This is a genomic window from Enterococcus sp. AZ071, from assembly GCF_050499065.1.
GTDB classification, from domain to species: Bacteria; Bacillota; Bacilli; order Lactobacillales; family Enterococcaceae; genus Enterococcus_A; species Enterococcus_A ferrettii.
Genome location: NZ_JBIPAS010000001.1, coordinates 57,672 through 115,342, shown reverse-complemented (window position 1 = coordinate 115,342; position 57,671 = coordinate 57,672). Strand labels below are relative to the sequence as shown.

At 38.8% G+C, this 57,671-nt stretch carries 52 protein-coding genes (2 of these 52 cut by a window edge); 16 read left to right on the top strand and 36 right to left on the bottom strand.

Features of this window, described 5'->3' with window-relative positions; translation table 11 throughout:
• The 4 genes from IGI49_RS00535 to IGI49_RS00520 form a co-directional block, all read right to left on the bottom strand.
• Positions 1-1,302 carry the 5' portion of a BglG family transcription antiterminator gene (locus tag IGI49_RS00535; protein WP_429963009.1) on the bottom strand. The gene continues 627 nt to the left of window position 1, outside the view, so only the first 1,302 of its 1,929 coding nucleotides appear in the window; it begins with the start codon at positions 1,300-1,302; its stop codon lies off the left edge, out of view.
• Between the two features lie 371 nt (positions 1,303-1,673).
• Entirely contained in the window at positions 1,674-2,864 is a 1,191-nt protein-coding gene (locus tag IGI49_RS00530; protein WP_429963008.1) for an ABC transporter permease, read from the bottom strand.
• On the bottom strand, positions 2,851-3,993 hold the full coding sequence (locus IGI49_RS00525) for an ABC transporter permease (protein ID WP_429963007.1): 1,143 nt from the start codon (positions 3,991-3,993) through the stop codon (positions 2,851-2,853). Before IGI49_RS00525 ends, IGI49_RS00530 begins: the two co-directional genes overlap by 14 nt.
• 12 nt (positions 3,994-4,005) lie before the next feature.
• Positions 4,006-4,938 (bottom strand): ABC transporter ATP-binding protein, encoded by a 933-nt coding sequence (locus IGI49_RS00520; RefSeq protein WP_429963006.1) that lies wholly within the window; start codon positions 4,936-4,938, stop codon positions 4,006-4,008.
• A 117-nt stretch (positions 4,939-5,055) separates the two neighbouring features.
• Here IGI49_RS00520 and IGI49_RS00515 point away from each other — a divergent pair, with 117 nt between their 5' ends.
• Both IGI49_RS00515 and IGI49_RS00510 read left to right on the top strand, forming a co-directional pair.
• On the top strand, positions 5,056-6,168 hold the full coding sequence (locus tag IGI49_RS00515; protein WP_429963005.1) for a sensor histidine kinase: 1,113 nt from the start codon (positions 5,056-5,058) through the stop codon (positions 6,166-6,168).
• Complete coding sequence (locus IGI49_RS00510; protein ID WP_429963004.1) at positions 6,143-6,769, top strand: response regulator transcription factor; 627 nt, start codon at positions 6,143-6,145, stop codon at positions 6,767-6,769. Before IGI49_RS00515 ends, IGI49_RS00510 begins: the two co-directional genes overlap by 26 nt.
• Positions 6,770-7,017: 248 nt before the next feature.
• On the opposite strand, the gene IGI49_RS00505 is transcribed toward IGI49_RS00510, so the two are convergent.
• Positions 7,018-9,693: a homing endonuclease associated repeat-containing protein gene (locus IGI49_RS00505; protein WP_429963003.1), complete on the bottom strand. Its 2,676-nt coding sequence runs from the start codon at positions 9,691-9,693 to the stop codon at positions 7,018-7,020.
• A gap of 609 nt (positions 9,694-10,302) precedes the next feature.
• Between IGI49_RS00505 and IGI49_RS00500 the strand changes: the two genes are divergently transcribed.
• From IGI49_RS00500 to IGI49_RS00450, 11 genes are all read left to right on the top strand, one after another.
• Entirely contained in the window at positions 10,303-11,016 is a 714-nt protein-coding gene (locus IGI49_RS00500; RefSeq protein WP_429963002.1) for a lantibiotic protection ABC transporter ATP-binding protein, read from the top strand.
• Position 11,017: 1 nt separating this feature from the next.
• On the top strand, positions 11,018-11,743 hold the full coding sequence (locus IGI49_RS00495; RefSeq protein ID WP_429963001.1) for a lantibiotic immunity ABC transporter MutE/EpiE family permease subunit: 726 nt from the start codon (positions 11,018-11,020) through the stop codon (positions 11,741-11,743).
• Positions 11,744-11,745: 2 nt separating this feature from the next.
• The gene (locus IGI49_RS00490; protein WP_429963000.1) at positions 11,746-12,468 is read left to right on the top strand and encodes a lantibiotic immunity ABC transporter MutG family permease subunit; all 723 of its coding nucleotides are present in this window, start codon (positions 11,746-11,748) and stop codon (positions 12,466-12,468) included.
• Between the two features lie 53 nt (positions 12,469-12,521).
• Entirely contained in the window at positions 12,522-13,190 is a 669-nt protein-coding gene (locus IGI49_RS00485; protein WP_429962999.1) for a response regulator transcription factor, read from the top strand.
• Positions 13,172-14,536, top strand: a complete 1,365-nt coding sequence (locus tag IGI49_RS00480) for a sensor histidine kinase (protein WP_429962998.1) — start codon at positions 13,172-13,174, stop codon at positions 14,534-14,536. Before IGI49_RS00485 ends, IGI49_RS00480 begins: the two co-directional genes overlap by 19 nt.
• A 69-nt stretch (positions 14,537-14,605) precedes the next feature.
• Positions 14,606-14,845, top strand: a complete 240-nt coding sequence (locus IGI49_RS00475; RefSeq protein ID WP_429962997.1) for a hypothetical protein — start codon at positions 14,606-14,608, stop codon at positions 14,843-14,845.
• A 402-nt stretch (positions 14,846-15,247) separates the two neighbouring features.
• Entirely contained in the window at positions 15,248-15,451 is a 204-nt protein-coding gene (locus IGI49_RS00470; RefSeq protein ID WP_429962996.1) for a hypothetical protein, read from the top strand.
• Positions 15,452-15,486: 35 nt separating this feature from the next.
• Complete coding sequence (locus IGI49_RS00465; RefSeq protein ID WP_429962995.1) at positions 15,487-15,705, top strand: DUF2922 family protein; 219 nt, start codon at positions 15,487-15,489, stop codon at positions 15,703-15,705.
• Between the two features lie 111 nt (positions 15,706-15,816).
• Positions 15,817-16,200 (top strand): hypothetical protein, encoded by a 384-nt coding sequence (locus IGI49_RS00460; RefSeq protein WP_429962994.1) that lies wholly within the window; start codon positions 15,817-15,819, stop codon positions 16,198-16,200.
• A 35-nt stretch (positions 16,201-16,235) separates the two neighbouring features.
• A complete protein-coding gene (locus IGI49_RS00455) occupies positions 16,236-16,907 on the top strand; it encodes a DUF2922 domain-containing protein (RefSeq protein WP_429962993.1) in 672 nt (223 codons plus the stop codon).
• Between the two features lie 128 nt (positions 16,908-17,035).
• Positions 17,036-17,116: a putative holin-like toxin gene (locus IGI49_RS00450; RefSeq protein ID WP_242704509.1), complete on the top strand. Its 81-nt coding sequence runs from the start codon at positions 17,036-17,038 to the stop codon at positions 17,114-17,116.
• A 380-nt stretch (positions 17,117-17,496) separates the two neighbouring features.
• Here the strand turns inward: IGI49_RS00450 and IGI49_RS00445 are convergent, their stop codons facing one another.
• The 6 genes from IGI49_RS00445 to IGI49_RS00420 form a co-directional block, all read right to left on the bottom strand.
• Positions 17,497-18,516 (bottom strand): SDR family oxidoreductase, encoded by a 1,020-nt coding sequence (locus IGI49_RS00445; protein ID WP_429962992.1) that lies wholly within the window; start codon positions 18,514-18,516, stop codon positions 17,497-17,499.
• Positions 18,517-18,578: 62 nt separating this feature from the next.
• Positions 18,579-19,847, bottom strand: a complete 1,269-nt coding sequence (dltD, locus tag IGI49_RS00440; protein WP_429962991.1) for a D-alanyl-lipoteichoic acid biosynthesis protein DltD — start codon at positions 19,845-19,847, stop codon at positions 18,579-18,581.
• A complete protein-coding gene (dltC, locus tag IGI49_RS00435) occupies positions 19,847-20,077 on the bottom strand; it encodes a D-alanine--poly(phosphoribitol) ligase subunit DltC (protein WP_207705270.1) in 231 nt (76 codons plus the stop codon). Before dltC ends, dltD begins: the two co-directional genes overlap by 1 nt.
• Positions 20,078-20,096: 19 nt before the next feature.
• Positions 20,097-21,305, bottom strand: coding sequence for a D-alanyl-lipoteichoic acid biosynthesis protein DltB (gene dltB, locus IGI49_RS00430; protein ID WP_429962990.1), 1,209 nt, complete (start codon positions 21,303-21,305; stop codon positions 20,097-20,099).
• On the bottom strand, positions 21,302-22,783 hold the full coding sequence (dltA, locus tag IGI49_RS00425; RefSeq protein ID WP_429962989.1) for a D-alanine--poly(phosphoribitol) ligase subunit DltA: 1,482 nt from the start codon (positions 22,781-22,783) through the stop codon (positions 21,302-21,304). The genes dltB and dltA overlap by 4 nt, the downstream gene beginning before the upstream one ends.
• Positions 22,784-22,798: 15 nt before the next feature.
• On the bottom strand, positions 22,799-22,948 hold the full coding sequence (locus IGI49_RS00420) for a teichoic acid D-Ala incorporation-associated protein DltX (protein WP_207705267.1): 150 nt from the start codon (positions 22,946-22,948) through the stop codon (positions 22,799-22,801).
• Between the two features lie 181 nt (positions 22,949-23,129).
• On the opposite strand from IGI49_RS00420, the gene IGI49_RS00415 reads away from it, so the two are divergent.
• A complete protein-coding gene (locus IGI49_RS00415) occupies positions 23,130-24,587 on the top strand; it encodes an amidase (RefSeq protein ID WP_429962988.1) in 1,458 nt (485 codons plus the stop codon).
• 113 nt (positions 24,588-24,700) lie between these two features.
• On the opposite strand, the gene IGI49_RS00410 is transcribed toward IGI49_RS00415, so the two are convergent.
• The 7 genes from IGI49_RS00410 to IGI49_RS00380 all read right to left on the bottom strand — a co-directional run bounded on the left by IGI49_RS00410 (position 24,701) and on the right by IGI49_RS00380 (position 30,940).
• A complete protein-coding gene (locus tag IGI49_RS00410) occupies positions 24,701-25,597 on the bottom strand; it encodes a hypothetical protein (protein WP_429962987.1) in 897 nt (298 codons plus the stop codon).
• Positions 25,598-25,684: 87 nt separating this feature from the next.
• The gene (locus IGI49_RS00405) at positions 25,685-26,071 is read right to left on the bottom strand and encodes a type II toxin-antitoxin system HicB family antitoxin (protein WP_429962986.1); all 387 of its coding nucleotides are present in this window, start codon (positions 26,069-26,071) and stop codon (positions 25,685-25,687) included.
• A gap of 127 nt (positions 26,072-26,198) precedes the next feature.
• Positions 26,199-26,438, bottom strand: a complete 240-nt coding sequence (locus IGI49_RS00400; RefSeq protein WP_429962985.1) for a type II toxin-antitoxin system RelB/DinJ family antitoxin — start codon at positions 26,436-26,438, stop codon at positions 26,199-26,201.
• A gap of 279 nt (positions 26,439-26,717) precedes the next feature.
• On the bottom strand, positions 26,718-27,194 hold the full coding sequence (locus tag IGI49_RS00395) for a PTS sugar transporter subunit IIA (protein ID WP_429962984.1): 477 nt from the start codon (positions 27,192-27,194) through the stop codon (positions 26,718-26,720).
• On the bottom strand, positions 27,161-28,069 hold the full coding sequence (locus IGI49_RS00390; RefSeq protein WP_429962983.1) for a DMT family transporter: 909 nt from the start codon (positions 28,067-28,069) through the stop codon (positions 27,161-27,163). Before IGI49_RS00390 ends, IGI49_RS00395 begins: the two co-directional genes overlap by 34 nt.
• 3 nt (positions 28,070-28,072) lie before the next feature.
• Positions 28,073-29,563 carry a glycoside hydrolase family 1 protein gene (locus tag IGI49_RS00385; protein WP_429962982.1) on the bottom strand — a complete coding sequence of 497 codons (1,491 nt, stop codon included), beginning with the start codon at positions 29,561-29,563 and terminating at the stop codon, positions 28,073-28,075.
• 12 nt (positions 29,564-29,575) lie between these two features.
• Complete coding sequence (locus IGI49_RS00380; protein ID WP_429962981.1) at positions 29,576-30,940, bottom strand: PTS transporter subunit EIIC; 1,365 nt, start codon at positions 30,938-30,940, stop codon at positions 29,576-29,578.
• Between the two features lie 470 nt (positions 30,941-31,410).
• On the opposite strand from IGI49_RS00380, the gene IGI49_RS00375 reads away from it, so the two are divergent.
• Positions 31,411-32,190, top strand: coding sequence for a MurR/RpiR family transcriptional regulator (locus IGI49_RS00375; protein ID WP_429962980.1), 780 nt, complete (start codon positions 31,411-31,413; stop codon positions 32,188-32,190).
• 348 nt (positions 32,191-32,538) lie between these two features.
• Here the strand turns inward: IGI49_RS00375 and IGI49_RS00370 are convergent, their stop codons facing one another.
• The 7 genes from IGI49_RS00370 to IGI49_RS00340 all read right to left on the bottom strand — a co-directional run bounded on the left by IGI49_RS00370 (position 32,539) and on the right by IGI49_RS00340 (position 39,157).
• Positions 32,539-33,204 carry a hypothetical protein gene (locus IGI49_RS00370; RefSeq protein WP_429962979.1) on the bottom strand — a complete coding sequence of 222 codons (666 nt, stop codon included), beginning with the start codon at positions 33,202-33,204 and terminating at the stop codon, positions 32,539-32,541.
• Positions 33,205-33,208: 4 nt separating this feature from the next.
• Positions 33,209-33,712 (bottom strand): hypothetical protein, encoded by a 504-nt coding sequence (locus IGI49_RS00365; protein ID WP_429962978.1) that lies wholly within the window; start codon positions 33,710-33,712, stop codon positions 33,209-33,211.
• 36 nt (positions 33,713-33,748) lie between these two features.
• On the bottom strand, positions 33,749-35,119 hold the full coding sequence (locus IGI49_RS00360; RefSeq protein ID WP_429962977.1) for a glutamate decarboxylase: 1,371 nt from the start codon (positions 35,117-35,119) through the stop codon (positions 33,749-33,751).
• A gap of 25 nt (positions 35,120-35,144) precedes the next feature.
• On the bottom strand, positions 35,145-36,125 hold the full coding sequence (locus IGI49_RS00355) for a choloylglycine hydrolase family protein (protein WP_429962976.1): 981 nt from the start codon (positions 36,123-36,125) through the stop codon (positions 35,145-35,147).
• A gap of 568 nt (positions 36,126-36,693) precedes the next feature.
• Positions 36,694-38,472 (bottom strand): oleate hydratase, encoded by a 1,779-nt coding sequence (locus IGI49_RS00350; protein WP_429962975.1) that lies wholly within the window; start codon positions 38,470-38,472, stop codon positions 36,694-36,696.
• 62 nt (positions 38,473-38,534) lie between these two features.
• A complete protein-coding gene (locus IGI49_RS00345; RefSeq protein WP_429962974.1) occupies positions 38,535-38,927 on the bottom strand; it encodes a DUF805 domain-containing protein in 393 nt (130 codons plus the stop codon).
• Between the two features lie 80 nt (positions 38,928-39,007).
• The gene (locus IGI49_RS00340) at positions 39,008-39,157 is read right to left on the bottom strand and encodes a hypothetical protein (protein ID WP_207703609.1); all 150 of its coding nucleotides are present in this window, start codon (positions 39,155-39,157) and stop codon (positions 39,008-39,010) included.
• Between the two features lie 115 nt (positions 39,158-39,272).
• Between IGI49_RS00340 and IGI49_RS00335 the strand changes: the two genes are divergently transcribed.
• Entirely contained in the window at positions 39,273-39,446 is a 174-nt protein-coding gene (locus IGI49_RS00335; protein ID WP_429962973.1) for a hypothetical protein, read from the top strand.
• Between the two features lie 385 nt (positions 39,447-39,831).
• Here IGI49_RS00335 and IGI49_RS00330 read toward each other — a convergent pair whose 3' ends face one another.
• The 11 genes from IGI49_RS00330 to IGI49_RS00280 all read right to left on the bottom strand — a co-directional run.
• The gene (locus IGI49_RS00330; protein WP_429962972.1) at positions 39,832-40,389 is read right to left on the bottom strand and encodes a DUF308 domain-containing protein; all 558 of its coding nucleotides are present in this window, start codon (positions 40,387-40,389) and stop codon (positions 39,832-39,834) included.
• A complete protein-coding gene (locus IGI49_RS00325; RefSeq protein ID WP_429962971.1) occupies positions 40,382-42,862 on the bottom strand; it encodes a YhgE/Pip family protein in 2,481 nt (826 codons plus the stop codon). Before IGI49_RS00325 ends, IGI49_RS00330 begins: the two co-directional genes overlap by 8 nt.
• Positions 42,849-44,279 carry an amino acid permease gene (locus tag IGI49_RS00320; RefSeq protein ID WP_429969586.1) on the bottom strand — a complete coding sequence of 477 codons (1,431 nt, stop codon included), beginning with the start codon at positions 44,277-44,279 and terminating at the stop codon, positions 42,849-42,851. The genes IGI49_RS00325 and IGI49_RS00320 overlap by 14 nt, the downstream gene beginning before the upstream one ends.
• 551 nt (positions 44,280-44,830) lie before the next feature.
• Positions 44,831-46,210 carry an MDR family MFS transporter gene (locus tag IGI49_RS00315; protein WP_429962970.1) on the bottom strand — a complete coding sequence of 460 codons (1,380 nt, stop codon included), beginning with the start codon at positions 46,208-46,210 and terminating at the stop codon, positions 44,831-44,833.
• Between the two features lie 595 nt (positions 46,211-46,805).
• Positions 46,806-48,299: a helix-turn-helix domain-containing protein gene (locus tag IGI49_RS00310; RefSeq protein WP_429962969.1), complete on the bottom strand. Its 1,494-nt coding sequence runs from the start codon at positions 48,297-48,299 to the stop codon at positions 46,806-46,808.
• A gap of 218 nt (positions 48,300-48,517) precedes the next feature.
• A complete protein-coding gene (locus IGI49_RS00305; protein WP_429962968.1) occupies positions 48,518-49,522 on the bottom strand; it encodes a linear amide C-N hydrolase in 1,005 nt (334 codons plus the stop codon).
• A gap of 396 nt (positions 49,523-49,918) precedes the next feature.
• The gene (locus tag IGI49_RS00300) at positions 49,919-51,412 is read right to left on the bottom strand and encodes a helix-turn-helix domain-containing protein (RefSeq protein WP_429962967.1); all 1,494 of its coding nucleotides are present in this window, start codon (positions 51,410-51,412) and stop codon (positions 49,919-49,921) included.
• A gap of 1,804 nt (positions 51,413-53,216) precedes the next feature.
• Complete coding sequence (locus tag IGI49_RS00295; protein ID WP_429962966.1) at positions 53,217-54,758, bottom strand: hydantoinase/oxoprolinase N-terminal domain-containing protein; 1,542 nt, start codon at positions 54,756-54,758, stop codon at positions 53,217-53,219.
• Positions 54,751-55,842, bottom strand: coding sequence for a DUF917 domain-containing protein (locus IGI49_RS00290; RefSeq protein WP_429962965.1), 1,092 nt, complete (start codon positions 55,840-55,842; stop codon positions 54,751-54,753). Before IGI49_RS00290 ends, IGI49_RS00295 begins: the two co-directional genes overlap by 8 nt.
• 3 nt (positions 55,843-55,845) lie before the next feature.
• A complete protein-coding gene (locus IGI49_RS00285; RefSeq protein ID WP_429962964.1) occupies positions 55,846-57,138 on the bottom strand; it encodes a cytosine permease in 1,293 nt (430 codons plus the stop codon).
• A gap of 131 nt (positions 57,139-57,269) precedes the next feature.
• Positions 57,270-57,671: the end of a PucR family transcriptional regulator gene (locus IGI49_RS00280; RefSeq protein ID WP_429962963.1), read on the bottom strand. It continues 1,092 nt past the right edge of the window; the window shows 402 of its 1,494 coding nt (coding positions 1,093-1,494); the start codon falls outside the window, past its right edge; it ends in the stop codon at positions 57,270-57,272.

Here is a 57,671-nt window from a genome sequence, read left to right as displayed (position 1 = left end):
TAATTTTGATTTCAGCAAGTAACTTGTTCCCATTCCTGATGCACAGACAATCAACGCAGTGACCGGCTCTGCAGTGACTAAACTGCTGCGATCAATTGCTGATTCAATATGCATGACCAAATAGCAAATTTCGTCTTCATTTAACGTCAGCTGATACCTATTTCGAATACATTCAGCATATGCAACAGCAATCTCATAAGCTCGCGGATACTTTTTCTTCAATTCCTTTGTCCAAGGGTTTTTGATACTGATACCGTAGCTTAGACGATTTAACAATGGTTTAAGATGAAGTAAAAGAGCGGATAGAAATCGCTGATCCTTTGCCAAACTAGCCGAAAACAATTGGTCTATCTGCTGACTCCATTCCTTCAAAATTACTAAGAGCTCTTGATCAATTGGTTGTTGCTGTAAAACAGCAGCTGCTGAAAATGGTTGATTGGCCAAATTTGCCCCCATTAAGTGAATGGTTAAATAGCCTATTTCAGATTGCTTATACAGCAATTCAAAATGTTGAACCAATCGCAGATACAGTTTTTCTGCCAAGCTCCATTCTTTCTGCCTTTCAAGCTTTGACAATTCGCTTTGACCCATTTCCACATATTGATTATGGGACAAACGTTGCAGCGAGATTGCAATATGAATAATCAATCCCTTTAATGCAATATCAGATAACTCAATAGCAAATTCCTTCTGAAAATCCAAGACTAGCTGCTTGATTTCAGAAACACAAACATCAGGAAATGTTTTCTGCATATCCACAAAATCCAACAGCATCTCCTCAGCAGCCGTCTCTTGTTTTAACAGTTCCGCTTTCAATATACGGAAAGCGATTTCATCACCTTCGATTTTAATTCCTTTGCGTGGTGCGCGAATTAGTGAAACGTTGAAGCTAGCTAAATATTCTTCTAACGCATCTAGATCTCTCAAGACAGTACTGTTGCTGGAGAAGATTTGTTCTGCAATACACTTAACCGATAGATACTCTTGAGTATTCAATAAAACATGTAAAATATCTCTTTTTCGAATCTCCATTTCTTCTGTACTGTCTTCATTGTTGACTAAACTCAACAACCGTAATTCATTGACGGATTCTGTTGGATAATCCAGCCAGATTCCTTGTCCCTTTTGCGTCAAAATTCGATAAGGCTTATCAGCAAAACTGGCATTGATTCGTTTGATATCATTTTTAATCGTTTTTGAACTGACGGACAACTCTAGAGCTAATGCGTTCGAAGTTTGCTTTTCTCCCAGAGGCTTATCCATCAGCAATTGAATAAGTTTCTTTTCACGTAGCTGCAGCATGTGATCACCTATTTCCTTGTAATTACATGTTTATTATGACATCTGACGATCAAAAAATACAATCCATTCTTTTCTTCTTCCTAAGGAACCCTATGGAGTTAACGCCCAGCCAGATAGTGAATCAGCTTTTCCTTCAGTATCTTTCACACAAAAAAACCCATGCGAAATTAACAATTTTCACACAGGCTTTTCTATTCAGAAATTTGATTAATCCATAAAGTCAATTAAGTAATCTTTTTGCTTTGATAAATGATCAGTCATTCTGCATTCTCTTTAATGCAGGTTTACAATGCCAGGTATCTTGAAAGATCTTATCAAACTATTTATCTTTAATGTATTCACGAGAAAAAAGTTAATTAATTTAGTTGATTTTATTGTTCCAAAACAGCATTTTCTTTCTTACTGAATAGACTCAACCCGCCTTTTTCCTTCATAGTGATCAAATGAATGACCAAGAAGACTGCCGTAAAGGCGAGTAGAATCAAACACTGCTGCAGGAATTTATCTTTAAAAGCTTGATTAAATTCGATCGTTTTTCCTAACAATTCATTGTTTTGGACGAACCAATAGGTTGGTGTGAATGAACCAATCTTCATTACCACATCAGGCAGCATATCAGTTGGAACAAAAACTCCGCTGATGAAGCAAGAACCCATAATAAAGACATTGTTGATTCCGGCAATCGCTTCACTGCTCTTAATTACACTCGTTACCAAAATAGAGAAGGCAACCATGACCGAAGAGAAAACCAGAGTGTTCAACAGAAAATAGCCGGTCAATAGATTAAAGCCGCTGTCCGTAGCAAAGAAAACAAAAGCTGTGAAAATCACAAAACAAACAAAGGAATAAACGAGACTGCCAATTGAAATACGGCGAGATAACTTCCGACGAGAGACTGGCGAACAACTATTGCGATCCTTGATTTCTTTTCGATTAAAAGCGAGATTGATTACCGAGTAGCCGCTAAAAATAGTCATAAACAAACCATAAGCTAATAGATTGTAAATGCTGGCCTTGACTGTTTGACGACGCTTTTGATGATAGGTGTTGTCAAAATGAACCGTACCTTCTTCACTCAGTGTATCCTGAGTCATGGTTAGAATTTCTTTCTGACTCATTGAAGGCATTTGTTTTTGGAACGTTTGATAGGTGTTCAAAAAGTGATTAATTGTTGTATTAACCAGTGATTTTGAAAAAGTTCCTGGTTTTGTCTGACTATCGACGGTTGCTTTCGTTCCGGCAGCTAAATCTGCACCGAAGTTTTTAGGAATGGTTAGAACATATTCTGCTTTATCGAAATACAGTGCATCATCGATTCCCTTCTGACTATCATCCTCTAAGGTTACTCGTTCATGCTGGCTGGACAGCTGTTTGACCAAGCTGCGACTGATTGCTGAATCATCCTTATCAAAAATTACAATCTTAGCACCTCCCAGGTCTTCTGGTTCAGCCTTTAATTGCCCTGCATAAAAAATTGTTATGATTCCCATAATGATAATCCCTAACAACAAGGCTCCCTTGTTTCGTTTCAGAATTTGTAAGATTGCATTATATGTGGTCATATTGAACCTTCCTCTCGAAGTAATAGTTTAACAGGGTGAAGACTATCGCAAAGCCGATCATCCAAATCAAGTTTTGGTAGAATGGGCGCAAAGATTCATAATAGAACAATTGATACATGCTGTCGCTGATTAAGTTAACAATATTCAGCTTTCCTAAAAGCGGCAGATGCAAATCAATCCAGTATTTCAATGATTGAGATCCCATCATGCCGGCAAAGAAACTCATCGCCATAGAGATCCCCACACCAACACTGATTTTCTGCTGGAAGGTCATTTTAGTAAACGCATTGCCTACCAAGGTACCAAATGACAAAGTAGCCAACGAAGCAATAGCATAGATTAGGAAAATGTACCCCCAGCGATCCCCGAAATCTACGCCATAAACAAAACGGAAAACAGCTAGAATCGCCATACTTTGAATATAGAAAAGAACAAAACTTGCTAACAGGTTGGCTGTAGCTACCATTAATTTGTTTTTCGGAATAATACATAAGCGAATACCATTAGGCGATTGGTTCGCCTGCTGATCGTTCGCATTTTTCAATCCCCACATGAAACCATACATAATCGCCATTGCAACTAAGGTAAAGAAGTAGAAGGACTTAATGCTGAAGTTGCTTGATTCATGACTTTCTGTCACAAAATCCTCTGAGCCAAAGGTGTCAGCTGACAAGTTTTGGGGCTGAACTGTGCCAGACGAAATCAGGGTTTCAATTTCAGCTGTTCGCTGCACATACTGGTTCAAAAATTCCTTTAGAACCGTTTGTGGAATCCCGCTTTGACTAACCGAAAGAGCAATGTCATCTGGTGTGATTTCGTAGTAGCCAGCAATTTTATCATCTGACAGCTGTTTAGCAGCTTCCTTTTTACTCATCCGCTCCCCTTGGTAAACAGGTTTGCCATTGTCGTCCTCTATGGAATATAGGACATCTTCAAAGTTCTCTGTTTTTTGCTTATCGGTTGAAACGATCCCTACTTGAGTCGTTTCCAAGCTATCCATGTTATCCAAGCTGCTAAAAGCTAAGTTGAACAACAAACCTAAGACTACGGGAAAAGCGAAGGTCCAGAATAGCAGAACTTTATTTTTTAGCAATACCTTGATGCGGTAAACAAACAATCGTAAAAACATCTTCGACTCCTCCTAATCTCTCAGCTCTTTGCCAGTAATCTCTAGGAACACATCATTCAACGTAGCTTCTTCAGTGACTAAATTGGCATAAGGAATGTTTTCTTGTTCAAAATAGCTTAATATCGGCAGCATGCTTTGCTTCAACTCTTTTGTATATAAAGTTAAGTACATTTCATCGTAGCTGACATCAGAAACACCGGGTAATTCACTGATTACCTTTAACTGAACTTGAGAAATATCTGGTACTTCCATAATGACCTTTTCACTAGTACGAACCATATTCTTCAGCTGTTCCTTCGTTCCCTCTGCAATAACCTGACCTTGGTCGATAATCACGATTTGGTTACAAAGAATTTCAACCTCTTCCATATAGTGAGTAGTATAAACAATGGTCGCTCCCTGACGATTCAACTCCTTGATGCTTTCCAAAATCTTGTTACGACTTTGCGGGTCAACTGCTACTGTTGGCTCATCTAGGAAAATCAGCTCCGGCTTATGAACGATTCCGCAGGCAATGTTCAAGCGGCGTTTCAATCCACCACTCAGCTGTGCAGGAAAGAATTTACAGAACTCTTCCAATCCAACCAAGGAAATGACTTCCTTTACGTATTGGTTCCGTGTTTTCTTATCATTGATATACAACCCACAGTAATAGTCGATATTGTCCTTCACATTCAATTCTTCAAAGACAGCAATTTCCTGTGGTACCACACCGATTTTTTGCTTAATGTTGTATTTATTAGGGCCCATTTCTTCGCCAAAGATTTTGATATTGCCGCGATCATAAGACAGCAGCGACAAGACACAATTAATGGTTGTTGATTTCCCGCTTCCGTTTGGTCCTAACAGTCCTAAAATATCTCCTTGCTTAACTGACAAATTTAAATGGTTAATTGCTAAAAAGTCGCCATAGCGTTTTACTAAGTTTTCAATTTCGATCATCATGTGTAAAAACTCCTTTTCTTTTTCTTATTACCATGACTATAATGGAAAATGAGCAGAGGAAATAGTGATATCCTGCTAAATGCCACATGACAAATGTCACATGATTAGGAGAAGTACATGACGAAATACACCTATTGGCTTGAATATCTCTTCCTATTTATCAGCGGGGCTCTCTTATTATTCAGCAGTGGCTTTCAGCCAGAGAATATTTGGTACGTGCTGATTGCAATTCTATTGATTGCTCCAGCTCCCTTGTTTCCCAATAAGATCGGTGCCTGGTTGTCATTTGCTGCAATCGTCGTTACTGGAACGCTTGTGCCCAGCTTTCTATTTTTCTTTCCGGCAACGCTGCGTATAATTTGGCGGGAACAAAAACCCTATGATTGGTTGATGCCTTGCGGAATTTTAGGACTGCTGTTTCAACCTGAAATCACAATATTTATTCGTGGGATTCTTGCCAGCTTGTCGCTGTTTGCCTTGTACTTATGTTTGCGGGAACGAGAATATATTCAATTAAGAAGTGAACTGCTTCAGCTAAAGGATGATAGTTGGGAAAAACAGGAATTATTGAAGGAACAAAATGATGAACTGATACGCTCACAGGAGACCTTTGTTGAGCTAGAGATTGCCGAAGAGCGCAACCGAATTGCCCGAGACATTCATGACAATGTCGGACATTTACTTTCCAGTGCAATTATTCAGTTAGGGGCTGTTGAAGCACTCAACCAAGATTCAACCGTCGATAAACTATTGGAGCAGCTGAAGGAAACCATTCACAGCGGGATGAATAGTATACGAAAAAGTGTGCATGATCTTCATAACGACTCCCTTAATTTGACAAAATCGGTCCCCCTTTTGTTGGCGGACTTCCGCTTTTGCCCAGTAGAGCTAGAAGGAACCATTCCTGAAACCTTATCCAAGACTCAGGAAAAAGTACTTCTGACAGTAATTAAGGAAGCCTTGTCTAACGTCATGAAGCACAGTCAGGCCACACAGGTTCGCTTAGTTTTTGATGAGCTGCCAGCTTTTTATCGCTTGAAGATTTTAGACAATGGCAAATCTGTTCCTGAAAACCCTGAGATTACCAATGGCATGGGCTTAGCCAGCATGCGGCAGCGGGTTCAAAAAATTAATGGTCAGCTGCATATTCACCCTTCTCAAAAAGGGTTTCAAATCAATATAATTTTACCAAAGGAGACGAACGATGATACGGGTAGCAGTAGTGGATGATGATTGTCTGGTAACAGAATCGCTAAAAACAATTCTTGAAGCCAGTGGAGAAATTAAAATAGTAGGAACCGGTCATTCTGCCCCGGAGGCAGTGGCCCTGTTTCTTAAGGAACGACCAGATGTGTTATTAACAGATATTCGTATGGGAGAGAGCACTGGTATCCAAGCTTCTAAGGAAATACTTCAACAAGTGCCTGAAGCAGTCATCTTACTGCTGACCACCTTCTCAGACGATGAATACATTCGTGAAGCCTTGGCTTTAGGCGTGAAGGGCTATTTAATCAAACAAAACTTATCCACCATCGTTCCCGCCATTAAGGCTGTAAACAACGGACAGTCCGTCTTTGGGACCGAGATTGTTGGGAAGCTGACCGAAATTTTGCAAAATACAACACCCAAAAAATCTCATAACTACCAATTGTCCGAACGTGAAGAAGCAATTTTGTTAGAGGTAGCGAATGGGAAGAACAACAAAGAGATTGCCAAAGCACTTTTCTTAAGTGAAGGAACCGTTCGCAATTATATCAGTCAATTATTAGAAAAGCTGGAGGTTCGCGATCGAACACAGCTGGCAATTTTTTATTACCAAGAGTATCAATAAACTAAAATAGGAATCAGGCAGCAGCGACACCAAAAGCCTTACATTTGGTGGTCGCTATCCGTCCTGATTCCTAATTTTTATGAAAAGAAAAACAAACTCCGACAGCAGATCAGTTAATGAGTGGGACTTTACTAAACTGTTTCAGCTACATCTTCTTCTTCTTCGCCAAAAGTAGAAACATACTCCTCTACCAGAAATTCATTCATGGCTTTGTCGGTTTTCTTATATCATGCTTTTTCATATCTCCCTTAAATTAACCCAGCTTTTTTTAAGAAGGTATTCCAGGTTCCGAAGCGGTAGGAAGCCAAACTCGCGCGCTCAAAATCCTTTACTTCCGGTATTTTCTCCAGCTCAACAGCTCGCTGCTTAATTGCTGCAATCAACTCTTCGTCATTAAGTTGTGCTTTTAGCGGCTCACGTTTGGCAGGCTCCAGTCCCGCTTCCAGTAGAAAGGCGCTCCAACTACCGAATCGGCCGATGACTAACGTACCATATCGAAACTCTTTTACGCTAGGGCTTCGACCTATTTGAACGGTTCTTTCCTTAACCAAGTCAAGCAGCTGTTCGTTGCTGATTGCTGTTTCATGCTTACCAGCTTCTTCTAAGCCCGCACTATTTAAAAAGGTGGTCCAATTACCAAATCGTTTGAGGATCAAGTAACCATATTTAAACTCTTTTTTTCGTGGTGTTCGGCCTAATTCGGCGGCTTGGGCTTGAACCAGCTCAATTAACTGCTCGTTGCTGATTTTATAACCTGATTTCACTGGCTTTGCTGGCTCTAGAGCAGCACTTTGTAAAAAATCAGCCCATGTTCCAAATCGGCTGGTTGCTAACTCACCACGCTTGAATTCATATTTTTTGGGGGTTCGACCTAATTCAAGGGCTCTTTCCTTAACCAAATCAAGCAGCTGTTCGTTGCTGATTTTAGGTTTTGGCTTCACCGGCTTTACAGGGTCTATCCCTGCGCTTTGCAAAAAAATGCTCCATTTTCCAAATCGGCTGGTTACTAATCGACCATGCTTGAATTCACTTCTTTTTGGTGTTCGACCTAACTCGTCGGCTTGGACTTGAACCAGCTCAATCAACTGCTCATTACTGATTTTAGTTTTTGGATTCCTTGGCTTTACACGGACACGGGCCAGTCCGGCACTTTTTAAAAAAGCTCTCCAGGTTCCAAATCGGCCATTTGCTAGTCGACCATAGTGAAACTCTCTTATTGTCGGAGTTCGACCCAACTCGGCGGCTTTGGCTTGAACCTCTTCAAGCAATTGTTCGTTGCTGATTTTATAGCCTGATTTTCCGGGAAACAAAAGGTCTAGTCCTGCACTTTCTAAAAAAGCACTCCAGACTCCAAATCGTTTAATTGCTACTGGTGCATGTTCAAACTCTCTTATTGCCGGGGTTCGACCCAGCTCAGCTGCTTGGGCTTGAACACGCTCAATCAATTGTTCGTTGCTGATTTTGACTATTATTTTCGTTTTTTCTTCCGGTGGTTCTATCGGCTCTAAGCCCGCACTTTTTAAAAACCTTTCCCAGCTGCGAAATTTATCCTTCGCTAGCTCAGCATACTCGAACTCGATAATCGTTGGTGCTCGATTCAATTCCACTGCTTGAGCTTTGATCAATTGAAGCATCTGATTATTACTGATTTTAAGAATATTTTTTCCCCTTGCGGCTGGCATCTGCTCCACCGCCTTCAAGAAATTGTACCACCCTCCATAGCGGTTAATCGCTACTTTACAATAGGGACTCTCTTCCATCTTCGGCACTCGACCCAATTCTACTATTTCTGCCCGAATCAATTCAACTAGTCGTTCGTTGCTGACCTGAATATATTTTTCTGGTTTTAACCCAGCCGCTAGTAAAAATTCGATCCAGCTGCCGTATCTGTTAACTGCTTGAGATCCGTGCTTAAACTCTTTTTTCTTCGGAGGACGCCCCAATTCCACCGCTTGCGCACGAACCGCTTCCATCAGCTGTTCATTGCTGAGTGATTTCCGATACGCTTCAGGCTTCGTTGTTTTTAAACCCGCGTGATATAAGAAAATTTGCCAACCGCCAAACTGATCACAGGCCCACTTATTCTGCGTAAACTCGTGTTTTTGAGGGATCCGGCCCAATTCAGCAGCTTGCGCTTGAACTAATTCCATCAGTTTTTCCTTACTCAGTGCTTTCTGTTTCTCTCTAGGCATCTCGATTTCCAGACCTGCGCTAGCTAAAAAGTTTCGCCAGCCGCCAAATCTGTTCGTGACCGTTGACTCCTGAGCAAATTCATATCTTTTAGGGGTTCGACCTAATTCAGACGCTCGAGCTTGCACCAACTCGATTAGCTGTTTATCACTGAAGTATTTTTCTGGTATTTCGTATCTTTGCTGTTTTCTGCGTTTCTTCACTTTGGCTGGTTCTAGATTTGCTGCCCGCAAAAAGTCTGACCAACCACCATATCTGTGGGTGGCTGTCGCCCCCTGAACAAACTCATATTTTTTGGGTGTTCGACCTAATTCGACCGCTCGGACTTGCACCAACTCGATTAAGCGTTTATCGCTAATTTGTTTGAATTTTTCTATTTCTGGTGATTCTAGCCTTGCAGCCAACAGAAATCTTTGCCAACCACCATATTTTTTTATTACCGCTCTAAACTGAGTAACCTCATTCCGTTCAGGTGTTCGACCCAACTCGGCGGCTTTGGCTTGAAACAAGCGGATTGCTTCTTCATCACTCATCAGAGCATTTCCGCTGTTCTTGGTTTCCAGACCAGCACTGGCAAGAAAGTTGTTCCAACTGTCAAAGCGCCTAATGGCTGTTGCAGCTGCGGCAGTCTCAACATCTTTATGTGTGGGCGTTCGGCCTAATTCAACAGCTTTCTGCTGGATTAAGGCAATCAATTCCTCATTGCTGCTATTTTTATTTCCATTTTCACTCATTTATCAAAGCTCCTTACTTCTTATAAATTACTTTGAAACTTAGTGTTGCCAATACTTAGGCCAGCTAACTTTCCAACCTGATTGATTCAACTTTTTATTAACCAGCCTAGACCGCTGGTTTTAAACTTACGCTATGTAAACAGTGCTCAAAAATAAACCGTTTAACTATTTTATTCTACTTATCTTAGAATCTTAGAAGAAAATGAAATACGTGACTTATTATACTTCATTGAATTCTTCGATAAAATAGAAAATTACATAATCTGTTCTTTTTTTAATGAAACTAATTATGTTAAAAAATTACTCAGTATTATAATGAGTGTGAAGAGATTTTTTGAATTATTCCTTGCTAGATGTTCGCAGCATCTAGTGAGGATTTTTGCTTTCACCATACCATAATGAATATTTTAAAAGGATGACCTTGACGATCGTACTCATAAATTTACTTCAAGTTCCTATACTCTCATTATTAGCGAGCCCTCTTTGCTTTCCCCCACTGAATTCCAGCGACCTCTAAGAAGTTGAAGGTAAGAAGCAATTATTTTATTGACTCCTTATACTTTCCTTATATTCTCCCAGTATAGTGAAAGCATCAAAGGAGGACTTCCCATGAAAAACATGATTTTAACAACTGAAAACCTGACAAAAACTTATCACCACCAAAAAGCGGTGGCCGATCTTTCTTTAAAAATTCCAGAAAACAGTATTTACGGACTTTTAGGTCCAAATGGGGCCGGAAAATCGACTGCCTTGAAGATGATTACCGGAGTAGTTCAACCCACAGCCGGAGAAATTATTTACCGGAACAGGCCCTGGCAGAGACAAGACCTAAACGAGATCGGTGCCTTGATCGAGAGTCCCCCTCTTTACGGTAACTTAACTGCTTATGAAAATCTGCTGGTTCGAACGACTGCTCTTGGCTTACCCAAGTCTCGGATTCAAGAGGTACTGCAGCTGGTAGACTTAACAAATACCGGGAAGAAAAAAAGCCGACAGTTCTCTATGGGGATGAAGCAGCGTCTAGGAATTGCCCTAGCTCTTTTGAATCATCCCAAGCTGCTGATCTTAGATGAGCCGACGAATGGCCTTGACCCCTTAGGCATTCAAGACCTGAGGAACCTGATTCGTTCATTTCCTGCTAAAGGAATTACCGTGATTTTTTCCAGTCATATTCTATCGGAAGTGGAAAGTACTGTGGACACAATCGGCATTATTGCCAATGGCAGATTAGGCTACCAAGGGGATTTGCCGGAAAGCAGCGCTGCCTTAGAAAATTTATTTATGGATGTAGCTCGATCACATCGTGAATTGGGGGTTGAATAACATGGGAAAGCTAATTCAAGTAGAATATATTAAAGGCCGCCGCAGTTTTGGCCGCAGAAGTTTACTCATTTTTCCACTTTTAGTATCACTGATGGCCATCTTTTTGATGGGGGGTCAATTTACTCAAATAGGTGCTTATAACTGGTGGTATATGATGCTGCTGCCAGCAGTAACTGCGTTGGTTTGTATTAACTTAATTAATCCTGACAAACGTTTGGATTTTTTCAACACATCGATCCTGCCAACTCCGCAAACAAAAGTCTGGCAAGCAAAAATCTGGACTGGCTGTTCTTATTTATGCTTAGCAAACGGTCTGATTTTTGGCCTAACAACTTTTTCAGGTTGGCTATTCAATACTCAATATCCTGTACGGAGCGGTTTAACAGCTGGTTTAGTGCTAACCATTACCTGGATCTGGCAGGTTCCGTTGGCTATGTTTTTAGCGACACAATTCAATTCGATTGTGACCTTTCTGAGTATCCTAGCTTTAAATATAGGCTTCTCTGGTCAGCCTACTGCTGGCGGGGCGCTTTGGTTCATCCCCTTCGCAATTCCAGCCCGATTGATGGCCGCCATCCTTGGAATCAATCCAAACGGTGTCCCCATGGAAGCAGCTAGTCCGCTTTACAATACAGATGTAATCCTACCAGGGATAGTCATCACCAGTACGTTATTTGTACTGCTGTTTATTGCAACAACCAAATGGTTTAGTCAAAGGAGGAAATAGCCATGTTGAAGCAGCAATTGCAGGCCGACAAGCTCAAACTAAGTAAAACGCCTTTTTTTATCTTACATCTCATGATTCCTTTATTAGGTTTGGTTGCTTTCATTAGCTATCAATTAATGACCCATTATTCGGCGGAAGCACTGACGATCAATTATTATCAGCTATTAACCCTGATCTATCCTTTGATAGCTACTTGGATGTGCACATTAACAGCTGATCAGGAGATCGAAGCTGGCGGCGGCTTCTTTCTACTAAATACTACCTCACGCAGCAGTACGCTGTTATCTAAGCTGCTGTTCTTGATCGGCTCAGGCCTATTCGCCTGCCTTTTTGTGGTAGTGGGTTATCGTTTCATTATTGGTCTTTTCCTTACCAATTATTCTCTACCATTTAATACAAATCTGGAACTTGCTTTGGTGATTTGGGGTTGTGCCCTCTTTCAGTACTTTTTCCATTTCTGGATCGGATTGTGCTTTGGCCGGAATGTTAACTTTGCGGTAGCAACCTTCGAACTGCTGCTATCAGCCCTTTTAATCACTGGATTAGGTGAAACGATTTGGTTCTTCTTTCCCTGTGCTTGGGGTATTCGTTTGATACCACTCGTGGCTGCTTCCCAACCTGCGATAAAGTTAGGCTTCGGGGTATTAGGAATCGGGACTTTATTGATGTTGGCTTTTCTTTTCAACTGGTTTCAAAGATGGGAAGGACGTAAAAATGAAGAATAGACCCCTTGTCTAGTCTTTCATTTCAAAATATACTTAAGCAAGGAGGTGCTCAGATGGCACAGATTTTAGCAATTGATGATGACAGTGAAATTTTGAATTTTATCAAAACTGCTTTAGAAAGACAGGATCATCAGGTTACTACGGTCACCTCAACAAAGGAAGTAACTCCAGAAAAGGCAGCTTTTGCCGAATTGATACTGTTAGACGTCATGATGCCTGAAGAAGACGGCTTTACCTACTGCCAACGAATTCGCCAGCTGGTAGATTGCCCGATTCTTTTTGTGACTGCTCGGACAGCCGAGAATGATTTAGTCCATGGCCTGGGAATCGGTGCTGACGATTACATCCAAAAGCCCTTTACCGTTGCAGAACTGCGGGCACGAGTCGCCGCTCATCTTAGACGAGAATCGCGAACCCACAGCCATGTTCTGAGAGTAGACAATTTAGTTTTGGATTTAACTAATCAACAAATTCTGTATGACAAAATACCTATCAATTTTACCAAATCAGAATATGGCATTTGTGCCCATTTGATGGAGCATGTCGGGCAAGTATTCTCCAAGGGACAATTATATGAAGCTGTTTTTGGCTATGAAGGAGAATCCGACGAAAGTGTCATTGTCGAACATATCAAAAATATTCGAGCTAAGTTGAAAAAACTTGGCGCAGAGCCAATTGAAACAGTCTGGGGGATCGGCTATCGATGGAAAAAAAGAAAATAATCAGCCTGACCGGTTACGTCACCCGAATTCTGATAATGGCCTTTCTTGGCGTATTCATTCTATTGGCAGCTGCCCTTTTTCTCTTTCAGTTAATGATTCAATCTAGCATGATTGCACCTGCTAATGCCGGAGAAACTGCTGCTCGTGGGGAAATTGAACGACTAAAGCAACTGAACAAATTCCCTGATGATTTGCAGCCAAGCTATTATGATTTTGTTTATTTTGATCAGAAGAATCAAGTAATCGCTTCTTCTTTGAGCGGAGATAAATTAAAACAGGAGATTGATAAATACACCCCTGAAAATGATACTTATTCAACCGGTGCTTATGTTCAATTTGACGACGGCAGCCGCTGTCTTTTATCCTGGACATATACTGCACAATTTACCAATGAAACACTTCGGCGTATTTTACCAAGCGCGGAATTAATTTTTATTATTGGAACTGGACTTGCATTAATTCTTTTCTTTCTTTTACATACCCGTAGAGTCAGCCAAAAGCTGCGAGAAAAGCTGGTGCTGGTAGAAGCTGCCAGCCAGCAAATTACCGCACAAAACCTGGAAGAATCGATCCCGACTTCTGCCGGTATCAGTGAATTTAATGAAACATTACAGTCAATGGAAGATATGCGAGAAGCATTAAAATTTTCGCTGCTTCAACAATGGGAGGCCCAACAGCAACGAAAGCAAGAAATTGCTGCCCTGACTCATGACATCAAAACACCACTGACAGTAGTGAATGGCAATGCTGAGCTTTTATTGGAGGACAAGTTAGATCAAGAACAACGGAACTTGGTTCAAGCCATTTATCACTCAGGAAGTAAAGCCAAACAATATGTGGGTGCCTTGCAGCAATTATCCAATTTCGAAGTAGTCAATGAAGAAAAAGAACCCTTGTCTATTGATCATTTGATTCATGAATTGAATGAGTCACTTACCCCAGTAGCTCAGTCAAAGGGAATCAACTTAGACTATCATTACAACCAAGACTTACAGCAAATTGTTGGTTCGACGTACATGCTGACTCGTGCCTTAATCAGTATCGGCGAAAATGCTATTCGTTTCACCTATTCAGGCACAGTCAACATTCAAGTAACACAAACTAAAAACGAAACCCACTTCATCTTTGAAGATCATGGTCCCGGCTTTAGCAAAGAAGCCCTGCAGCATGCCAAGGAAATGTTCTGGCAGCAGGACAAAAGTCGAACTCCTGACAGCAACTACGGGATCGGTCTAGCCATCGCTGAAAAAGCTGCTCAGTTGCATGGCGGCCGATTGGTATTGGAGAATACTGATGATGGTGGGAGAGTTGTGTTGGTGGTGAAAAATTCTACAAAAACCCAATAGCAACAATGATCTCACTATATATTTATCCCTTCCATCCTTTAAAGTTTGTTACAGATTAGTTGCCATATATTGACTGCAACAGCCCTGGTAGCGAGACGATCGCATTATGGGACACTGCCGGACTATCTGTATTTGCCAGACACATCGTTTGGTTTCCTGTTGAGTAAGCAGCCGATTTTACAACAATTTCCTTTCGAGTCTGGGATTTATTATCATCAGTATTCGTCTCGCTGGACGACCCACTATCAGGCTGAAGCAGAGAGAAATCACGGCTTCGATGCCTTCCCTTTGGATGAACAATCCGTATGATCAAACAAAAATAAATAACTAGAAAATAGAGGCAGTTTCCCTTTTACCAGGTGAAACTGCCTCTTTGTTCGTTCTTTCATTTATTGATTTTTGTTATTTTATCTTTTTCTCAAAATAGCTTAAGCCGTCTTTTTCGTTGATATACCAAGGTTTATCGGCTTTTTCCCACAAACGGAGAACACCCCGATTAAAAAAACTTTTCTGGTACCCCAGCCCCTTTTTTCACTTTTCCAAAAATCAAAAGCCTATTAAATCAAGGTTTTGATTTTTGAAAAGGGCCTGTAAGCCCGAATTATACTCTGGGGTCCCTATAGCTTTTTTTTGAAAAATTATTTATTGTTTAGTCACCGGCCGGGACACAAAAACGAAAAATAAAACAACACCATTGGAGGAATGAAAAAAATGATCCAACTACTAGGAACAAAATTGCAGGTCCAAATTGAACAGAATGGCGAAGACAAACAAAAGAAAGTCAATTTCAGCAATATCGTCAATAATCCAGCGGAAGCCGACATCGTAGCATTAGGGGAAATAATGGCTGACCTGGCACCGGATAGTTCGTTAGACAGCGTAATCGTAACAAACCAAACACGAGTTACTAAATAAGAAATAGTAACAAAGAAGAAAAGAAGGAGGTCATTATGCCTACAACTAAATTAGTCGCAATGTTCCAAACAGAAGACGGAAAAATGCAAACTTGGTCTTATGAAACACCCAACACGAGTAAAACAGCAGAAGAAATGAAGGAAACACTCGAGAGAATGACTCAACTAAATCTGTTTCAAAAGCATGGCATTCGTCAGTTTGTGGCGATCCAAAGTGCTGAATTTATTACTACCAAAGAAACAACGATTTTTTAGTCACTTATTAGAAAAGCTTCGTTGACTTAGCCATTTTCAAAGTCATCACTAAAAACATTAAAAATAGCCCCGCAGTCTGAGTCCTGCGGGGGCCAAAGGAGGAACTAATCAATGTCAGAACAGCCTTTTACCACTCATCAGCTGTTTCATTCAAAACAAGAAAAATTAGAAGAAGAAATTCTGAACTTCTATCAAGAAACACAGGACAGTACTGTCACTATCCAAGTTTTACTAGCCGCAAAGGTTCGTTACCAGCTAGGCGACACAAGCTTTCACTTATTTATGAAGGGATTGGTCCGGCATTTATTTGCCAAAGCAACCATTAACCGTGCCCTTCGCCGTTACTTCTTTTTCTTTGCGGATTATTTTACCAAAGATGAGTGGCAAAAGCTGACTGCGCGATGTTTCCCAGCTGAACCTGTCACTACTGAATTATTTGAAGTCACTGAAGCCAATACCCTTGGAACTGATCTGTCTGCAGCAGAAAGTTCCTGAAAATAATAAAAAAAGAAAAAAGAGGAGAGATCTATATGTTAAAACTAAATGCTTCATTCGAAGACGAAATGGGAAAAAGACACCGTTGGTCTTACAATGAACCTAATCCAAATCTGACGCCGGAGGAAATTCGTACATCCTTAGAAACTTTAACCACATTGAAATTATTTGAGAAAGACAATGTAAAGCAATTCCAAAAGGTGGTTTCTGCTAAATTCGTGGAGACAATTGAAACCCCGCTCTTTGATTTATCAAAGCCAGCTCCACAGGCGTATGTAGCAGATCCTGATAATGTATTTGCGCCGCAATTTGTTACCGAAGAACCATCTAAAGTCTCTGAAGAAGTTACTAATAGTGAGAAAGCAGCCATCGTTGTAGAAGATGAAAAGGCTGTAAAAACACCGACTACACCAGCTGAACAAGGGCTAGTAGCTCCTGTTTTAGTGAAAGCAGTAGAAGCTGCTGGTATGAAGAGAACCGCTCCAGCTGCTGTTCCAGCAAAAATTTCTGTGCCGCTAGCAGCTGTTTCTGAAGAAATGAAAGTTAATCCTCTTCCAAATGATTCAGCTAAACAACCGTTTGAAGCAACTGAATCACACGAACCCGAAGCTCTGCTCAAACCGGTCAATCCACGAAAGGCGCAAGTAGACAGAGTCCGAGCCTTTCACGAAGCCAAGAAGAAAAAAGGGAAAAAGAAAAAACGCTAAGTCCCTCACCTGACCTTGATTGTCGCAAGAGAGGTGATGCCTGACTTAGCAGTGTTTATGGCGGTGGCTGAACTTCTATAAAGGAGGGATGCGAAAAAAATGCTTAACCTAGGAAAGGATTTCCCGCCATGACTGTGTATCAGGCGTTGACCCTGGCAATTGCCTTTGCGACCTTGATCATTACCCTTGATCGACACAATAAGAAATAGTACCAAGGCCTACTCACAGTCACCGTCTTAAACGGTGCTATTGGGGTGCTAGCGCGCGGCACCTCTGCTTATGCGAGTAGAACGAATAGTTGGACCTTATCTATTTTCACAATAGCCAAGGCTACGGTCACAAAAAATTCTCAGCTTGTAGTAAAAGCTCGTTCTTTGAAAATCCAATATTGTGAGCATTAATCCAAGAGTCTGCTGTATGCCTTTGAAACAGATCCCTATTCTTGCAAACTAAAACTTTTTAAACTGTAAAAAAGTGGCCAAACAGTCAGGTACCAACTGTTTAATCACTTTTATACATATTTATTTTGCTTGTCTTGCTGTCACCTATTGAACAATTAACTTAGCACATGTGAATTCTAGAAAAAGCATCAAAGCTCGCCATTTTTCACCATACTATCAATTGAATCCAAGACCGTCTGCTCTTTAGTGAACATTGGCCGCCACTCTAGGACATCCTTTGCTTTTTGATTGCTGATATTACGATTCATAGCCAGCATAAGCTTTCCTTCTTTGGCTCTACTATTGAAATAGGAAGCAATTTCAATCGCCCAAGCGGAAATGGTTCTAGTCGTTAATTGAGACGCTAGTTGCGGACGTTCTTTACGGATCAGCTCTTCAATCTCCAATAGCGTAATTTCTCCATCAGTAGATGCAATAAACCGTTGATTTCTAGCCTCAGGAGTAGTCATTGCTCGAATATGGATATCCGCTACATCTCTGACATCAACCACATTCAAGGGAAGATTAGGAAATGCTTTGCCAAAGACCATTTTCAATACGCTAAAACTGCCTGAGGTATGATCATCCAGCGGAGGTCCGAAAATTGCTACAGGATTGACTGTCGCAAACTCCATTCCACTGCGGTCATGCTCGATAAATTCCCATGCTGCCTTTTCTGCTAAAAGCTTAGATTTCTCATAAAGTGAGAGACCGGGTTGCTGTTCATCTGTCCAATCCTGTTCGGTTGTTACCTTATTATGGTCTAGATTACTGAAGCCTAGTGCACCGAAGTTAGAGGTCATGACTACCCGTTTGACATCTGCTTTACTGGCAGCTGTTAGGATTCGTTGAATGCCTTCTACGGCTGGACGAATCATTTCATTTTCATCCTTAGGGACTGAGAAAAAGACTGGTGAAGCAACACTTAACACGTACTCTTGGTCTTCAACCGCCTGATCCCAGCCATCATCCTTCAACAAATCAGCTTCCACAAAGGTCAGCTTGCTAAGATCGGTAATCCCATTAGCACTCATTGTATCTTTTATATAATCGGCACGTTTTAGGGAGCGTACAGTTGTTCTGACTTGAAACTTCTGCTGCAATAGCTGATGAATAATATGTAGCGCTAAAAAACCAGTACCGCCAGTAACTAAAACCGTTTTATTCATAGCGAACACCTCCACTTATTGTCTAAGCAGATTAACACAGGTTTAGTGAGTGAGTCATCTATTTAATCTCCAAGCTTGGTTGGATCAGTCTTTTGCCATTCAGGACTTAAAAACTTACTGTTATTGATTTGATAGTTTACCTCTACGGGTTGTTTGTTTTCCAAAAATGGTTGAATATACTGATCCGCAGTTAACCAGCCTTTCCAGCCTAAGTGAATGGTATCTTGCATGAAGTAAGGTTCATTGGCCTTATCCGTCATATCGACAACATTGTTGAAGCCTTGAGAATTCAGCTGATACTTAATTTTTTGAGCAAATTGTTCCAGCATTGGCTGCGACAATCCGGTATAAGCAGCCCAGCGCCCGTTGACTGGCGGAATAATGAATAGACAATCCGTATGTTCTTTAGCTAATTGATCCAAGGCCAATTGAAAATCGGAAAATTCAGTGGAATAGCGATAATCCCAATCCTTTTGTGAGCCTTCCATTTGCTTCAATTGTGGTTGAATCCGTTGCTTGAAGAAATGGTGTTGGATTTCAAAGTTATTCCCTTTAGTTGCTTTGCGTCCAATTTGATCTGCCAATTGATCCAGTGTCGCAAAGTCATAATTATCAGGCAGCGCTTTGGTATTTTTATCAATGGCCTCTTGTTTCGAGCGCATACCAATCGTACTAAATAATTCATCTTCACGACTTAACATATTGTATTTCATCTCACTTATTCGCAAGTCTTCCTTATTAGGCAGTTCGCCTTCCTTAATTTGATTAAGCATGCGAGCTAAACGGTCGTCCTTATTCACAACACCATAGCTTAACAGACGGTCAGCTAAATATTTATCATTTGGTGCGACCTCTTTCAGATTCAACACCCAATTTAAGGTTTGCTCTGGTGAGTAATAGGCATCGAAATAATCTCGTTTAATACCATCCTTAACGAACCATTGGGGAGAAATGATAAATACAGCTTTTTTGCCCTTTATCTCACTACCTAACGATTGCATCATCATAAATTGGGTCAATGACTGTGTGCCCGGTGCCCCCATCAGAAAGGGTGTATAGCCTCGTTGATACTTCTCAGCTAAGACCGAAGGATGGAATGGACTGATACGGCTTAGCTCTGATGAACCGAAAAACGGTACATATTGTCCGGTTCGGACCGCGCCCCTTTTTATATCGTTGCCTCGCAAGATATTTCCAGACATTGAGCTGGATGCTTCTTTCAGCAATGCCGGATCACTCGTATTTTTTCTCACTGGAGAAAAGAACAACAGAAGCAACAAAACCGCGGCAAGCAGGATCGGTCCGAAAATGCCGAACAGCTTTTTTTTCATTACTGTAAAGCCTTCACTTGGGCAATAATTTTATTTGGTGTGTTCCATTGGTCGCGGTCAAACTCTGAAACAGGTACTTGGACATCCAATTGTCCTTCTAATTCCACTAGCAGCTGAACGGTTGCCAATGAATCCATTAGGCCTTCGTCAAATAGATTAACATCAGGATTCGCTCTTACTTCGTCGGTACCAGTTATTTCTTCTAAAATGTTAAAAATGCTTTCTTCCATGATAAATCGCTCCTTTTAATTATAAGTGGTGAAACAATAGCTTATCGAGAAATCCTGAGAAAATCAGGAAGCTAAGACAGACAGCGTTGAAAGTTAAGAATACTGCCAAGGCATGAGTCCATCGATTAGAAGGCAGCTCTTTGTGCTTCTTCTTAAATCTCAACCAAGCATCGGTTAAACAAATCAGTGATGCATGATAAAGACCGTAAAGCAGGTAATACCAGGTCAGTCCATGCCAAACGCCCATAATCATAAACAAGGCAAAGTAACCCACGTTTGAAGCCACAATACGACTTTTGAAGGTTTTCTTTTTCAGCAAGGTGAACATTAAACGCATATAAATATAGTCACGGAACCAGAAGGACAAGGTCATGTGCCAACGATTCCAGAATTCCTTGATATTCCAAGACAGAAACGGCTTATTGAAGTTTGGTGGTGTTTCAAAGCCCATCAGCTTACTAGTTCCAATCGCAAAAAGACTGTAACCAGCAAAATCGAAGAACAAGTACATACTGTAGATATACATGTAAGCAACCAAGGCCCATGAAAATCCACCATGACGCATGGCAATATGGTCAGCAATAGGCAACCACACCTGACCAAAATAATAGCCAATAATGAACTTGTAAAGGAACCCCAAGAAAATATTTTTAACGCCCGCTCCTAATAGATCAACGTATTTATCCGGTGCTGGCGGTTCTTCCAAATCTTTGGTGAATCGACGGTAACGGTCAATTGGACCAGATGAAATGGTAGGAAAAAACAGCAGGAACTGGATATAATGCAGCGGACTGTATTCCTTGATCATGCCATCTCGCATTTCCATAATCATCTGTACCGACTTAAAGGTTAAATAAGAAATTCCTAGAAAGCCAACAATCGAGGCATTTCCATTTTCCAAAAATGGCGTAATCTTAACTAAGACTAGCGGAAGGATACTTAAAAATACCGCTGTGTAAAACACGCCTGATTTGTTCTGTTTTGCTCGGTAGCGATGATAGAGCCAGACTAACAGACTTTGATAAATGACGTAACCAATTAAAGCCAAGCCTTGGTTAGCATCTGCCCCACCAAAGGAAATGTAGAGAAACAGCAGCGTTACGATCGATTGATAGATCGGCAACCGTTTGCCCTTCCAAAGTAATGCAATAATAATCGGCAGCAGTGCAATTACCAGATACACGAAATAGCTAGGTGCTGCGTAAGGATTCATATGTGGCAGCATCATGTTTGATTCACCTCAGCAATCAGTCCTTTGCGGTCCAGCTTGCCATTAGCAGTTCGAGGCAGCTGCTCCACATAGACAAAACGTTGAGGTATCATATAGTCCATTACACGATCCGCCAGCTCTTCCTTGATAGCCTTTGTTAGTTGAAAAGCTTTTTCAAAAGAATTGTCTGCTGCAACAACATAAGCGACTAACTGTTGAACCTTATGCTGCTGATATTTCGGCACAACAACTGCTTGCTGTACATAGGAAACTTGTTCCAAATGATGGTCAATATCTTCCAATTCGATCCGATACCCGTGAAGCTTCACCTGAAAATCGATTCGACCTTCATATAAAAGCAGACCTTCTTCAGTTATACGAACAGCATCTCCAGTACGATACACTCGGGTACCTTCTTCGGTGAAGAACGCCGCTTCTGTTTTCTCAGGATTATTCATATACCCCTTGGAAACACTAGGTCCCTTAATTAGCAGTTCACTGTCATCAGTGAGCTGTACTTCGGTATCTGCTTTTACGTAGCCAATTGGCACTCGATCAAATTGCTCCAGCAGCTCCGGCGTTACTTCTACACCAGAAATTGCCACCGTTGCTTCTGTTGGGCCATAGGTATTAAAGACCTTAGCATTAGGAAAACGGCGTAATAATTCTTGTGCTGTCTTCCTTGGCAGCTCTTCCCCGCAAAACAGAAAAATTTTCAAAGATGGGATATGCTCGCCATCGAAATTCTTTTCCATTAAACAAATATCCATGAAAGAAGGGGTCGATACCCAGACATCTAAGGATAAAGTGGGCAAAAAAGCAAACAATGCTTTGAAATCATTAATGATCCGTTTTTCCATCGGCACGAGGGTACCTCCGCTGCATAGCGCAGGATAAATACTCATGACTGATAGATCAAAGGAATACGGCGCTTGTGACAAGAAACGCATTTCTTCCTTAATTCCGAAGGCAGACAAATCCCAACTGACAAAACTCACTAAGTTGTCGTGACTAATTTGAACGCCTTTAGGGACACCAGTGGTTCCGGAGGTAAAGATAATATAGTAGTTCTCATCTCCAATTACTGGTTGTAATGAAACCACTGGGAAACTTTCCATTTCTTCTTTCATTTTCCCATAAGATAAAACAGGTATGTCACTTTTCACACCTATCGGCCATTCGCTGACACTCAGCACGAATGCTGGCTGGGCTACTTCCAAAATTAATTGAATTCGTTCGATTGGTGTGGTCGACTCAATCGGAATATAGGCATGGCCCGACTTTGCAGCGGCTAAGAAACCCACCAGCATCTCGAACTCCAATTCGCCGAATATGACAATTGGTGCTTTAGCTGGAATGTTATTCTGCAAGTAATAGGCCAGCTGTTGCGATTGGTCTTGTAATGTTTGATAGGTGAAGGATTCGGACTCCGATTGGTAAGCCAAACGGTCTGGATCATTTTGAGCCCATTGTTCAATTTGTTCAATTATTGTCATAGCTGCTGCCCTCCTTTAAAACTCGTTGTAAATAAAGTTACCGCCATGAATACTCTTGTAATGGTATAGATAGATTAAAAACAAAATAATAGCAAAATAAAAGATGGTTTTGCCGACAAAGCTCAGCCAATACCTGACTGACGGCCGTTGTAGGATTTCTCGCATTGGTATGCCTCCCTTACTTTCAAACTATTATAGTCAGCTCAAGACAGAAAAACCATTCATTACACTTGGAATCAACGAACATTTTTGTCACATTGTACAACAGGAGTTATTTTAACGTTTCACTTCTTCTTTTGTTATACTTGTAGGATAGAAATGAGATAGAGAAACGAGGCATGACCGTATGAAAGATGCTACTTATTGGAGTAAACAATTCAAGCAAAAAGAAATCAGTTTAGCTGACTATTATCAAGCATTAAGTCAGCAAATACAGCAGGAAAATCCCCACTTGAATGCTTGGGTAGAATGGTCTGGAGAAGAATTGTTAAGCCAGTTGTCTGACTTCTCAGCAGCTGAAGACGCACCCTTTGCCGGAGTACCTTTTCCCCTAAAAATGTTGGGAGGTCAAGACAAGCGCTATTGGAAATCGACAAACGGTTCGCGTTTATTTGCAGAAGTCCGTTCTCATACATCCTCAAATTTTACGAAAAAAATTGAAGACTTGGGCTTTGTTGCGGCTGGTAAGACCAATGCTCCAGAGTTTGGTTTTAAAAATATTACTGATCCAATACTTTATGGCCCCGCCCGTAATCCTTGGAACACTGAGCATTCACCAGGCGGCTCCAGCGGAGGTGCTGCAGCAGCGGTGGCTAGCGGAATTGTTCCAATTGCAGGTGCAAGTGACGGCGGCGGCTCGATTCGGATTCCTGCTTCTTTTTGCGGATTAATCGGGCTAAAGCCTACTCGTGGAGCAATGCCTAGCGGACCTGACGGCTGGCGTGGCTGGCAGGGTGCCTCGATTGATTTTGCTTTGACTGTTTCCATGCGAGACACAGAGAAATTGTTTTATGCTTTACGAGGAAATGACAAGGCAGCACCCTATCATCCACCGAAGGATGAGTGGCAGTCTCACATAATCCCTCGGTCATTAAAAATTGCTTATCTAACAGATTCACCCATTGGCAGCGCAGTTTCAGAGGAAGCAGTAAAAGCTATGCGAAACAGTTTGAAACAGCTGACAGACTTAGGACATGAAGTTACTGAAATTACCTGGCCGGTAGATGGTCAACAGCTCATTCAAAGCTATTATTCTATGAATGCCGCTGAGACTTCAGCCATGTTCGGAAATATTCAACAGCAGTTGGGTCGATCATTGACGATTGATGATATGGAATTAATGACCTGGGGCATTTATCAATATGGCGAGAAAACTCCCGTGAAGAAATATGTGAATGCTTTAAATTTATGGGATCAGGCTGCTGCTGCGATGGAACAACTATTTACCGAATATGATTTGTTTTTGACACCAACTACAGCCTTTCCCGCACCCAAAATTGACCAGGAATTACAAAGTGAGGATATTCGCGAACGATTGGCAAATGCGGAAAGTCTAACCGAAGAACAATTAGCAAGCCTCGTTTATGAAATGTTTGAAAAGAGCTTGGTACTGACACCTTTTACCCAGTTGGCGAATTTAACTGGACAGCCAGCTATAAGCCTGCCCACACATCTAACAGCAGAAGGCCTGCCATTAGGAATTCAGTTTATGGCTTCCAAAGGTCGCGAGGATCTATTATTGGCGATTGGACAACAGCTTGAGGAGCAGGGCTGCTTTGTTTTACCGGAGACTTATCGGGAATAGCTGGTTTGATGATAGACCTTCATTGTTTATTTTTAAACTTAAGTGATTTCGTCAAAAAAATACCTAAGAGAAGGCTAAAAAAGGTCCTTTTCTTAGGTATTTATTTAGGTCAATTAAACTAAACTATCCATAAAAACATTGAAATCCTTCATCTTGAATCTTTCTATATATTTATACTCGCCAATCGTGGTAATTAGAACGCGCTCCCTATCATCATATCTGATATCTACAGAGTCTTTTAGCATTTTGACTGTCATTCCCTTAATTTGGTACTCATAATACTCGCTATTTATTCTAGGTAAGCCCAGACTATGTCCGGTACTCTGGGTTAGCACTAAACTAATAATCGTTTTGCTAAACCAAATTGCAACGACACAAGAAAGAACAGTAATGAATAGAAATAAAAATGAATTGGTTTCATCGCTTGAATTCATAGCAGCGATCGTAGTTGAACTCACATAAAGAATAATAGCTATAACTTGTAGCGCAATAAAGAATACAATTTGATTTTTCCGCTCTTTTTTCGCTTGCTTAAAGAGAAATTTCTTGTCAGAATCTGCTAATCTCACTCTTCTACCAAAGCTTTTAGTATATCCTGCTTTTAACTGCATTGGTACGAGCGTTTTTCTTATAGTGATAACCCAATCAAATGCAGGTATTCGTAAAATATAATCGTCCTTAGTAATAAATTCCACAAAGTTTGACAAATAATCCTTTTCCAACACAATTTGACCATTCACGATAGAAATGACTAATTTATCTTCGCTAAAGTGCTCATCGCCTAACCATAGACTCCTTTGAAAAGAGTTGATTCTGGTAAGCTGATCTACGGCTACGGCAGAATAGAGAATTAGTAGTAATAGGATAATTATCCAGCAGTTCTTAAGATTCTCGATAAAGCTGCTTGGATCTATAACATAGAAATAGATCGTCGCGGCAGCTAATAGGATAAGGCTTTTACCTAATAATTGACTGTATATTCTTCTTTTTGCAGAATTTCTTTTTTCCAAGTGCATCACCTCACAACAAGTATACCAATAGCAAAGATGATATTAAAAATCGTTTTTTTTATAATTATTATAGACAATGAATTACATCTAAATGCCCAACTTTTCTTTTAGCGCTTCTGTTAGAACTAAAGAGAAATTGATGTTTTGTTCTTTACCAATTGCATCCAGATAGCGCGTAATGGTCAGAGTCTTCTTGATTGCTTGATTTTCGAACTTTAGTCGATAAATGTCTGTATTCACTTCAATTGGAATCAATAAATCATCCTTTGGAACTGGAATTTCAAACGGCTGTAACGGTTCAGGAATTGTCTCTCCATCATCCTCTGCGTTGATCAACCAACCAGCTAATAGATCTTTAGCCATATATAAAGCATCATGCATATCAGCTCCAAAGGTAAAGGCACAATCTAATCCTGGAAATTCTATAGTAATTCCATCATCAGCCAAATTGAATAGAGCGTAGTAAATGTGCATAGGATTAACCCCTTTCTAGTAAAAATAGTGACACAAGTGTTCAAGAAAGCGAACGTTTTTCACCTTAAACCTGCTTGTCTTAAAATATTATTCGCAGTTCCTTTTGGGATATCTTTACTTACATCATTTATTCCCATTCATCTTCAAGCTCCGCTACCTGGTCTCTCCAGTTCTCACCAAAAATTTCTTCAACAGAGTAGTATTTCTTGGTGGATATTTCAAAAGGAATTCTTTTCTTATTTACAATTTGCTTGAAATACATCGTAATGGCAGTGGTGTAGTCTAAGCCTAACTCGTTGAGAATCTTGCCCGTTTCTTCTTTTAGTTCTTTATCTAAGTTGATGTTTAATCTCTCTTTTGTCTTCATTGCCGTTCCTTCTTTCAAAATAAGGTTTCTAACGTGCGTTATTCACACACCCATTATACATCGGTCATACACATTCATGTGCCATTTGAATAAAACTCTAGCCAATAACCTTAACCATTACAAATCAAAAAACACCAAAATGGGCGATTTTTTCACCATTTCAGTGTTTTTTGTTCGTTAGCTAGTTTTAGCTTAATAGAGCGGTGATTAGCCAACAGCTTTAGAAGTAAGGCTGCTTCATTTTGCCGGATTTTTTTCAATAAGTAAGCTAGATTTTTTTTATTGAGAAGTAATCCTCATAACCTCACTAACACCTTTTTTCACAGTTCCATACTCACTAATTTTGATTTCTTTTCCATTAGTATTTAATATGACTAACATTATGCACAAATCCAAACCAGTTGTTTTGAGAAAGTTTAAGTCTAGCTTCACTAAAGTATCACCAGCAACAATTTTCTCGCCTTGTTTGACTTTAGGAAAAAACCCCTTACCATCTAATTTTACCGTATCAATTCCAATATGAATCAGAACCTCAACCCCATCAGATCTAGTTATTCCATAAGCGTGTCCCCCAGGAAATACCGTGGTTAATTCACCTGCAAATGGCGCAACGACTTCCTTGCCATTAGTGATAAATGCGACACCCTCTCCCAATATTTTTTCTGAAAAAACTTCATCAGAAACTGTTGTAATGGCAATCATTTCACCATCGACTATTGAAACTAAAGCTTCATTAAGTTCTTTGAATTTGAACATGTCTGTTTTCCTCTCGTTTTGTACAAATTGATAAAAACGCCTACTATGATACAAAGAGATCCTACAATAAATGACCACGAAATTTTTTCCTGTAAAATGATAACACTCAGTATAGTTGAGACAACCGGCTGCAATGGATAAAAAATGGCGCAGGTGCTTGGGTCTAATACAGCAAGACTTTTATTCCACAAAAAATAGCCTAATCCCGTACAGATTGCTCCCATATAAATAATTAGTAGAACGATATTCATATCTAATGGGAAACCACCTGTTATTTTGTACTCCCCGATTGAAATTGGAAGATAGCAGATACACGCGACTCCTACTCCGTAACAAGTAATATGAAGAGGTGGATATTTCGTCATTACTTTCTTCATCAGTATAGAAACCAGTGACCAGACAATGACCGAAATCACCGATAAGAGAATTCCCACCCTATGCAGCTCTTTGCCTTTGCCCACTATTAGAAGAACACCAATTGCACAAATTACTATCGAGAGTATCTTCTGAAGCGAAAATTTTTCCTGTGTGAGAAAAACAGCAAAAACATACATGGTCATTGGATTTAAGGAATTTAGTAAGGAAGCTAGTGATGCTCCGACATAATGAGTTCCCAGCAGTTGTGCACCAACTGCAAAGAAGTAACCTACAAATCCTAGAAGGATAACAAACTTATAGTCACCTTTTTTTAACTTCATGAGTCTGCCGCGGTTTAAAGCAAGCAGCAAAAGAAACGCGAAAAAAAAGCGGAGAAAAGAAAGTGTAAACAATGGTATTCTGCCTAAAACCAGCTTACTCACAACATACAGACTTCCCCAGAGTGTGAAAGTAAGCATCAAATAACTATATGCAACATATTCTTCTTTTTTTATCATTCCTTAAAAACCATTGTTTTCGATTATTTCTTTGAAGCGGTAGTAACTTTTTTTAGGTGTTCGATGTAAATCGCCACTTCCATCATCGTGACGATTTACATAGATGAAGCCGTATCTCTTTTTCATTTCACCAGTTCCCGCAGACACAATGTCCATTGGTCCCCACCATAAATAGCCTAAAATATCACAACCATCTTGAATCGCTTCCTGGACTTGGCTTAAGTGAGCCTCTAAAAACTTCACTCTTTGTGGATCTTCAATCCTTTCACCCGTGTATTCTTCAGCCAGCCCTACTCCATTTTCAACCATAAAAATAGGCAGCTGGTAGCGATCTGTTAATTCATTTAGTGCGTATCTTAGTCCCTTTGGATCAATCGGCCAACACCAAGGTTCTGGCGTAGTTTCCTTTAAATAGGGATTGATCGCTCCATTGGCACCACTTGTTAGACTACCACTGGCATCATTGATTACAAAATCGCTTTTATACGTACTGCTACGATAGTAACTGATCGCTAAATAATCCGCCGTATAGGTACTTATTATGTCTATATCTTCACTCAACATTTCGGGTTGGCAATTTTTTTCTTTCCATATTCGATTAATATAGGTTGGATAGTTTCCACGACACATGACATCCGTGAAGAAAAATGTTTTTCTTCGTGCATTCATTGTTCCCAAAATGTCATCGGGATTACAGCTGTAAGGATAGGTTGCTACCGGAGAGCTGGTAATCATTGCTCCACACAAACTATCTGGTGCTAATTCATGACATGCCTTAACAGCTAAAGAAGATGCGACGAACATATGATGTGCTGCTTGATACAAATCGTCATCCGTATAATTAGCCGCCAGATACGGAGCATTGGGATCAATTTTTCTTGGAAGATATCCTCCTGCAGCAAAGGGCATTTGATACATATTGTTTATTTCATTAAAGGTCATCCAGTATTTAACTTTGTCTTTGTAACGCTCCAGCACAACTCTTGCATAGCGTTCAAAGAAAGTAATCATTTCGCGATTGACCCATCCGCGATAATGAGTAAGTAAATGCAACGGTGTTTCATAATGACTTAACGTAATTACTGGCTCCATCCCGTTCTTTATAATTTCATCAAATAAGTCGTCATAAAATTGCAAGCCCTCTTCATTTGGTTCTTCCTCATCACCTTTAGGAAAAATCCTAGCCCAACTGATGGATGTTCTAAAGGCCTTCAGCCCCATACCGGACAATAAGGCTAAATCTTCTTTATATCTATGGTAAAAATCAATTCCTTCATGAGACATGTATTTCTTATTTTCATCTAAATCCATTGAAAAACAATCTGTTTTCGGATTATAGGAAATCCCTGGTTGTTTAGCATCTAAGCCAATTCCGGCCATTACATCCGTACAGTTTGGCAGCTTTCCATCGGTCAGCCAGGCGCCCTCCGTTTGATTTGCTGCAATTGCTCCGCCCCAAAGAAAATCTTTGGGGAATTTATATTTAATTGACATGAAATTTCTCCTCTACTGTGCCTTTTCTTGTGTGTCTTCTATTTTAATAAACATGCATATCGCAAATGTTACCGCAAAGCTCAATCCAGCCGTAATAAGTGCTTTTCCAATATTTGCCGGATCGTCACCAATAAATACGGGCAAGGTTGCTAGTCCTGGACTCCCAAATGAATAACGAACCAGTCCGCTTAACCCCGAATATAGGCCAGCAACTCCGCCACCAACCATTACAGCAAATAGAACCTTTTTGAATCTTAAGGTAATCCCATACATCGCGGGTTCTGTGATACCCATTAATGCAGTAAAGCCAGTCGAAAGAGCGGTTTGTTTCACTGTTTTATCCTTTGATTTCAGCGAAACTGCCAATGAGGCTGCTCCTTGTGCAATATTTGAAGCCAACATACCTGGTCCATAAATTGTTTCGTAGCCTTGGACAGATAACTGAGAAGTTGCAATAGGCATAAGTCCATTATGAAGGCCAAACATAACCAAAACGGGGGTAAATGTTCCCATAATAGTAGGAATCATCCAAGGGGCGACACCATCGATACTTGAAATAATCCCTGCTATGCCATCGCCGACATATCCGCCGAAGGGTCCCAAAAGCCATAACGAAGCTGGAATCATCACTACCATAACTAACAATGGTCTGAATATATACTTCACAACATCTGGCAAGATCTTATTGGCAAATCGTTCTACGTAAGAGGCTACAAAAACAATCAAAATGATCGGAATAACGGATGACGCATAATTCACTAAACGTACGGGTACGCCAAAAAACTTTACGGGATCTCCAGCGGCTACTAGTGCTTGGAAACTTGGATGGAGTAAAATACCCGCTAACATCATTGCCAAACCGCTACTCATTCTAAACATCTTAGCGCAGGATGCCGCTAATAAAATCGGCATAAAATAGAAGGCTGCATCTGAAGCAAATGTTAAAATAGCAAAGGTCTGTCCGTCGACATCAATAAGATTGAATACTTTTAATAAGGCTAATACTGCTTTAACCATACCTGCAGCAGTGATTGCAGGTATGATCGGAGTAAAAATACCTGTAATGGTTGCTAACAATTTGGAGCTTAGAGAAGTATCCGCAGCAGCGGGGGAAACTTCTGAGATGGTTTCATTTCCCAGAGCTTCTTGTACTGCCTGATACGCTAGGGTAACGTTGGGACCTATTACAACTTGGAACTGTCCGCCTGAGGACAAACTTTTTAAAACCCCTTTCATTTCGTCAATTCGTTTTGTGTCAACTTTCTCAAAATCTTTTAACTCAAAACGCAACCGTGTAGCACAATGTGTTAATACAGTTACATTTTCCTTACCACCTACAGCTTCAAGTATATCTAACCCTAGTTTTTTATAGTCCATTGTCCTTCTCCTTCAAAATTTATTCATCCGAATGACTCTACAAATTTGTTATTTAGACTATATCAACTATCTTGTTTCTCGCCAATATGGAACTGTTTCTATTTCAGAAACACGTTTATTTTTTTTGTGAAGACTTGAATTGATCAATTGTCTCTATTAAATTAACTTGTAAATCGGATCACTATCGATATATAATTACCATCAAAATGATCGAATCGTTTTCCTAAGGATCTTTAAACTGGCTAATAGTATTTTTTCTAATTTTATATAGCAGAAAAACGATTCTGAAATGACACTTAGATTTCTACTTATCCATGCAGGTAGTCTTTAAGGGTCTTGGTCAATTCTTCTGAAAGCAATAGAAAGGTACGTGAATTGCTGTAGATTCTGGAGTGGCGCTTTTCAGCATCCGTAAAAACCGATATAAATTTAGACAGCTATTTTTCTAAAATTGAGAAAAGAGGAAAGAAATGAACAAGCTAATGATTAGATTGTGGGGAATAATCGAAGGCGAAAGTACTGATTCAATTAATTATCAAATTGCCAAAACACTAATTAGTAATATTGCAACTATTAAAAGTACTTCTTCATCGGAATTAGCAAAATTATGTAACGTTTCCAAGCCTAGTATCAGTCGCTTCTGTAAACTGATCGGTTATGAAGATTTTTACGATTTTAGGGCAGAGTTATCGAATTTTTTCCCAGACAGGGGTGGCAAATTTGTTCTGAAACAGCATGCAGATACTGAAAATTGGATCCAACAATATTTAGAAAGTGTCATCGAGAACTTTCACTTTATGCAGGAGAAAGAATTCGAAGAACGATTGCTCAAATTAATTGGAGATATAAAAAATTTTCGTAAAGTTTACTTAGTTGGAAATATGCAATCAGGAAAAACCGCAGCAAATTTGTATTCCAATATTCATAATTTCAAAGAGAATATCGAAGCGGTTACTAGTTACAAGGAACAAGCTGAACTATTAAATAATATGGAGCCTTATTCTTTATATATCTTCTTTTCTGTATCAGGAGAATATTTTAGAGTTTTACTGCCTGAAGATAACCGTTTAACCAAACCCGATAAAGCAAAAGTTTGGTTAATTACTACTAATCCTACGATAAAGAAAATTCATGGGGTGGATGAAATACTGAATTGTAAAACAGGCAGTGATTTATCTGGCAGCAATCTTACTTTTGAATTAGTAGCAAATTTGTTGGCCTTAGGTTTTTGGAACGAATTGCAGAAATAAGCTATATTCATAGTATTAGTATAGAAGAAAGTCTAGAGGAAATAAAAAAGCACTGAGATGATTGCTATTTCACAAAAGTATACTATTTGAAAAGACAATAAGGCAAGACAAAAGAAACTTTTCTTCTCTTTTCAGAATTGTGTTTAATTTAAGCAAACAGCACCCCAACATCTAAATTTTTACGTTGAGGTGCTTTGCTTATTTAATGTATACCGCTCTTTCAACCTTATTCAAAACGCAAGCAGTGCATCTTTCCTTTTTTTGAACTTCCGTTAAACAATAATCTGTTCAATTAATGTTAACTACTTTTTGATTCTGTCACTCCTGGGCTCCGAGAGAATCTAAGATTTATTCTTCTGCATCTAACGGAAAATCAATTTTGTAAGTGTGAGAGACTTCTTCGCCTGAATCGTCTTTAGCCTTGAAGGTTACATCCACACCCTTAATATTTTCTAGCTTTTCTTCATCTTCCATTCTGAAATGAATATAGCCATCCTTGTGTTTATTAGATGTCAAAATTTCATCATCCCATGTATCAAAAAAAGTCTGAGCTTTTACTTTCGTTCCATCCGACAAAATCATTTCAGCCTTATCAGGTGTAATGTGCTTGTCAGAAGAATCTTCATTTTCGATCTTATATTTCAGAGATAACAATGTTTTAAAGTTTTTACCATCTTTATCCTTGTAGTGGTCGACAGTTACTAATTTGGCATGAGCAATATCAAGTGTGATACCATCCCAGTCCGAATTCGAATAGTCCGTAGCATAAGAAATTTTGTCTTTTACTCTAGGATCAATTCCATCCGTAACAATATCTTTAAAGTAGCCATCATCTTTCAAGCTTTCAGAACCAACAACAATATCATCACCACTGTCATCGGTCATAACTGTTTCAGAGACTGACCCGCCGACAACGTCACCAGATTGTTCCTCAGTTTTCCCACAGGCTCCTAACAAAGCCGCTGTAGAGCCCAAACCTATCATCGTAATTACTAATGTTTTATTCAATTTCATATTCTTAATCCTCCCCTAAATGTTTGTTTGCAACGTCAACATCTTCTTTAACTTCTTGATAATTGAAACGTTCGATTTGACCATGTAAAACATTTGCAATGAGTACATCCAATAATTCTTCATCGTCTTCGTCCATGTACACAATTAGACCTGAAGTATTAGGCATCAAATTCTCACTGACTCTGTCAAAAATTGTTGTTGTCTTCTTAGCCTTAACATAATTGGTCCCTACACCAGCAAGATCACCAATAACCCAGCCGCATAATACTCCTAAAGGACCACCTAAAATACCGATAATTGCACCAATTAAACCACCGGTTGCCACACGGTTGCCACTTTCAAAATCCAAACTATCTTTGATTGAGAAGGCCGTTCCTTTTCCGTTTTTTTCGATAATAGCTGCTTGTTTGATATCAAGCGTGTTTCCGTTAGAAATTCTCTTTAGTCGAGATAATGCTTCGTAATTCGATGCGTTATCCTCAAAGGTAATTAAAGCAATTTTTTTCATAATTTATTCTCTCCTATCTAAAATAGTTACTATTGATTAATGAGTGAAGCCTTGAACATGTGGTTTTTCATGAACATGCATGGATACATCTGCTTTATTTAGTTCAGAAATAGATCGATTAATGTCTTGGATCAACGCGTCTGCCATGTTCATTCCAAAGTCCCCGCGACAGACAAATCGTTGAATCACAATATTTTCTAAATCTTCGGGTAATGGATAGGCGGGCACTTGCCATCCCTTCATTTGTAAGCGGTCTGCTAGATCATATAAATTCCAAGCCACCGACGAATTATCCTTTAATTTGTAACAAACGATAGGAATGTTTGAACCATCGTTATAGATGTCAAACAGCTCCGTTTTTTCGATAGCTTGGGCGATCTTCATTGCTACCTTTTGAGTTCTTAAATGAATCGATTTATAGCCCTCAAAGCCGAAACGATAGAAATTGTAGTACTGACCTAAAATTTGACTCGCACTGCGCGAAAAATTAATTGCCATGGTTGGGATACTTCCACCTAAGTAGCTTACGCTAAAAATTAATTTTTCTGGCAGATACTTGCGATCTTTCCAAATGACCCAGCCAATCCCTGGATAAACCAAGCCATATTTATGGCCTGAAGTGTTGATTGAAACAACATTGTTTAATCGGAAATCCCATTCTAAATCTGGAAAAACAAATGGTGCAAACATTCCACCACTCGCTGCGTCTACATGGATTCCTAATTCTCTTCCTGTTTCCTGATTAAATTGTTCAACCTTCTCATCTAGAGCTTTAATGTCATCATATTTTCCGGTGTAAGTAATTCCTAAAATTCCAACAATACCAATTGTATAGTCGTCTACGTAGTCCATTACTTTGTCTACATCGATGCTAAGCTGGTCTTCGTCCATTGGAACGGTTCTAAGTTCGATGTCCCAGTAGACGCAGAATTTTTCCCAGCAAACTTGATAGCCTGAAGAAATTACCAAGTTCGGTTTATTCTTAATAATATCTACGCCTCTTTTTACTGCTTCTTCTTGCCATCTAAATTTCATGGCCATTCCACCTAGCATGCAAGCTTCACTAGAACCCACAGTGGATGTTCCAATCTTATTTTCCATACTTGGTGCATTCCATAAATCGGCAATAATGTTGACACAAGCTTCTTCTATTGCGGCTGTACTTGGATACTCTGACTTGTCAATGGCATTTTTTTCAAGGGTTTCTGCCATTAATTTATTTGCTTCAGGTTCCATATAGGTTTGACAAAATGTTGCCATATTTTGTCGTGCATTGCCTTCATCAATCAATTGATCCTTAATCAATCGATAAGCCATTTCTGGCTCTAACGGTTCTTGGTTCAATTTGTTTAGAATGACATTTTCCTGTGCTTGTTTTGATCCAAACACTGGAATATTATTTTTCATACTGTTTCTCCTAATCTTTCATTGATCACTTGTACTCAAGTGTTTTGCTAACCTTAAATTCCTTAATATCTTCTTGCTTCAGCAGCTCATCTGTCATCGATACTTTAGTAATACTGTTACTTGAATAGTCTTGATAATAGATCGTTCTACTCTCATTACACAAAATACTTATGAACTGTGAATAATCTGGACTCCCGGTAGTTTCTATTACGATCCCTTTAGGAATTTTGACTGTTCCTAAGATATGCAGAGAATTCCGGACTGCTTCCTCTTCATTTTCTGCTTCTTCAATATGTTCTTTAAAGAAAGCAGCTCTCACAAATCTTTCTGGTGGTGTGTATCCTCCGGGCAAGCCAGAAGTTCCAGTTCCTTGAGAAAACGGACTTGCTTCGTATTCCCCAAATTTAACTTTTGGTAATTGTTCCGGTTGAACATTCAAATAGTTTCTCAAATTTTCGATGTGCCATTCCAATTGAGGGGTATTTGTTAACACATTTACAGGATTTTCTTTAAAGCTTAGCTCTGATCCTGTTGGTTCGATCACAACGGATCTTCCTTTTGTATCGGTTAAAATCCAATGTAAAGGAACCACCACACCTAATTCAGGAATTGTTTTGCCAACTAAGTTTACAAACGGCAGCAGCTCCTCTAATTCCTCAAGAGATTCTATGGTGCCTAAAACCCACATAATGAATTCTTGTGGACACAGATTAATTTTTCCTGGTTTTGCGCTTGATTGATACACAGCTTCACCAGGTAAATATAATTCTGCAATTGATATTCCTCGTTCATTTACCCCATCGCTAACTAAGTAAGTCCCACCGGTTTCTCTTCCTGTTCCTAAAAATCCTAGGGTATTTACTCGTTGTGCTTGATCACTATCAGATAACCAACTATGCTTTCTCGGAAAATACATCGGCCCTATATTTAAAGGGTATGAAAAATCCATTGTTCTAGATAATACATGTTTATCATCTTTAGTTGTGATAAAAATACTTGTACACATGACGACCATCCATCCTTTCTTGTTTATTCTTGTTTACAAAAATTAGTTTACTACTCTAACACCCTCCCCGATGAACAGGTTCTGTCTTTTTATACGACAGGATTGGCGGTTAAGCGGTTCTATTTACAGATAGGCTTGATTCTATCGCCTAGTAGAAAGAATCTTGGTACATACCGACAGCAGCTATTTCTTAGAGATTCTTGATCTGAAAATATGCCAAGTTACTTCGACATCTCTCGCTCTGACTTCAGATGAGTGCCGCTAATAATCTGTTTTTTTTTAATCTTTTCATTCGTCCCAAAAATTTTCAGGGCTAGACATTCCTCTTTACTTTTATTTGCTGGAACTCTCTGCTCGATTTTGGTTCTTCTTTAGAATTCTCTCAGCTTATCTTAGTATCAGAGAGCTGCTCTTCAAACTAAGTTTTTCTTTTATGACTTCTTTGACTCGGCTTCGTCGGAGTAGTTTATTCATTGTTTAATCTATTCTTTGCCTCACAAAAAAAGACAGCCAAAAAGAATTCTTTTGACTGCCTTCGATCATTTGGTTTTAGTTTGATGCTCATTCATCAATCAATTAAATCTGAATCCTGCAGCAGCTCTTCCACAAAGGTCCCTTTCATTTTCTTCAATTCATGTTTGCCTAAAAGTCTTTCTACTAGAGGCACATTTAACTCCGACAATTTTTTCTTGTCATTTAAATAATACGATGCTTTTAGCAGCATGCGAACATCATAACAAGAATCAAAGACTTCTGGAATTCCACGATCTACCTCTAAGAAGCTATACACAGCTTCCATTGCTGTTCGTACGGAATATTCGGTGGTAAAAACAGTGTCTCGTTCTGTTTCCGCAAAATTACCGATAAACGCTAGATTCTTTGATCCCTCTGGAATGACAAGTGGGCGATCACCTTCTGCTCGCGGCATGAAATAAGAAGTAATATACGGCATGTAACATGGAACAATATTGCATGAGTTAACAGCCAATTCTTCAATTAGCTCTGTTGGTACGCCCATATGAAATAACCATTCTTGGGCAATTTCATTCCCGGTACATTGTGTAATCGGCTTTTTAATATAGTTTCCATCAGTGTCAGACAAAAGTGCGTAAAACCAAACAACTAACTGATCTTCTGGCTGATTTTTAAAATGAGGTTGTCGATTTAATGTGTAGCTAAGTTTCCAGTTGGAATCTTTTGCATGGACGATTCCACCTGTTACTACTTTTCCAGCATATGGATCGCGTTTACTTATTTTTTCAATATAAGGCGCAATCTTTTTATCTAATGTAGTAATTGTCGCTGAAACAAACCAGCTGGATTCTGGAAGATTTTCATAAAACTTTTTGGGGTTTCCAAATGAACTATCCTGTACAGCAAGTTTTTCCCATAAGCTCCAGCTGCCACCTAATTTGTGTGAGACAGGTGCTGGAGTATCGTTGTTTCCGTAAGTAGAGCTTTCTGTAATGGAGCCATTGGTTACAAATACCAAATCATTTTCAGTTAGTTTGATTCGAGACGGTACACCTTCCACATTTAGGATTATTTCCTCAGCCCATTTATGTCCATTTTCGGCTTTTTTCACAAGAATATTTTCTACTTTAGTATTGTATTGGAAATGAACTCCTTGGGCCTTCAAATACGACAATAGCGGCAATACCAATGATTCATATTGATTATATTTTGTGAATTTCAAAGAAGAAAAATCGGCTAGAGCATCAATGTGATGGATGAAGCGCATCAAGTAACGACGCATTTCCATTGCAGAGTGCCATTGTTCAAAGGCAAACATCGTGCACCAATATGTCCAAAAATTGGATTCAAAAAATTCTTTGGTAAATACATCAGTGATTTTTTTGTCCTGCAGCTGTTCTTCTTTCATCATACAAAGAGCCAGGATTTCTTTAACAGAAGCTTCACTTAGCGTTAATTGGCCATCTGTATCTACTTGCTCCCCACGATTATGAATTAATCGGCAATGAGAAGAATTGGGATCTTCTTTATTTAACCAATAAAATTCATCTAAAACGGAAGCATCTTCTACTTCTAAAGAAGGAATTGATCTATAAAGATCCCAGAGACATTCAAAATGACTTTCCATCTCTCTTCCACCTCGGATGACGTAGCCGTATTCTTGTTCATAAATACCGTCCAATGAGCCTCCAGTGATCGCCAATTCTTCCAAAATATGGATTTTTTCTCCTGGAACACGTCCGTCCCTAATTAAGAATGCTGCAGATGCAAGCGAAGCTAAGCCGGAACCAACTAAATAGGCTGAGACACTTTCAGAGCGAGCAGGTTTTACAGGTCGAGCAAATGCTTCATAATTTCCATTTGAATAATACATTACTATCAGTCCTTTTCTTCTTTTTTATTGTAGCTGTACAAGATATACAGTAAGAGTTCTTTTTAACGCATAGATTGATTCATATATTCCGAAAATTCATTTTTTTTATATGATTTTGTTGGTTGACAAAGCAGAATAATTAAACCAATCCATCCAATTACTGGGATCAAACCGATCAGTACCCAGGCCGCAGATCGATTGGTATCATGCAGTCGTCTAGCCGTTAAGGTAAATTGTGCTATGAACAATAGAGCACCTACTGTCACAACGATTGGGTTAAAATTTGAAAACTCAATATACGAAAATCCTGTCACTGCAATTCCTGTGCTGTAAAACAGCATATTATATAGCACACTGTATACAATGGTAGGAATCCAATATTGCTTTCTGGTAGCTGTGTAATTCCACTTAAACATGTCTTTCCAATATTCTAGTAATGTGTTTATTGTGTCCATCTTCTTTCAATTCATTTATTTCGATTAGGAGCAGCACGCTATTTCGTCAGTAAAGCTGCCTTTATTCCTGCAGGATTTTCTTATCCATTTTGTTCTAGTTTCGCTACTGCTTTTTCAATTGTGGTACCAGTCGCAAACCGGCGTTCATCCTGTTCATCGAAAATAATGAATACATTTTGTTCCGTATCTAAAGTTACGCGATAACTCAAGTTCTTTCGGGTAAAGGTCACCAGGCATTCTCCTTTCGTATAGAATTGACATACTCATTGCATCTAGTGTTTGTTAATACCATGAGATATCTTAAAAGGTGAGATATTATGTTGTTCTTCTGTAGGAGGTCCATCAATGGTAGACATGTACTCTATTAATCTGTCAGTAGGAAAAAGAGCACAAGAAACGATGAAAGAAATAGCTGCTAGCACAACAGAAATCTTGTGGTATTTTTGGTTTCTTTCATTAAAGTACAGAATCCCTCCAAAGCTAAGCAGAAAAAGAATGAAAAAGAATAGAAACACTTAATACTCCCCCTTTCTTTAAAATTAGAATTGAGAATGTTCCCTATGAGAAGCTTCTGACAGGCACTGTGATCGCTTCTAACATAATAGCTCTCCTCCTTATAGGGATAGAATAGCCCAGATTCACCACTGGTTATTGATAAATACTGTCGTAATTTCCGACAAATTTACCCAATTATAGTCACCTATTAAAAAAACTGTGAGGCTGCCTGATCAAAAAACAGCAGCTCTCACAGTCTAATTTAGTGAAGCGTTTCTCGTATTCATTTCGGGTAAAAAGATTCTTTTTGCCCTTTCTGTGATTGTGCCTCCACTTCAATTCCATTGTTGTTTCAACTAAATTGATTTTTACAGAAGGCTATCCATCAAAAACTCTCTGATACAACCATTTATATGGAATGCAAATTATCTTTGTTTATCACGCCGCCAATGATTTTCATCAAACCAAATAATAAGAAGAAGTTACCAATCAAAGAAGGAACGCTGATAAATAGCGAATTTCCCATAATGAGTAAAATCAACCCAATACACAGTCCAACAAAATCAGCAATTATCGAAAGGTAATAATACACTTTTGATAATGACATCGCTAAATCTAGCATAAAGAATGATAAAACGGCGTCGCATATAAACCATATACCAAAAAGAACAGACAGCTCTCTCAAGCTTAATGTAGCATTGGCAATCAATATCATACCAATAACTAAATCGATGCAACCCACGAAAACCGATGAGTATTGATTATGATGTGTTCTGGCTTTAATTTTGGTTCTATTTAATAGTTCAAAAAAGCCTTTAATCAATGAAAATATCCCAAAAATTTGAACCGATTCTACAATTGTATCTTCGGTATATTTCATGGCCAAGAGAGCCATACATATATAGACAGCACCTGTTAATAATTGTAAAAAGCGATAAGATTTAAATAGTTTAGTTAATTTAGCCACGATCATTCTCCTTATTCTTAGTTGCTTCTATTTGTTGAGACAGCCGTTCACTGTCGATTGTTTCTATTTCCAACAATTTTTGATTGTCGTTTAATATCGATACATCGCGTAAGTGTTTCTTTTGTAAATAATGCATACTAATACGTAGAAGTGTTACAAACACCACAATCAAAGCAACTAGTATTGTATAGCATTTTATTAGCAATCCTTTACTTATACCGCCAGCTATAGCATTTCTAAACGCATAGAGAGAATAGGACATTGGCAAGTAAGGATGAATCATTTGGAAAAATTTCCCTTGTGTTTGAATTGGGAATGTTCCGGCAGCTCCACCCAATTGCAAAACTAATAGAATCATCGCCACAAAGCGTCCTGGATTATCAAAGGTCATCGCCAAAAACATTACAATCGACATATAGGACCACGCTGTAACAAGAGCAGTACTGTACAGTGCAAATACGTTATATGCAGGCAGCTTCAGCAACAGCATAATTGTCACTTGTATAATTGCCATTAGGCTGGAAACCACAAACCCTAAACTCACTTTGCTCAACCACCATGCCCTGCTGGATTCTCCAGGCATAGAGGATTTTCTAATTGGGTAAACAAAATTAAACAACATACAACCGACAAACAGAGCAAGAGACATAATATAGGGTGCCAATGCTTCTCCGTAGTTATTTACTTTGCTATACTGAACATTTTTTAAATCAGTCGGATCAACAAAATGATTGATGGTTTTATGGGTAATTTTTACCGTCTCCGCTTTATCAACCCCTTGATCCAACCCACTGGCTAATTCGGCAGCACCATTTTTCAATTGAGAAATGCCAGATATTAATTCAGGCGACTTGCCATTTAATTCATTTAGACCACTTTCTAGTTGTGACGAACCTGAATTCAATTGATTAATCCCACTGCTCAATGTCGGGATTTTTGATTGAAGCTCTGACAAGCCAGTTGTTAATTGGGAACTTCCTGCAGCAAGCTTGTGTGCTCCTGAAACAGCTAATGGAATGTCATTGGCTGTTGTATTTAACATACTGCTGATAGCTTCCAATTGTTCAACAATTGATACTGCGTTAGTTGAGGCTGGAACAGCTCCTAACGCTGATTCAATTTGCTGGCTGCCTTGCTTAGCGGTTTGTATTGCCGTTTGTACATTTTGGGCATTGCCAGCCATGTCAGACGCAATACTCTTCATCGCATTCGCTTGTTGCGCAATTAATGCTGTGCTATCGGATAAAGCAATTAAATTACTGGAAATTTCGTCTGTTCGTGCAGTTGAGTCTTGCTTAAACTTCGTTAGATTAGCAGCAATCGCGTTATTTAGCTCAGTAATCATCTTCGATTTTAAATCTGCTGATAATTCCTCATTGCTTTGAATAATGTTCGTAATATCTGTATTTATAGCCGCTTCTACTGACGAAACATCGCCTGACAAATTTTGGAGTTTCGCTGCGATTTCATTGCTTTGCTCCTGGAATCGTGAGGCGTCAACAGAAGCTTGATTTAAGACAGTCGTGTTAGTAATTAACTCAACTAATTGTGTTTCAGCCATTGCTAGTTGCTGAGACAGCTGATTCCGCATATCAGGCGGCAAATTATTCTCAAAATTTTGCAGAGAGCTGCCCATTTCTTGTGCAGCAGCTGATAGAGTAATCAGACCGCCATCAATCTCATTAATCTTTGATCGGTTCGCTGCTACCACATTATCTAATTTGTTTAACGCCCCGCTCAATTGTTGTGAACCTTGACTCAGTTGGCTGACACCTGAGGATAATGGACCAACACCTGAGGCCAGTTCAGCCGTACCATTAGATAATTGCTGCGAACCCGCATCGGCTTGTGCTACACCTTTAGTGTATGCACCAATACCTGCAAACAATTCGTTGGTTCCTGAGGCTAATTGATTAGATCCGCCAGCTGCTTGCTCCAAGGAACCAATCATCTTGTCAGCTACTCCATCTATCGCAGTTACATACGATTTTACGACCTGATTTCGAACTTTACCTTCTAGTTCCGTAGCTGCTACTTCAGAAATTTCCTTCCCTATATAGTTATATGAATCATTTGTTGTATAAGTAATGTTCATTTTATGGGGATTCTCTTTAATAATACTGGCAGCTGATGCCGAAAAATCTTTAGGGATAGTAACAATCATGTAGTACGACATATCTTTCATGCCTTTGTTGGCTTGCTTTTCAGTTACGAAATGCCAGTCTAAGTCTTTATTTTTCTTTAGGTTCGCTACGACTTGATCGCCAACATCGATTTTTTGCCCTAACAAATCGACTTCCTTGTCTTCATTTACTACGGCAACCGGCAAGTTTTTTATTCCGCCATAGGGATTCCATAACGATTTATCAAAAACAGCTGTATAAATTATAGGAATAAACGTAATAGCAATGACGGAGATTAACAAAATCCGATTCTTGAATAAATTCTTGAATTCATTTTTAATCATTTTCATTTTTATCTACCCGACCCTTTTCATGTTTCAACTTATTAGGATATGAATAAAAACGATAAAATACAAATGGAATTGTCAAGGTAATCAGAAAGCCCACGATGAGACTAATCAAGTACGCATGACTCTGATCGTGAGGGATAGTTGATGGTACAATGAATGCTGTACAGACTGCTCCAATTGAAATCAATAGACCCGCCCCTGCAATCACACGTTTAGCTAACAATCCTCCTGGAATCTGAAAATCTCTTTTGGCCTCCTGATGTTTCTTCAAAATGACAAAATACGATACAAACAACAGAATATAGGCACTTAAATAAATTAGAACCGTTAGAGAAATCGCCGTTTGGAAACCTACATTGCCACCAGATCCTCCTGATCCAAAAGTTAATACCGCTGCCCAGATCGTGACAATTATTCCTTGAATCATTAGAATCCGAACAGGAACATCGTTGTCATTTTTGCGAGCCAATTTCTCTGGTAATAATTTCTTTGCTGCTGCAAATTGAAGTCCTTCCGTAGGACTAACGATCCATGAACTTACCTGTGCTAGAATACCGAAGGAAATAAGAAAGCCGATTAATTTAACACCAAAGCCAATATGTCCTGGTGAGATTAATTGATTCGCTGTATCCATCACACCTTTATTGGAAGAAATTTTTCCATTGAGCACGGTAGAAACAACGCTGCCACCAATTGTGCTCATCACTATACCGACAACAACTAGTAACATTAGCAATTTGGGGTAATTTTTTTTTGCATCCTTTAGTTCTGAAAAATGCGTAGCTGATGCTTCAACCCCCATGTAAGCTAAAACAAAAGAAGTCAAATCCCCGATGTTTTTCCCCGTTGGCAAAAACGAAGAAGTTGAAAACTCATGAGAAACAGTATGACCAGCTAAAAAATATTTAACTGTTAAATAAAATAGGACAATAACCGGAAGAACAATACCGATGCTAAAACCATACTTAGCTATTTTAGCGGTAGTCTCTGTTCCTTTTAGTTGCAGAAGGGTTACAATCCAGAAAATTCCGATTACTGACAAGAATTTGAACAATGGATCATTATTCATTGCTGGTATTTCTAAAACATAGGACAGGGTTCCTACGATAAAATAAATCATCGTCACAAATCCGACTGTCACCTGAAACCATTGGAAAAATAATGCAGCAAAACCAAACTTTTCGCCTAAAGGTTTGCCCACCCAGCTGTAGATTCCACCTTCTTGGTATCCCTCGATTGTAGCCATTTCCGCAGAACACAACGCAACTGGAAGAAACCAGCCGATTCCACAAAGCAGTAAGAAAAAAATTAACGCTTTACCTGATGCAGCAAACGTGGGATATTCGTATACTGTGATAAAAAGAGATGCGGTCATAGAAAAAAAAGCAAAATTAGACATCTTTTTTCGTTCGTTCAATTGTAAATCTCCTCTCAAAATAATCTGTTAACACTTATATCCTAAACGTCTTTTATCCATGAAAGTCTTCAATTCTTGTCGCAAAAAGAGACAGTTATGGGTATAACGATACGAAACCGTTCTCAAATGTATCCTTTGCCGCAATAGATTTTTTAGATGAAGGAGCTGGATACAATAAATGAGAATTACCATCACTAACCCTTAGAAAGTTTCCGAAGATAAATCGAAAGAAGGAGAGGTTTTACAAACGTATATAGTTGGTATTTTAATAGAGGAGGATTGAATAGAATTGGGCGATTGTTCTCGTTAGAGGAAACATAGGAACTTTAAGATAAAAAAAATACGCAGTTGACTGCGTGGGAGAGAAAAAAGATCCGTTGAAAAACTGAAGTGTTAATCCTCTAAACCGTGAAAGTTCAATAGTTGAGAATTTTACCAACTAAAAAACTTTCACTTCTTCTGGTTTAGAAAACTATTTAAATGGTTTTTCACCGGTTTATCCAGTCAGTAAGCAGCGATGATTCAGAACAACTACTTTATCCAAAAGGACATTATTGGATTTTTTGAACTGTCTTTTTAGGTATTTTAAAAGAAATAACCAATGCAACTAGACAAAAGAAAGTAGCTACATAAAATGACCCATGATACCCCTTAAGCAGTGTTTGTGGACTATTTGATGTATTCGTCACCATTGTCATCACGCTGATCATAATAGCAGTCCCCAAGGAACTAGCAATTTGTTTCGTTGTTTTGTTGATCACTGAAGCATCACGGAGTTCAGAATTTGGTAAAGCATTCATCCCAAAGGTGGTCAGCGGCATCAATACCATCGAAATTCCCAGCAATCTAAAGGCATAAAAAATAATGACTATTACCATTGGTGTCGTCGATTTGATAAACACAAATGGAAATGTAAAGGCAGTTAAAATCGCCATCCCTGCAATACACAATCCTCTGGCTCCATACTTATCGAATAATTTCCCGCTAATTGGACTCATAATCCCCAGTGCTATAGCCCCTGGTAATAAAGAAAGACCCGATTCAAAAGGAGACATAGTACGAATATTTTGGATGTACATTGGAATAACCATTTCAAAACTAATCATGGCCATATTTGCGATAGCCAACAAAATACAAGATATTAAGTAGTCTTTTTGTTTAAATGGCTCTAAACTTAAAAATGGATTCGATAATTTTTTCTGTCTAAGAACAAAACGATAGATAAAGACACAGCCTACTACAATGCTGGCAATTAAAAGCCATTTATTAGCATGCTTAGCTGAAATTAGTGACAACCCATAAAGCAATAATCCTAAACCTAAACTAGATTCAATAACCGAGAAACTATCAAGTTTTGTTTTTTCAATGGGTAAGACTGGCCGCATAAAACAAATTGATAAAAATAAAACGACGACGATGATCGGAATTAGCATTAAAAAGAGAACATGCCAATTATACATTGTTAATATGAAACCAGACAGAGACGGCCCAATCGCTGGTGCTAAACAAATAACAATACCAGCAATTCCCATAATAGCACCACGTTCATTCTTTGGTGATAAATAAAGTAATACTGTCTGAAAAAGCGGCATTGCGATTCCAACACCAATTGCTTGAATCACTCTACCAAAAAGTAGCTGATAAAAAGAATTTGCTGTATAGCAAAGGCTAGTACCGATTAAAAAGATAATTTGTGAAGCAATATATAAATATTTGGTATTTACTTGGTGCATTAACCAACCAGATAACGGAATAACCACCGCTGTAACTAGTAAAAAACCGGTTGTTAACCATTGTACATAATCAGTGGAAACAGATAAATCTTTCATTAAGGATGGATAGGCTGTCGTCAATAGTGTTTGATTTAGGAACATCGCAAAAGTTCCTAACAATAGCGTCATAAATACAAGCTTTGTTTGTTTATTCGTCATTCTAGAATTTCTCCTCTTTTCATTAAATCATCGTCTTTGATCAAAAGTCCAAATCATTAAGTCGTTGTAATACTGAGTATAAGCGATTCAAATTTGATTATTGATTGAACTCTGTCCTGTTAGACGACATTTTTCTGATAAGTAAAAATTTGAAAATCTAAAATTTAACCTGCTTGATTACGCTGCTAAATAAACGAGAGAATCCATCAAAAAACTAGACGACCCCTCCCCTTTTTACACTATCCGCAGTAATCCTATTTAGCCAATTAATTCTACTACCGGATAGATCTAAACAAAAAGCTAGATGTGAAGACATAAAAAAAAGCATGCAATTGTCTGCATGCCGTTTCTGTGTTATTCCGTCTATTCATCGATCTTCTTAATTATAGAATCATTTCTATACCAGAACTTTGGAAGGATTTCGTTCTCGGAAATCCGATATCCCTTACTTCAAGATAAAGTCTCTCATTTCTTTAGTAAACTGATTTACTAAAAGTGTCTCTTATCGACGAAAATTAGTCGCTGATTGTCGGATAGTCCTCCTATTTCTAGTTACGCAGAAAATAGGTTGCATGCTACACTTACCGAATCCTGATTATGACACCTGTTGAATAGAGTGTTCATTCAAACTATCCTGTAGTTTGTTTAACTCTGCTTCTAAGAATAAATAGTCCCTTTCCTTCAGAGGATAGTCAATAGTACACACATGCTCGCGTGAATCATATAAAGAAGGCATGGTGGTAACTAGAATATCTTCTACACCTGATTCTGACTCCACTACTGACAGGTTAAACGTGTCACTAAATTTCCTTTTTAGATTGACTTTCAGATTTTCTCGTACTAAAAATGGGAATTCAGAATCGATCCCTATTATTATCCGTGGATCGTAGCTATTTGGGCTTTTGAAATGAGAGAAGATTGCAGCATATATTTTAGATAAAAAGACTTTCTCTTGGAGAATATCGGTTTGAAAATCAATCGCTTCAATAAAGTTTTCCAATCGGAAAATTAAATTGTCCGAAAAGGTTTTTCCATTTTTAATATTTTGACCGTTAATATCAAACTCAATTCCAGGAAATACTTTGCAGTACAAGTGTGCACAGAAGCAGTAGGTAAAAAATACATCTTTTCTTTCTTCCGGTATTTCGAAGAATTCTTCTTGAAAATTCTTCATGACTACTTCAGTCAATCTGTAAACATCGGTTTGCTTCTTTTCATGGAACAATAAAATTCTTTCTTTTATGGTATCGGATTTAAACATTCTGTATTGCATTTGTACCACCAATAGAATAAAGTAGATCTCATTATCATTGTATACTTGGTAATTGTTGATCTCCTGACTTATGAATGATTCATTTCTTAAAGCGCCAATATTTACATAATCATCCCAATTTTCATGAGACTCGATAAAATATTTTTTCTTATTTCTCATTAAGCATACAGCAGACATAAATAGCATCTGTTTTTTGTGTATTTTTGTGGTTTGAATTCCAGCCTCTTCGAAAAAGATATCGACGGATTGTAAAATTTTCTCTTCAGATATATATGAAAAGGGCCAGCTGTCATTTTTGAAAACAGCCCATAAGAACATGTATGTGAATACCCTAATATTTTTTTCTTCGCCGCAAAAAGATAAGTTGGACCGGTTTATCGATAAATTAAATTTAGCGAGCAGCAATGAAATTTTATCTAACGATTTTTTTACTGAATACATACTGATGAAATTTTCTTCAGAATATTGTTTAGTCGTTTTTGTTTTAATTAGGCACATTTCGATAAGTAGTTTGACTGTTTCATCAGAATAGATAATAAATGTTTTCAGATCATTTATGGTTCCGGAATTGCTTTCTAGCCTCAACCCCTTGAATTTGCTATAGGTTATTTCTACCGTATTTTTACCAGAAGCATTGAATTCTTCAGTGATCTCTTCCAGATAATGTATGTACCGTTGGATGCTTCGTTCGTTCAATGATAATTCATTGGCTATTTTTTGAACCTCTAGCCACTCATTCTCATGCTTAGATAAATCTATTATTCGATAGATCATCTGATTTTTAGTTTCTAATAGATCAAAAAGTTCATTCTCCATGTGTATCCTCCAAAAAAAGTCAATCGCTGCAAAAACGATTTTTACGACCGGTTTATTTCTCTTAACTTCCTATGCTCTGTCATTCATTTGGTAAAGCTAGTACCCGCTTTTCGAATCCAGAGAACTGTTCTGTACTTCGATTAAGAAAATAAGTGTTGGTGAAAGCAGTAGCCTTTCACCAACACTAGCCCTGATTCATGAACAATGGTTACATCATTTTAAAGGGAAATTTTTATTTCTTCGTACGAAACATTTTCTATTGTATCATCTAATTTTGCTGTTGTAATGGCTAAGCCCTTACCAGTCTGTACAAAAACTGTTCTTTCACTCATATCATATCCTGACCAGTATCTCGTATAATCAGAAACATTGGGATTCTTTTCATTTCTTTCCAAGCCTTTTGGAATGAAAACTGTTCTAAAAACGGAGTATAACTCATTGATTCCATGCTCTTTGCTAAACGCATTTAGATTGTTTGATAAGAAGAATGCGCGAACAAATCTTGAGGGTGATGTGTAATCACCAGGAAGTCCAAACATTCCATAGCCTGTTCCTCCCTCAATAGGATCAATTACTGCCCCAGTAGAAAGTGTTTTGCTTGCTGTGACAGTTACGTTATTTAGTCCAATGTAATTTCTTATGTTTGTTGTATGGTAATCATATCTTGGACTATTAGTCATGACAGAAATATGGTCAAAGATAGTAAAACTACCATCCTCCAAGGTTTCAAGAACTATCCCATCGCCAGTTTCATCAACAAAAGAAAAGTGAACTGGGAAGTGAAAATCTGTTCCGCCGTACGCATAAGGTTGATCCAGCAACATGAACTCATCAAACTGTTCTCTAATTTCTGCTACTGATTTAAAGGTACTTAACGCATAACTAACAAATTCTTCAGCTAACATCGGTGTTTTTTTCTTTTCTGCTATGCTCTCTTTAGATGCCCAACCACATTCTTTCAGCACTTGTAAGTCTCCGGTTAAACCATGTTCATTAATACCATCGAACAACACAGTTGAATCTTTCATTCCTACTCCGATAACCGCATACTTGCTGTCCCAGCCTTCCAATTGACTATCAATTCGCGTATTGCTTGGTAACGAAGTAATCACACTTGGTAAGTAGAATCCTGAATCATCAGGAAACATTGGAATATCTAAATCCATTGTTCTTCCCCAGAAAAATTCTCCGGTCTTTGATTGAATCTTCACACTTGTACACATAAAAAAACCTCTTTCTCTATTGCCTCTTATTTTACAAGTTAATATTACATGATCAATTTTATCTTTTTTTCCAGATTATGTCGTATAAAAAGACAATACTAACAATTCCACCTAGGAATTAATATCTTGAACAACTTAGTCAATACACTTTGCACCACTAGCATTTTCACAAGAATTCGTAGTGGATAGTCTTTATTAAGCTATAAAAAACGACCCCAAAAAGTTAGACCAAAAATCTAACATTTGGGGTTGATGCAAATTGACTGAATGCTGCTGTCATCGATCTCCGTACTTACACAATGAATTCTCTACTATGACGATGGACAGCATTCTTTCTTTTTCAAAAATCCAAAATATATTGTAGCCATAGCTCCTTTTTCGTTACTAGGGCTTAGTTCATAACGCCTGGCGAAGAGTATTTTGATTATAACTATCTTGTAGTTTCGTTAACTCTGCTTCTAAAAATGAATAATCTCTTTCATTCAAGGGATAATTAATCGTACACACATGCTCGTGGGAATCATATAAAGAAGGCATAGTGGTAATTAAAATATCTTCTCCACCTGATTCTGACTCAACCACTAAAAGGTTGAACGAATGATCAAATTTCCTTTTTAAGTTAGCTTTTAGATTCTCACGTACTAAAAATGGAAACTCAGAATCGATTCCTATTATTATCCGTGGATCGTAGCTGTTTGGACTCTTGAAATAAGAGAAGATTGAGGCATATGTTTTAGATAAAAATACTTTTTCTTGAAGAATATCGGTTTGAAAATCTAAATTCCCAATAAAGTTCTTCAAATGGAAAATTAAATTTTCTGAAAAATATTTCACATTTTCAATGTTATGACCATTAATATCAAACTCAACTCCAGGAAATATTTTACAGTACAAATGTGCACAAAAACAGTAAGTAAAAAATACATCTTTTCTTTCTTCTGGAATTTCAAAGAATTGTTCTTGAAAGCTTTTCATGACCTCTTCAGTTAATCTGAATACATCTGTTTGCTTCTCTTTATGAAATAACAAAATTCTTTTTTTCATTGAATCAGATTTGAACATCCTGTATTGCAATTCTACCACTAACAGAATAAAGTAAAGCTCATTCTCGTTATATACTTGATAATTGTCAATCTCATGAATGATGAATGCATCTTTTTTCAAAACATCAATATTGACGTACTCACCCCAATTTTCGTGAGTCTCTATATATTTTTTTTTCTTGTTTCTCATCAAGCACACGGCATACATAAATAACATTTGCTTTCTATGTACTTTTGTCGCTTGAAATCCGATACCTTCGAAACAAATGTCGACAGATCGTAAAATTTTCTCTTCCGATATATATGAAAAAGGCCACTTGTCATTTTTGTAAATAGTCCACAAGACTATGTATGTGAATATCCTAATATTCTTTTCTTCGCCACTAAAGGATAAATCCAACCGGTTTACTGATAAATTGAATTTATTTAGCAGCAATTCGAATTTATCTAAGGACTTCCTTATTGAATAGATGCTTATATAATTTTCCTCAGAGTACTGTCTGCTCGGCTTTGTTCTAATTAAGCACATGTCGACAAGTAATTTTATCGTTACATCGGAACAGATAATAAACGTTTTTAGATCATTTATCGTTCCTGGATCGCTCTCTATCCCCAATCCTTTGAATTTGCTATAAGTAAGTTCTACAGAATTTTTACTTGAAACATTGAATTCATTCACTACCTCTTCTAGGTAATGAATGTATCTTTGGACACTCCGCTCATTTAATGATAATTCATTAGATATTTTTTGAACTTCTAGCCACTCATTCTCACATCTAGACAAATGTATTATCTGATAGATCATCTGATTTTTAGTTTCTAGTAAATTAAAAAGTTCGTTCTCCATTGTTACCCTCCAGAAAAAATAAATCGTTCTAATTTTTTAAAGTTGATTTACTACACCATGCTTCATATTCTCTATCATTCACTTGCTAAAACTATTATTCGCATGTGTAACCATCCTTGACACTCCTATCCGCAGCTTTGCCTTCTATGCAGCAGCTGGTGAAAGCTAAACTGAACGTCTGGGTTGTTCCACATAAATAGCTGTTTTCCAAGGTCAACTGATTATCAATTTTGTTGATGCAGACTACACCTTTTAAAGATAATAAGAGCGGATCATTGTATACAGCTCTGTGATACTCTTGAATAAATTAAGGAAGAGCCTTTTTCTCGTTCAAAAAGGTCTCTAAGGCGACTCTTATGCAGCTTCTTCTTCAAATTAACGATTAATTTTCACTATTATTGAATTTTTCTGTACTTTTGCTAAAGAAAATAGTGTTGGTGAAAGCAGTCGCCTTTCACCAACACTAGCCCTTATTCATGAATAATGGGTACTTCATTTTAAAGGGAATTTTTAATTTCTGTATGCGAAATATTTTTTGTTGTATCCTCTAATTTGCTGTTAAAATCATAAAGCCCTTCTTGGTCTGCAAACAAAGGTCTCTCTTATCTCGACCAATATCTCGTATAATCAGATCCATTTGACTTACTATCACTTGTTGCCGAGCCTGTTGGAATGAAATAATATCGCTCACTAATTCCATGCTCTTTGCCTGAACATATTCAAGCTGCTAGGCTCTAACAATCTTTAAAAAAGTGTAATTCCCATAAATGGAAAACACTCCAAAACCTGTTTCTCTGCCAATAAAATCAATTACTGCACCAGTCGAAAGTGTTTTACTCTATGTGACATTCAAATTATTTAGACCAATATAATTTCTTACATTGGTCGCATGGCCATCATATCTTGGATTATTGATCAAGACCAGATATATGCTCATACATGCTGAAACAATCATCAGCAAATGGTTCTAGAACGACTCCATTGGCTGTTTCATCAACGAAATCTGTTCCCTTATACTTTTATAGTTAATCGAGCGATATGATCTCGTCAAACTGCTTTTTATTTTCCTCTACTGACTTAAATATACTTAACACCTAGCTGAAACATTCTTCAACTAACATCATTTTTTTCTTTTTTTATGCCCTCTTTAGATGATCACCTACATTCCTTTAAAACTTATAAATCTCCAGTTAACTAATGTTCATTAATACACAGTTGAGTACCTTATTCCTACTCAACTAACTGCATACTTACTATCCCAGCTTTCCCATTGACTATCGATCCGTGCATTGCTTGGTAATGAATTAATCACACGTGATAAATAAACTTAGAGTCATCTGGAATCATCGAACTATCTAATTCCTTCATTCTTCCCCAAAAAGAAATCTGGATCTCAGATTTAACTGTTTACATTGGTACACCTAAGAAACCTCTCTCACCACTACTTTTTTATTTACAGTCAATCTTACATTATAATTCATATCTCCCTTTGCAAATTATGTCGTTTAAAAAGACAAAAGTGACATTCTCACCTACAAATTAACTTTGTAAACGGTTCATTGGTAGGGCGCCGAGAGCTTTTCCATAAAATGAGCAGTAAGTAAACTTTACTATGTATAAATTTACGATCCGTATTATGTAAAAATCGTCCATTTAAGTCATTATACTTGTGTACACTACATTTATTCAGCAGCAAATTCAATTCAAAAAAACACTGACAAAGGTCTCTAAAAACCTTGTCAGTGTTCTTTTCAATTCTTGCTACGATGGCATTACGTATGCTTTATCCACGTTTTTCTATTCATTAAAGTGCCAGTTTTCCAGCAACCTTAGCCTTGATATTTACTGCTTGCTTCGGCAGGTATGCCAATGGAATGACTTCAATAGAGATGGTTGTTAAATCTTCTTGCTTCGCACCAGACTCAATTGCTGCAGCTTCAGCTGTTTGAAGTGCTTTAGCTACCACAGCCTCTTGAGTAGTTCCTTCCAACGAGTAAACGGAATTCACTTCACCAGAAACCTCACCTAAAGCAGCGCCGATGGCATTAGCTGCATCATAGTTTTCTGGAATGATGACTTCTGATACACCACTCATTTTCTTGGGCAGAATAATGCTGCCGCCACCTACTAAAATGACTGGAACCTCTCCACTGTCGGTTTTCATTTGATCGATAGCATCTTCAACCAATTCCTTAATTTTTGCTTTGGCTCCGGCTACTAATTCTTCGTCTAGATTAGGTGCCTCAACACCAGCTATTTCGTGATTCTGGCGATTAGCTATTGCGATGTCAGTAGCGCAAAGAATATTCCCACCAAAAGTTAAGCTTTCTTCCAAAATACGGTAACCTAAGCTTTCCGGTCCTACCTTAATTTCATCTTCCTGAGTGACCAATGTGCCGCCACCAAGACCAATTGATAAAACATCCGGCATTCTAAAATTGGTTCGTATTCCGCCAATCACTGTTGCCAAGGATGATTCACGAGGGAAGCCTTTCTTCAAAACACCAATATCCGTTGTCGTGCCGCCTACGTCAACTACTAATGCATCCTTCAAGCCGCTTAGATGAGCTGCTCCCCGGATCGAATTAGTGGGGCCGCAGCCGATAGTTAGCACAGGGTAACTTAAAGCCTTCGCTAGATTCATCAAGGTACCGTCATTTTGACAAATATATACATCGGCAGAAATTTGATTTTTTGTTAATGCTCGTTGTAAACCATGAACCATTTCAACGATGGTTTTGGTTAATGCAGCATTTAGGATACTTGCATTTTCTCGTTCCAGTAAACCTACTGATCCAATCTCACCGGAAAGAGTCACTGGTACATCTAACTCTTCTGCAACTATTTCAGCGACTTCGCGTTCTTGCTGGTTATTCACTGGTGAAAAAACGCCGACTACAGCGACTGCCTCCACCTTGCCCTTTAGCTGCTGACAGACCTGACGGATTTCCGCTTCATCGATCTCAGCAATCTTGTCGCCATTGTATTCATAGCCGCCGGATACAATAAAGGACTGGCAATCCATTTTTTCAGCTAAATCCTCAGGCCAGCCAACCATCGGTTCTACCGAAGTAGTGGCTGGTTTTGCTAAACGCAGGATTCCTACCTTGCTTAGCTCTTTGCGTTGAACAATCGCGTTCGTACAATGCGTTGTTCCTAGCATGACCACCTTAATCTTTTCAGCCGGTATGTTGGTTTCCTGCAAAACCTTTTGGATTGCTAAGTTGATGCCTTGACTCACATCTTCCATCGTCGGGCTCTTTATTTTGCCGATGCATTGCAGCTGCTCATCCAAAATTGCACAGTCTGTGTTGGTACCACCAACGTCGATTCCTAGTCTATACATGTGCGTCTTCCTCCACTAATTTCTCTACCGGTAGATAGTCAATGTCGTAACCGAAATATTTCGGTCCAGCTACTTCAATGCCGCGTTCCGTACGCCATTTTGGATCGCAAGGCAAGGCGATCATATGGATGCGAGCGCCATAGCGAAGGGTTTCTGTCGTAATTGGTCGGCCCGTTTCATGATCCAAAGCACAAATCAAGTCTGGAGTGGACGCAACTACTTTCCCATTTTTTCTCGCTAACAGCAGTTCATTTTGGAAAAGAATTTCTAACTCTTCACCTTTGTTTTGATTAATTCCTGATAAGGTTGTACGTCCGCGAGTAAACCCACCTGCCACATTCCGCTCAATGTGATTGATTTTCCCTTCAAATAGGGAATAGCCCTTCAGCTTGGTTAATAGCTTGGTTACTGGCGATGTCGAATCGGTCAAGCGGGACAACGTTTCACCGATTTCTTTGGCTAAGCTCAACGTACCTCGGATACCGCATTCCTTTACAACTTTTCCTGGAAATACATTGTCCACCATATTGGCATTGCCGCCCATAACATCAGTGATCGAGCGCGCAATTTTTTCTGACCATTCGCCATCTTTCGGATAATAAATAACCCGATTTCCCTGACTGTCAGCCATGGCCACCACCTCAGGCTGATAGCCCTTTAAGAAGAAGGTAACCATTTGAGATTCTGGAAAAGCCCTTCCCATGGCGTCAGCATCAACAATCGGCAAGCCCATTTTTGCTGCACAAGCAATTGGAATCAAGGAATTTCCACCACCAATCTCAATAGGCATAATGGCTTGTGTTCTTTCACTAAAAAAGTCTTTTAAAGCCTCTACAGGAGCAAAAATTTCTTCTTCTGCAGCAATTTTTTCATTAGAGACTGAGGGTGCACCGATTGAACCGACTGGCATAACCATCGCTTCATCGTCTAATTCGTCAACACTCAGAACCTTTACTGGTCCATATTTTTGTAATGCCTGAAGTGCCATTAGTTTGCCCACGAAGGGATCTCCGCCTCCGCCAGTTCCTAACAGTGTAGCACCTGTAGCAATATCGTTTAAATCATCTACTGTAATCCATTCCATAGTCTAGTTCCGTCCTTTGGTTAATTTGGTTAGTACGAAGTAACAGATTCCCGCAGCAATAATACCATCCAAGGCAGAAATGTTCGTAATAGTAAACAAGCCGAAGCCTGCAGGTGGTGCACTAGTCATGAAAGCCACGATGCTGCCGATAATCCAAGAGATAATAGCAATTGGATAATAAGGCTCCAGCTTGCTTTCATAAGCAAAATCGTATTTTTCTTTATAGAAAACATAATCAATCATGTAAATACCGGCAATTGGTGAAACCAAGACCGTTATAATAGAAAGAAAAGTTTCAAATTTCCCGTAAATCCCCAGCATCGCCATTAAAATACCTAATGTACCGCTGATTACGGTGATTACCTTAGGATTTACATGACGGAAAACAATCGAGAAGTCTAAGGAAGCAGAATATAGATTATTCGTATTGGTGGTCCATTGTGCCAAAGTCAGTACTAAGATCGACGGAATTCCTAGTCCTAATGCAAAGAAGACAGCGGTCAAATCACCGGTATCCATTACTTTCACCAAAATCAATGAAACGATAATCATGAAGCTGTTTCCAATAGTAAAACCAATAAAGCCAGCAATCATCGCTTGCTTGGGATTTTGTGCCCAACGCGCTACGTCCGGTGCCATCACTACCCCAACCATATAAACCCCAATAACCAATGAAACAGCCAAACCAAAGGAAATTGGTGTACCTTGAGGTGCTGTCGCTAATCCGGAAGTTCCATTGCTGTTAATTGACATGATGGTTGCCACAATAATCAAGATCGCTAATAAAGGAACGGAATAAGTACATAATTTCTCGATTGCTTGATAGCCCCAAAAAGCGGACAGCATCATCAATCCACCACCAATTAATGAGAGCAGCCAAAGAGGCAAAGAAGTTCCTGTAAGCTGATTAATCGCTCCACGAATATTTTCCGCAAAGAACCCAATCTGTACACCGAACCAGCCTAAAGAGGAAATCCCCATGATCAGCCCCATTAGTGCCGCACCCTTTTTACCAAAAGCTACCCGCGAAATCATTCCCGTTGATAAGCCTGCTTTAGCACCAATATAGGTCGCACCAATTGCTAGTACACCTAAGACAACTGAACCAATCATTATTGCGGCAATCGCTGTCCAAAATTCCATTCCGTTTGCTAAAGTAATCCCCATAAACATGCCGGATAGATCAATCCCGATTGCGATCCACACCATGCTGATGGAAAGCCAACGTTTCCGCTCACTTTCTGGTACCCGCTCTCTCTCGTAATTTCCCGTATTCGTTTCCACAACTTCTTCCATCTATTCCCCTCATTTCTGAATTTTCTGATAAATAAATATTTTTAACATTATAGCGAAGGTGATGATTGATCGCTATGTTTTAGAAACTAAAAACAAAACAAGCCTTTGTCTATTTTGACAAAGGCATTCGTTTACCAACGATATTTGCGGTAATAAATCAAACTTTTTACCAATAGATAACGTGAAGACGTATGAGTAAATGAAATTCCTAATTGCTCTTGGGCTTTTTTCAACCGATACTTTATCGTATTATTATGCAGGAATAACGCATCAGCAGTATTGTTTATACTTTCATCGAAATCTAGAAAATAAGCGGCTAAAGTATCAATCATTTCTTTATCTTTTAAAACTTGAGAAAGGCTAATCGGTACAAAGTCGGTGGTTACATCCACCACCAAACTTAAATCTTCAGGAATAAATAGCGGCTTATTAGGAAATACCCGCAATAAATCCTGCAGATTTCTTTCAATTAATTGCATTTGCTGCTGAACAGTTGCTAGGGATGAAATCTGCTTTATCTGGAACAGAAACTC

Excerpts from the sequence above, each read along its gene's own strand:
- IGI49_RS00370 (WP_429962979.1), bottom strand. The coding sequence starts at position 33,204 with ATGAAATTGAATAAAACATTAGTAATTACGATGATAGGTTTGGGCTCT.
- IGI49_RS00450 (WP_242704509.1), top strand. The coding sequence starts at position 17,036 with ATGACTGTGTATCAGGCGTTGACCCTGGCAATTGCCTTTGCGACCTTG.
- IGI49_RS00395 (WP_429962984.1), bottom strand. The coding sequence starts at position 27,194 with ATGTTCAAATTCAAAGAACTTAATGAAGCTTTAGTTTCAATAGTCGAT.
- IGI49_RS00310 (WP_429962969.1), bottom strand. The coding sequence starts at position 48,299 with ATGGAGAATGAACTTTTTGATCTATTAGAAACTAAAAATCAGATGATC.
- IGI49_RS00520 (WP_429963006.1), bottom strand. The coding sequence starts at position 4,938 with ATGATGATCGAAATTGAAAACTTAGTAAAACGCTATGGCGACTTTTTA.
- IGI49_RS00455 (WP_429962993.1), top strand. The coding sequence starts at position 16,236 with ATGTTAAAACTAAATGCTTCATTCGAAGACGAAATGGGAAAAAGACAC.
- IGI49_RS00285 (WP_429962964.1), bottom strand. The coding sequence starts at position 57,138 with ATGGAAGAAGTTGTGGAAACGAATACGGGAAATTACGAGAGAGAGCGG.
- IGI49_RS00300 (WP_429962967.1), bottom strand. The coding sequence starts at position 51,412 with ATGGAGAACGAACTTTTTAATTTACTAGAAACTAAAAATCAGATGATC.
- IGI49_RS00380 (WP_429962981.1), bottom strand. The coding sequence starts at position 30,940 with ATGGACTATAAAAAACTAGGGTTAGATATACTTGAAGCTGTAGGTGGT.
- IGI49_RS00420 (WP_207705267.1), bottom strand. The coding sequence starts at position 22,948 with ATGCGAGAAATCCTACAACGGCCGTCAGTCAGGTATTGGCTGAGCTTT.
- dltD (WP_429962991.1), bottom strand. The coding sequence starts at position 19,847 with ATGAAAAAAAAGCTGTTCGGCATTTTCGGACCGATCCTGCTTGCCGCG.
- IGI49_RS00390 (WP_429962983.1), bottom strand. The coding sequence starts at position 28,069 with ATGATAAAAAAAGAAGAATATGTTGCATATAGTTATTTGATGCTTACT.
- IGI49_RS00505 (WP_429963003.1), bottom strand. The coding sequence starts at position 9,693 with ATGAGTGAAAATGGAAATAAAAATAGCAGCAATGAGGAATTGATTGCC.
- dltB (WP_429962990.1), bottom strand. The coding sequence starts at position 21,305 with ATGATGCTGCCACATATGAATCCTTACGCAGCACCTAGCTATTTCGTG.
- IGI49_RS00345 (WP_429962974.1), bottom strand. The coding sequence starts at position 38,927 with ATGGACACAATAAACACATTACTAGAATATTGGAAAGACATGTTTAAG.
- IGI49_RS00355 (WP_429962976.1), bottom strand. The coding sequence starts at position 36,125 with ATGTGTACAAGTATTTTTATCACAACTAAAGATGATAAACATGTATTA.
- IGI49_RS00325 (WP_429962971.1), bottom strand. The coding sequence starts at position 42,862 with ATGAAAATGATTAAAAATGAATTCAAGAATTTATTCAAGAATCGGATT.
- IGI49_RS00495 (WP_429963001.1), top strand. The coding sequence starts at position 11,018 with ATGGGAAAGCTAATTCAAGTAGAATATATTAAAGGCCGCCGCAGTTTT.
- IGI49_RS00465 (WP_429962995.1), top strand. The coding sequence starts at position 15,487 with ATGCCTACAACTAAATTAGTCGCAATGTTCCAAACAGAAGACGGAAAA.
- IGI49_RS00305 (WP_429962968.1), bottom strand. The coding sequence starts at position 49,522 with ATGTGTACAAGTGTGAAGATTCAATCAAAGACCGGAGAATTTTTCTGG.
- IGI49_RS00350 (WP_429962975.1), bottom strand. The coding sequence starts at position 38,472 with ATGTATTATTCAAATGGAAATTATGAAGCATTTGCTCGACCTGTAAAA.
- IGI49_RS00515 (WP_429963005.1), top strand. The coding sequence starts at position 5,056 with ATGACGAAATACACCTATTGGCTTGAATATCTCTTCCTATTTATCAGC.
- IGI49_RS00335 (WP_429962973.1), top strand. The coding sequence starts at position 39,273 with ATGGTAGACATGTACTCTATTAATCTGTCAGTAGGAAAAAGAGCACAA.
- IGI49_RS00405 (WP_429962986.1), bottom strand. The coding sequence starts at position 26,071 with ATGCACATTTACTACGCTCTATTCAATTTGGCTGATGATGGAATTACT.
- IGI49_RS00360 (WP_429962977.1), bottom strand. The coding sequence starts at position 35,119 with ATGAAAAATAATATTCCAGTGTTTGGATCAAAACAAGCACAGGAAAAT.
- IGI49_RS00400 (WP_429962985.1), bottom strand. The coding sequence starts at position 26,438 with ATGAAGACAAAAGAGAGATTAAACATCAACTTAGATAAAGAACTAAAA.
- IGI49_RS00315 (WP_429962970.1), bottom strand. The coding sequence starts at position 46,210 with ATGACGAATAAACAAACAAAGCTTGTATTTATGACGCTATTGTTAGGA.
- IGI49_RS00485 (WP_429962999.1), top strand. The coding sequence starts at position 12,522 with ATGGCACAGATTTTAGCAATTGATGATGACAGTGAAATTTTGAATTTT.
- IGI49_RS00530 (WP_429963008.1), bottom strand. The coding sequence starts at position 2,864 with ATGACCACATATAATGCAATCTTACAAATTCTGAAACGAAACAAGGGA.
- IGI49_RS00470 (WP_429962996.1), top strand. The coding sequence starts at position 15,248 with ATGATCCAACTACTAGGAACAAAATTGCAGGTCCAAATTGAACAGAAT.
- IGI49_RS00290 (WP_429962965.1), bottom strand. The coding sequence starts at position 55,842 with ATGGAATGGATTACAGTAGATGATTTAAACGATATTGCTACAGGTGCT.
- IGI49_RS00525 (WP_429963007.1), bottom strand. The coding sequence starts at position 3,993 with ATGTTTTTACGATTGTTTGTTTACCGCATCAAGGTATTGCTAAAAAAT.
- IGI49_RS00385 (WP_429962982.1), bottom strand. The coding sequence starts at position 29,563 with ATGTCAATTAAATATAAATTCCCCAAAGATTTTCTTTGGGGCGGAGCA.
- dltA (WP_429962989.1), bottom strand. The coding sequence starts at position 22,783 with ATGACAATAATTGAACAAATTGAACAATGGGCTCAAAATGATCCAGAC.
- dltC (WP_207705270.1), bottom strand. The coding sequence starts at position 20,077 with ATGGAAGAAAGCATTTTTAACATTTTAGAAGAAATAACTGGTACCGAC.
- IGI49_RS00415 (WP_429962988.1), top strand. The coding sequence starts at position 23,130 with ATGAAAGATGCTACTTATTGGAGTAAACAATTCAAGCAAAAAGAAATC.
- IGI49_RS00375 (WP_429962980.1), top strand. The coding sequence starts at position 31,411 with ATGAACAAGCTAATGATTAGATTGTGGGGAATAATCGAAGGCGAAAGT.
- IGI49_RS00365 (WP_429962978.1), bottom strand. The coding sequence starts at position 33,712 with ATGAAAAAAATTGCTTTAATTACCTTTGAGGATAACGCATCGAATTAC.
- IGI49_RS00490 (WP_429963000.1), top strand. The coding sequence starts at position 11,746 with ATGTTGAAGCAGCAATTGCAGGCCGACAAGCTCAAACTAAGTAAAACG.
- IGI49_RS00445 (WP_429962992.1), bottom strand. The coding sequence starts at position 18,516 with ATGAATAAAACGGTTTTAGTTACTGGCGGTACTGGTTTTTTAGCGCTA.
- IGI49_RS00510 (WP_429963004.1), top strand. The coding sequence starts at position 6,143 with ATGATACGGGTAGCAGTAGTGGATGATGATTGTCTGGTAACAGAATCG.
- IGI49_RS00500 (WP_429963002.1), top strand. The coding sequence starts at position 10,303 with ATGAAAAACATGATTTTAACAACTGAAAACCTGACAAAAACTTATCAC.
- IGI49_RS00295 (WP_429962966.1), bottom strand. The coding sequence starts at position 54,758 with ATGTATAGACTAGGAATCGACGTTGGTGGTACCAACACAGACTGTGCA.
- IGI49_RS00480 (WP_429962998.1), top strand. The coding sequence starts at position 13,172 with ATGGAAAAAAAGAAAATAATCAGCCTGACCGGTTACGTCACCCGAATT.
- IGI49_RS00460 (WP_429962994.1), top strand. The coding sequence starts at position 15,817 with ATGTCAGAACAGCCTTTTACCACTCATCAGCTGTTTCATTCAAAACAA.